This is a genomic window from Gemmobacter sp. LW-1 (assembly GCF_001303875.1).
GTDB classification, from domain to species: domain Bacteria; phylum Pseudomonadota; class Alphaproteobacteria; order Rhodobacterales; family Rhodobacteraceae; genus Gemmobacter; species Gemmobacter caeni.
Map to the genome: position 1 here is coordinate 1 of NZ_LJSC01000060.1, position 55,676 is coordinate 55,676.

Below are 55,676 nucleotides of genomic sequence, written 5' to 3' on the forward strand. Positions count from 1 at the left end.
TCGGGCCGGATCGCCTCGGCCGCTGCGGCCAGATCCAGCCACGCCGCGCGATCTGCCGCGATCCGGTCCAGCCATGGCACGCCCGCCGCCGGGTCATCCGCGATCACCGCACCGGGACCGGAGGCAAGGCTGTGCCATGTCTCATAGACATAGACCGCCGTCTCCGGATTTTGTGCCCAGGCAAGCCCGGCCCAGTTCTTGACCTGCCCGGCGCTGTCGTTCCACTCCGCCTGCCCCGCCAGTGGAATCGCCTCGGTCAGGATGAGCGTGCCGATCTGGCCCGTTTCCAGCCGGGCGCGGCCATTTGCGCCCTCGGCCTCGGCCGCGTGATCCCACTGATATTTCAGCGGTGCGCCATTGATGATCTGCGCCTCGACCCGCACCTCCTCGACCCCGGTCGCACGCAGGCCATCCTCCACCAGCGGCGGAAGATTGGGGCCGACGAGGCTGTGGCCCACGAACAGGATGTCAGCCAGAAATGCGAGAAGGGACATGCTTAAGCCTTATCAACCGGATACACCGGACGGAGCATAACCGCGCACCGCGTCCCAGACCACCGCCTGAATGATCGGCGCGGCGGCATCGGGCGGCGCCGTGGCGGGGGTGCCATCGGCAAGGTTCAGCCGGTGCGGAAGGCCCAGCGGACTGGCACCGCTCAGTACCGCGTAATGCACAAGCGCCACCACATAGGCCCCCAGATCGTTCAGATGGATCGGGTCCACCTCGCCCGCCGCGTCGCGGGCGAACAGATCCTGCCGGTTGGTCAGCCCCGGCACCTCGCCCGCCTCGATCCGCCGCACCAGCGCAGCCATCGCCTGACCCGCAGGAATGATGTGAATCGAACCGGTCGCCGGATCGGCCATGGCCTCGGCCACCAGCGGCTCCCACAACTCCGGCAAGTCAGCGTCCAGCCGGGAGAGCCAGCCCTGCGGATCGTCCAGCCGATGCCAGGTTTCATAGAGATACACCCGCACATCTGGCCGCGCTGCACGCGCCAGTGCCGTCCAGTGGGCCAGCGCCACCGCGCTGTCATGCCAGCGTAAGGCGTCGCGCAGCTCCACCATTTCCGTCAGAACAACTGCGTCATAATCGCCAGATCCGATCGCCGCTTCGGCCGCACGATAGGCGGGGGTGGCATTTTCCTCGGCATGGCCCGGAACGTCACCCGCGCGGTGTTGGTTCAGCGAGGCCCCCCAGCCCAGCTGGCTGTTGTAGCGGTAGCCCGACCCCATCATCTGCGCCAGCATGGCGGGCATGTCCCGGCCCACGAGGCTGTGGCCAAGGTGATAGACCGATCCCGGAGGACGAGGCGGCAGGGCATCATATTGCGCCGCGAATGCCGCACTGTCATGGCGCGCGCGCCAAAGCCAGCCCGCCGCCGCCGCCATCGCCACGGCAGCCCCTGCTATCAACATCAATCGTCGTTTCATCCCCGCCAGATCGGCAGCCAATGGCGGGATTGCAAGGTTTGTCCTGCGAATTGCCGCCTAGAACCGGGTCAGCACCAGAAGGGACGGCCCGGAAACCGTCACCGGCGCCTCGCTGATCTCAAGCCCCTGCGAGGCCAGGTCAAAGACAAACAACCGCCCGCCCTGTGGCGGGGCGTGCTGCCCCGTCTGCGCGACCCGCACCTCGGGCGCGGGCAGCTCACGGGCAGTCATCACGTTGAAATCCTCGACCGGCGCGGTGACACCCACGGCCCGCAGCGCCACATCCCCCGGAAAGGCCGCCGGGACCAACAGGTCACAGCGCAGGTCAATCCCGTCACCTACCAGCCCGAAACCGGGGCCGGACAGCACGGTCAGCACCCGGTCAATGCCCGGAAACAGCGAGAAATCACCGTTCTCCACCACTGAAGCCATCGACAACCGGAAGCGCAGCCCCTGCGGCCCGTCCTCGCGCCACAGTTCCACCGTGCGGCCCTTGCCATTGGCCCAGGGCATTTCGGTGTAATCCGCACGGCTCAGCCTCATTCGGCGCCTCCAATCATGGCCGGGCTTTCCGGCGCCAGTTCCTCGAAATCGAAGTTATCAAGGCGCCGCGCCCGACGGCCCGCCTTTTCGCTGCTGATGCGAATTTCCTCGATATCCTTCGCGGCCTGCCCGAAATGCCGGTCAAGGTTCGCCACCCGGTCGCCCAGCCGCGAAACGTCCTGATACAGCAGTGCCAGTTCCTTGCGGATCGCCCCCGCCTGTTCGCGCATCCGAGCATCCTTCAGCACCGCGCGCATGGTGTTCAGCGTCGCCATGCAGGTGGTGGGTGAGACGATCCAGACCCGCGCGGCAAATCCGTCACGGATCAGTTCAGGGAAATTGGCATGCAACTCTGCATAGACCGCCTCGGAGGGCAGGAACATCAGCGCACCATCGGCGGTTTCGCCTTCAAGGATGTAACGCTCTGAAATCGCTTTGATATGCGTGCGCACAGCCTGTCGTAGCTGACGCGCCGCAAGGTCCAGATCAGCCTGCCCTTGCGCGCGGCGCAGGGCTTCATACGCCTCCAGCGGGAATTTGCTGTCGATCACGATGGGGCCGGGCGGGTTGGGCAGGTGGATCAGGCAATCCGCGCGCCGCCCGTTGGAAAGCGTGGCCTGCATCGTGTAGCTGTCCGACGGCAGCGCCTTCAGCACGATGTCATGCAACTGGATCTCGCCAAAAGCGCCGCGCGTCTGCTTGTTGGACAGAATATCCTGCAAACCCAGCACATTGCCCGACAGTTTCTCGATATTGGCCTGCGCTTTGTCGATAGTTTCCAGCCGTTGCTGCAATTCGCCCAGGGAACGCGCCGTGCGAGTGGCTGTGCCGTGCAGGCTTTCGCCCATCTGGCGCTGCACTTCAGCCAGACGCTGTTCCATTACCTGCAACATGGCGGTCTGGCTGACCGCCTGCGCCTCAGACACATGATGCAGCCCGCCTGCCAGCCGTTCCTGCCCGTCGGCAAGGCTTTGCACCCGCTGCCCCAGCCACCCCAGTTCCTGCACCAGCGGTTGCGCCGCCCGACCGGAGGCGCGCAGCACAAGCAGCAGCAGCAGGACGATCAGCCCGATGAGGCTGCCCGCAATGAGCACGGCCGGGTCATTCCACGCCAGTTCCATGGTTCCCAGCCGGATCATCTGCGCCCGAACAGCCGTTCGATATCGGCCAGCTTGAGTTCGACATAGGTCGGCCGCCCATGGTTGCACTGGCCCGACATCGGCGTCGCCTCCATCTCGCGCAGCAGCGCGTTCATCTCGTCGGCCCGCATCTGCCGCCCGGAACGGACCGAGCCATGGCAGGCCATCCGGCTCAGCACCGCGTCGATGCGGCCCTTCAGGCGCTCTGACGATCCCAGATCGGCCAGATCGTCCACGATATCGCGGATCAGCGCGGCAGCATCGACGCGGCCAAGGATCGCGGGCACCTCGCGCACGGCAATGGCACCACCGCCGAAGGGTTCGATCCCCAGACCCAGCGCCGCCAGATCCTCCGCAATCTCCAGCAGGCGCGCGGCGTCCGCCTCTGACAGATCGACGATTTCGGGGATCAGCAGCGCCTGCGCGGCGATGCCCTTGTCGGATGCCTGTGCCTTCAGCCTCTCATAGACCAGCCGCTCATGCGCGGCATGCTGATCGACGATGACCATGCCATTGGCCGTCTGCGCGATGATGTAATTTTCATGCACCTGCGCGCGGGCGGCACCCAGCGGACGCTCGGTCAGATCGGGTTCCGGCGCGGCAGCCGACTCGACGCGAGCCGAAGGCGCCTCGGCAAAGCCCGGCTGCGGCGCAGGGGCCTGAGCGGCGAAAGCGCGGGCAAAGGTCGCCTGCGAGGGGCGATCCATCTGATAGACGCGCGGCGGCACGGCAACAGGCGCAACCATCGCAGGCTCTGGCCGGAACGCCTCCAGCGTTTCGGTCGCCACGGTGTTGGAGGCACGATGCCCCGCCCCTGTCAGCGCCAGCCGCAGCCCCGAGACGATCAGCCCCCGCACCAGCGCCGGTTCGCGAAAGCGCACCTCGGCCTTGGCGGGATGGACGTTCACGTCCACCCGTTCGGGGTCGCAGACCACGTTCAGCACCGCCGCCGGATGCCGGTCGCGGCTGAGCACATCCATATAGGCCGCCCTCAGCGCCCCCAGCAGCATCTTGTCCAGCACCGGACGGCCATTGACGAACAGGAACTGCGCCACAGACGAACCACGCGAATAGGTCGGCAGCGCTGCATAACCAACCAGCCGCACACCTTCCCGTTCAAGATCAATGCGCAGCGCATTTTCACCGAAATCGCTGCCCAGCACGCCCGAAACACGCCGATGCAGCGCATCGAAGAAATCACCGTTTTCCGCATCAGCACGGAAGACCAGCCGCCCGTCACCGCCGCCGCTGACATCGCGCAGCGTGAAGCCGACATGCGGTTCCGCCAACGCGAGGCGCTTCATCACATCGGAAATCGCGCCCATTTCGGCCCGGTCAGAGCGCAGGAATTTCAGCCGCGCCGGGGTGGCATAGAACAGGTCGCGCAGTTCGACCACCGTGCCACGATTCAGCGCGGCGGGACGCAGGTCGCCCAGGCGCCCGCCCTCGACGGTCAGGCTGACGCCTTCAAACCCCTGCGCGCGCGATGTGATGGTCAGCCGCCCCACGGCACCGAGGCTGGGCAGCGCCTCGCCACGGAAACCGAAGCTCTGGATGTTCAGCAGGTCCGAGCCGTCAATCTTCGAGGTGGCGTGCCGCGACAGGGCCAGCGGCAGGTCGTCGCCGGTCATGCCGCAGCCATCGTCGGTAACGCGGATCAGCGTCTTGCCGCCATCCGCATAATCCACCGCGATGCGCCGCGCGCCGGCGTCGAGCGCGTTCTCCACCAGCTCTTTCACGGCAGAGGCGGGGCGTTCCACCACCTCGCCCGCCGCGATGCGGTTGATCGCCGCTTCATCCAGTTGCCGAATGACCGGCCGCGCCATGTTGGGGGTTTCTAGCTTCATGCCGCAAGACCTAGCACAGGGGCGCAGATTCGGCCACAGGAATAGCGGCGCGTCAGGGCGCCGTGCTCAGTCCCTCGGGCTGACCCACCACGACGATCCGCAGCTGATCGGGCCGGATCAGCCGCTGCGCCACACGGCGGATATCGTCCAGCGTCACCGCCTCGATCTTCTGGTTCCGCGTCGCGGAATAGTCGATCGGCAGGCCGGTCATCTGCATACCCACAAGGATGCGGGCAATCGGCCCGTTGCCATCAAAGCGCAGCGGGTAGGCGCCGGTCAGATAGGTCTTGGCAGCGGCGAGCTCGTCGGCCGTCACACCTTCGGAGGCTCTGGCCCATTCAGCGCGCAATACATCGACGGCTTGCCCGGCCGTCTTGTTGTCGGTGGCGAATTGCCCGGCCAGCAGATCGGCATGATCATAGTCGATCAGATAGCTGCGGGCGCCGTAGGTCAGCCCGCGTTTTTCGCGCAATTCCCGCATGAGACGCGAGCCGAAGCGTTCACCGCCCACAATCTCGTTCAGCACGAAGGCCGCGAAATAATCCGGGTCATCCCGCTCCAGCCCCGGCTGTGCGAAGCTGACCACTGCCTGCGGCGTCGGAAAATCGACCACTGTCACCCCGCCGGTCAGATCCAGCTTGGCCGCGCCGGGAAGTGGTGCCCCGGTCTCGGGCAGGGCCCCCAGCAGATGATCCAGCAGCGCACCAAGTTGTTCGGGCGTGATGTCCCCCACGGCCGCCACATAGACCCGGTCGCGGGCCAGCGCGGCCGTGTGGGCGGCAAGGATGTCATCGCGGGTCAGCGCCTGCACGCTGTCCTCGGTTCCGTCACCCGAACTGGCATAAGGGTGGTCACCAAAGGCGATCCCGTCCAGCGTACGGCCTGCGATGGCCGACGGGTCTTTGGCATTGCTGCGGATGATCGACAGCACCTGCCCCCGCACCCGTTCCACCGCATCGGCATCGAAGCGTGGCCGCGTCAGGGCAAGGCGCAGCAGTTCCGCCGCCTGCGTACGGTTCTCGGTCAGCATCCGGGCCGAAACCGCCACATCGTCCTTCGAACTGTCGAACCGGAACTCCGCCGCCAGACCATCGCGGGTTTCCGCGAATTTCTGGGCATTCATCTCTGCCGCGCCTTCCTCCAGCAATCCGGTCATCAGATTGACAGCGCCGCGCTTGCCCGGCGCATCCAGCGAGGTGCCGCCCCGGAAGCGGATTTCCAGCGCGGTAAAGGGGATCGAGTGATCCTCGACCAGCCAGGCCTTCAAGCCGCCGGGTGAGGTTACGTCCTGAATAGCAATCTCGGCCCGCAGCGGTGTGGCCAGCAGCAGGAACAGCGCCAGAAAACGGCCGATCATTGGGCATCCTCCTCGGTCAGCAGCCAGCCGGTCACGGAATGGCGGCGATCCAGCACCTGCCGCGCGGCCTCCATCACATCCTCGGGCGTCACGGATTGCAGCACCTCGGGCCAGGCCTGCACATCGGCCACGGTCAGGCCGGTGGTCAGCGCATCGCCATAACGGCGGGCAAGGCCGTCCACATCATCGGCGGCATAGATTTCCGAGGCATGAAGCTGCGTCCTGATCCGCGCGAAGGCGGCCGGATCGGGGCCGGTGGCAAGGAAATCCTTCAGCACGCCATCCAGTTCCGCCTCCGCTTCCTCGGGCTTCACACCGGGCAAGGGAACCATGCCGATGGTGAACTGGCCGTAATCCAGCGCCGTGCCATCATAATAGGCATAGCTGTAAACCGCCTTCGGATCTTCGAACTGAAGCTTGCGGGCCAGAAGGCTGGTCGTGCCGGACCCGCCCAGCAATTCCCCCAGATAAACCAGCGCGGCGGCGGTCTTCTGATCGCCCGTCCGACGGTTCGGCGCCAGATAGGTTCGCATCATGAAAGGTTCGGAGACACGCTTGTCATGCATGGTCAGACGGCGCTCGGCCAGTTGCGGCGGCTCCTGCGGGCGTTTGCGTACCGGCAGGTTGACGGTGGGCGTCAGCGGGCCATAGTGCTTTTCGGCCATGGCGCGCACCGCATCCGGCGTCACATCGCCCGCGACGATCAGGATGGCATTGTTGGGCGCATAATAGGTGCGGTAGAAATCTTCCGCCTCGGCCCGGCCCAGCCCCTCGATCTCCTGGCGCCAGCCGATGATCGGCACGCCATAGGGGTGGTTGAGAAACTGCGCCGCGCGAAGCTGTTCCATGAACAGGCTGCTGGGATCGCTGTCGGTACGCTGGTTGCGTTCCTCCAGAATCACATTGCGTTCGGTAGCGACCACATCGTCGGTCAGTTGCAGGTCGCGCATCCTGTCGGCTTCGATCGTCATCATCAGGTCCAGCCGGTCAGCCGCGACGCGCTGGAAATAGGCGGTCTGGTCCCACGAGGTGAAGGCATTGTCATTGCCACCCTGCGCCTCGACGATGTCAGAAAACTCGCCCGGTTTCAGATCATCGGTGGCCTTGAACATCAGATGTTCAAAGAAATGCGCAATGCCGGAATGGCCCTGCGGCTCGTCCGCCGCGCCGATCTTGTACCACATCATCTGGACGGCGACCGGCGCGCGGTGATCCTCGATCACCACGACCTGCAGGCCGTTATCCAGTGTGAAATCCGTCACCGGCCCTTCGGCCAGGGCGAAAGTTGCGGAAGCCGACCAAAGCAGTGCGGCGGTGACAGTATTGCGCATGGAAGCCTCCCTCGGACGCCCACCACACCTACGCGGTGGAGGGCCGGGGTCAAGCCGCCCTGACGGCGAGTTTACCGGACGTGCGTCAGCGTTCCCCGTCCTGACGCGGCGGGGCGGACGGATTGCCGACACCGCGGCGGCGCCAGTAATCCAGCTCGGAATGCTGATCCAGCGACATGTCCTTGTAAGCGCGGTAATAGGCGTTCACGCCGAACACCCGTTCCAGCAGCCGGGCATCGTTGCGGCGGCGGTGATCCAGATCCTCGGCCGCAAGCTGGCCGCGGATATTCTGCGCCACGCCGTTCCGGGCCGCATAACCCACCAGCGCCGCATCGTCGCTGCCCGCGCCCGGACGTCCGCCCAGCGCGGTGATGGCGTCGGCTTCGGGCGTCGGGTCGGTGATATTGCTGCCGCCGGGCGTCGGCGCCGGAAGCGCTTTCAGGTTGTCCGGCATTTGCAGCGCCTTGGGCGGCAGGATGCCGAATTCATCGGGTCCATTGGTCGTAGACCGCAGGTTCATCAGCTTCGGCTCCCGGTCGGAACCGCAGCCTGCCAGCGTCATCGAAAGCGCCGCCGCTCCTGCAAGGATGGCCCCCCGCGCTACCCGCCGTGCTGCCTGCATCGTTCTCTCCAGAAAACCCGTCCCGTTGTCTTTAGCGCAAAGGCGCTGGCACGTCACGGGGTCTTTCGGCGCTTTGGCCGCGGCTTGCCACCGCTGGTCGCGCCACGATCCCCGGTGAACAGGACCAATCCCGCCGCGCCCGCGAAAATGGCGATGTCGGCCACGTTGAAGGCGTAGGGGTTGTCGAAACCGCAACAGGACATGTTGAGGAAATCTGCCACCGCCCCATAGGCCACGCGGTCCACCACATTGCCCAGCGCCCCCCCGATCAGCACGCCCGCCGAAATCCGCGCCAGCGGCCCGTGCGCCGATTTTGCCGACCAGTGCCAGACCCAGCCGACAATCAGGATCGACAGGATGATCAGGCCCCAGCGCATCAACTCGCCTTCGCTGGACATCAGGCCAAAGTTGACGCCCCGGTTCCAGGCCATGCGGAAATTCAGCAGGGGTGGCAAGATGTCGATCTCGCCCCGCGCCCGCAGGTCAAGGCCAAAGACCACCACCAGTTTGGTGATCTGGTCAATCAGGAAAATCGCAAGGGCAACCAGGGCAACGCGGCGCATGTCAGTGCCGGAAATGGCGCATGCCGGTGAAAACCATGGCCAGCCCGCGTTCATCGGCCGCCGCGATGACCTCGTCGTCGCGCATCGAGCCGCCGGGCTGGATGATCGCCGTCGCGCCCGCCTCGGCAGCGGTGATCAGGCCATCGGCAAAGGGGAAGAACGCGTCCGAGGCCACGACCGAGCCATGGGTCAGCGGCGCGGCGGTGCCCAGCGCCTCTGCCATGTCCTGCGATTTGCGGGCAGCGATTCGCGTGCTGTCAACGCGGCTCATCTGTCCGGCGCCGACCCCGACGGTCGCGCCGTCCTTCACATAGATGATGGCGTTGGACTTGACGTGTTTCGCCACCGTCCATGCAAAAAGCAGGTCGCGCAGTTCGGCCTCGGTCGGCTGGCGCTTGGTCACGACCTTCAGGTCTTCCATGCGCAGGAAGCCGTTGTCGCGGTCCTGCACGAGAAAGCCGCCGGCCACCTGTTTCCACGCCAACCCCTTGGCCTGCGGGTCGGGCAGGCGGTCGGTGGTCAGCAGGCGCAGATTCTTCTTGGCGGCAAAGACCGCGCGCGCCTCGGGCGAGGCGCCGGGGGCAATGACCACTTCGGTGAAGATGCCGGTGATTTCCCGCGCGGTGGCTCCGTCCAGCGGTTGATTGAGCGCGATGATGCCGCCGAAAGCCGAGGTCCGGTCGCAGTCATAGGCACGGCCATAAGCCTCGGCCAGCGTCGCGCCACGCGCCACGCCGCAGGGGTTGGCATGTTTGATGATGGCGCAGGCCGGACCTTCCGCCGGATCGAACTCGGCAACCAGCTCGAACGCCGCATCGGTGTCATTGATGTTGTTGTAGGACAGTTCCTTGCCCTGCCATTGCTGCGCGGTGGCAACACCGGGGCGCTGCGTGCCGTCGGTGTAGAAGGCCGCTTTCTGGTGCGGGTTCTCGCCATAGCGCAGGCTCTGCGCCAGTTGCCCGGCAAAGGCGCGGCGGCGCGGCGTATCTTCCTTGATCGCCCCGGCCATCCATGTGGACACAGCGGCGTCATAAGCAGCGGTGCGGCTGTAGGCGGTCAGCGCCAGCTTCTGCCGGAAGGCATAGGTGGTTGCGCCGTCATGGGCCTTCAGTTCGGCCAACAGGGCGTCGTAATCCTGCGGATCGGTGATCACGTTGACGAATTTGTGGTTCTTCGAGGCGGCACGGATCATCGCCGGGCCGCCGATGTCGATATTCTCGATACAGTCGGCGTAAGAGGCGCCGCGCGCCACCGTCTGCTCGAACGGATAAAGGTTCACCACCAGCAGGTCGATCGGCTCGATCCCGTGGGCTGCCATGGCGACCAGATGCTCGTCATCGTCGCGCAGCGCCAGCAGGCCGCCATGCACCATCGGGTGCAGGGTCTTCACGCGCCCGTCCATCATCTCGGGGAAGCCCGTCACCTCGGCCACGTCCCGCACGGCAAGGCCCGCAGTGCGCAGCGTCTGCGCCGTGCCGCCGGTGGAGATCAGTTCGACCCCCCGCGCGGCCAGCGCGCGTGCCAGATCCAGAAGGCCGGTCTTGTCGGAAACCGAGAGGAGCGCGCGCCCCACGGGCACGAGGTTCACGGGTGCGGCGGCGGCGGTATGCATCGGACACTCCTGATCAGGGGCGGGAGGGGGGCTCTTCCCGGTCAATATCGCGGATGGCGAGCGGAGTATCCTGTGCCTTCGCCAAGGTCCAGCCGATCCGGGCCTGAAAATCCTGCAAAGATGCCGCAAGTACGATCTGTCGCGCCGCGCGGGGCATCAGACGGCCCTTTTCCAGATAGACCGAGGGCTCCAGCGTCATCACCGCCTGCCCGTCATGGCGAAACACCCAGATCTCGCCCGAGCGCAGCGCGACCGAAACCGCAGCGCCCCCCATGTCGATTTCGGCATCCGCATCGGGGTGCAGGTGGAAGCGCAGGGCAAAGCCGATGTCCCCCCCCGTCCGGCGCAGCACCGCTTGCAGGCGGTCCTTGTCGGCAGGGGTATCGGCCACCAGCATGTCGGTGCCATCAAGCCGGCGTCCGTCAGCCGTCAGGGCAAGGTCGCGCAGATGCACGAGACCGTGCGTGCCACGCCAGCCGTCATGCCCGGCAAGCAGCAGATGCGCCTCGGCATCATGGCTTTGCCGCAGCAGGGTGATGCGGGCACGATCCTCCAGCACCTCGCGGCGGTCATGGGCAAAGCGGGACGAGGAAAACCCGTCGATGGACAGGGTCGAATGGCTTTGCGTGGCGCGGCTGGCCCGGTGCCAGTCGGCGCCGAAAGGCGCGCCATTGCCACAGTTCACGATCAGCGGCCGCCGCCCCGAAGTCAGCTCGAATGCGAGGGTCGAGGCATGGGCCGAGGCCCCCGCCTCCCCGCCCGGCGACAGGGCTGTATCGACGATAACCGAACTGCGCCCCGCCGACAGCCGGGTAAAGCCCATGGCCAGCCCGCCGACAGGTGCGGGCTTCACGCCGGAACTGGCCAGCGCATGATCCAGCCGCCCCTCCAGCCCGCGCCCGCCCCCGTGAAACCGCGCCAGCCCGCCATCGGCATGACGCAGCGCGCGCAGAGTCGGCGCGATCCGTTCAATCGCTGCCAGATGCGACGGCGGCACCAGCCGCCCGGCATCGGTCAGCGCCTGGGCAGCCCAGGTCAGCAGGGTGAAAACCTCAAGCAATTCCTCGGGGTTGCGGGTCGGTATCCCTCCTTCGGCATCCACCTCGCGCTCACATTCCCGCGCCAGCGCGGCGGCGGCGGGATCAACATGCGCCTCCATCCCGATCAGCGCCAGACCCGCATAGATCAGCCCGGTCAGCGCCTCGAAGCGCGGCAGGCCGGGCGAAGCCACCTGCCAGCGCCGCGACAGGAACACCGTCTGATGCGACAGTGCGCTGTAATAGGCCAAAGCGCGGTCGCGATCCTGCCCGCCCAGCAAAAGGATGGCATGGTTGATCCAGCGGATCAGCCGCCGTCCGGTCAGATCGGGCGACCAGCCGGGGCCGTCGCCGCGCCCGTAACGATCAATCCAGCCAAAGGTCCAGTCCTGGGCGCGTTTGCGCGCCGCCGGATCACCGACCGCCGCCAGATCATCCAGCCAGCCGAAGCCCTGCAATTCAGCCTCAAACGCGGGGCCCGGGCGGGCGATATCCCAGATCTCTGCCCCCGGCGCCTCGATCAGATGGCCTGCGAACAGGAAGTTTCCAGCAACAAGCTGCTTGCCGCGCGCGTAAAGACCGATGGTGCGGGGTTCGGGCTGCGAGACGAAACCGGCGGCGGGCTTTGCGCGCGTGGCCTTACGGGCGGCAAGGCGGTTCATCGCCTGCACCCAAGCCTCTGCCCACCATGCGCCGCGCGCAACCGCCCTCATGCCCCGCTCACTGATCCACAAATTGCCTGCCTTGCCCGTGTCCGGGTCTTGCGCCGCACCATAGACGCGCGGGCGCCCCCTGTCACCGCAAAACCCCGTGTGAGCCGGTCCGGGGGCTGGACCCCGGCGCCGGGGCAGGCCATTCTCCGCCCGCAAAGGAGCCCGCATGACCCATTCCGTTATCTTCGATCTGGATGGCACGCTGATTGACAGCGCACCCGACATCCATGCCAGCGCCGACACCGTTTTCACCGCTCTGGGCCAGCCCCCCTTTACCCGTGCCGAGGTTCAGGGCTTTGTCGGACGCGGCGCGCCGAACCTTGTGGCGCGGCTGTGCGAATCGCGGGGCCTGCCGCATGAGGGGCCGGAGTTCGACCGCGTTCTGGCCCGGTTTCTGGAAGTCTATGAAGGGGCGCAGGCGCTGACCGTGCTCTATCCCGGCACCCGCGCGGCACTGGAGGCATTGCAGGCAGCGGGCTGCAAGCTGGGGCTTTGCACCAACAAACCGCTGGCGCCGACACTTGCGGTGCTGCGCCATTTCGGTTTGGAAAACCTGTTCGCAGCGGTAATCGGCGGCGACAGTCTGGCAGTGAAGAAGCCCGACCCTGCGCCGCTGCTGGAAACGCTGAAGCGCATGGGCGGCGGCCCGGCGATTTTCGTGGGCGACAGCGAGGTCGATGCGGAAACCGCGCAGAACGCGGGCCTGCCCTTACTGTTGTTCACCGAAGGGTATCGCAAAACCCCGGTCGAGGCGCTGCCACATGATGCGGCTTTCGCCCATCACGATGCGCTGCCGGGGCTGGTCGCCGCGTTCAGCGCTCCAGCCGTGCCATGAAGAACCCGTCCATCCCGCCACGGTCGGCCCAGTAATCGGGCCGCAGGCGCAAACCGCCCGCAGGCGCGCGCCATGCCGGGTCGGCGCCGGGCGGCAGGGCATCATCAACGCGCAGGGCGGGGTGACGCGCCAGCGCGGCGGCAAGCTGCGCCTCCCCTTCTTCAGGCAGAAGTGAGCAGGTGCAGAACACCAGCCGCCCTCCCGGTTTCAGCCAGCCCAGCGCCCGGTCGATCAGCGCGGCCTGCAGGGCGACCAATGCCTCCAGTTCCGATCCGTCTTTCACAAAGGGCAGATCGGGATGGCGGCGAATGGTGCCCGTAGCGGAACAGGGCGCATCCAGCAGGATGGCATCGAACGGGGCCTCGGGCTGCCAGTCCAGCGCATCGGCCACCACCACCTCGGCGGTGAGGCCGGTGCGCGCAAGGTTGTCGCGCAGCCGCGTCATGCGCGACTCGTTCACATCCAGAGCCGTGACCTGCGCCCCGGCGGCAGCCAGTTGCAAGGTCTTGCCACCCGGCGCGGCGCAGAGGTCCAGCACCCGCTCGCCCGCCTGCGGTGCCAGCAGCGGCACTGCCAGCGCGGCGGCAGCGTCCTGCACCCACCAGTCGCCGGTCGCATAGCCCGGCAGGGCGGAAACCTGCACACCGGGGGCAAGCCGCAGACTGCCCGTGGGCAAGGCCTCAGCCCCTTCGATCCCCACATCCCGCCCCGGACGCAGGGTCAGATCGACCGGCGCAGGGGCGGCCTGCACAGCCTCCATCGCACTGACCGCGGGCTTGCCCCAGGCATCGACCAATGGCTTGCGCAGCCAGAACGGAAGGCGCTGCGGCGGTTGCTTGCCGAAACTGGGGTTTTCCGCCACGCGCCGCAGCACGGCATTCACCAGCCCCGACAGCGCGGCATGACGGCGGTGATGGCGGACCATGTTCACTGCCTCGTTCACCACGCCATGCGCAGCCTCGCCCAGCACCAGCTCCACTGTGGCAAGGCGCAGGGTGTTCAGCACCGTCAGCGGCGGGGCCTTGCGGAGAAAGGGTTTCAGAAGGCGGTCAGTCGGTTCGACATGGCGCAGCACCTGCGCCGTCAGCCGCTGCGCCCGCGCACGGTCAGCAGGGGACAGGCCGGTCAGCGCCGCTTCACACTGGCTCAGCAGCAGGCCCTCGCCCAGCACACCGTCCAGCATGTCCACCGCCGCCGCCCGTGCCGTCCTTGCCATTGCCCGCGTCCCCGCCCTTGTTCATCTGCCTGCCGCCCGTATATCATGGCAGAGAAGCCTGCAAGGAACCCGACCGATGAGCGAGGACAAGCCTGACCTTCCACCCGAAGCGCTGCGCGCCCTGGCCGAGGCCGAGGAACGCCGCCGCGCCGCGAAGGACCAGACCCTGCCGCCCGAACTGGGCGGGCGCGACGGGCCGGAGCCGGTGCGCTTTGGCGATTGGGAAAAGAAGGGCATCGCAGTCGATTTCTGACGCGCCCCCTGTCCCGACAGGCCGCATGGACGGCAGCGTCGGAATTTGAGTATTTTTGCAAGAAGCAACAGGCAGCGGCGTGCCGGGCCTCAGAGGCCGAGCACATCCATCATGTCATATTCGCCGGGGCCCTTGTGCTGCCCCCAGAGTGCGGCCTTCAGGGCGCCGCGGGCGAAGATGGCGCGGTCGGTGGCGATGTGGCGGAGCACGATGCGCTCGCCCGTCCCGGCAAACAGCACGTCATGTTCGCCCACGATGTCACCGCCGCGAATGGCGCTGAAGCCGATGGCACCGGGGCGCCGGGCGCCGGTGATGCCGTCACGGCCCGAGTCGCGCATGGTGTCCAGATCGACGCCGCGCCCTTCGGCGGCGGCCTGACCCAGCATCAGCGCGGTGCCAGAGGGCGCATCGACCTTCTTGTTGTGATGCGCCTCGATCACCTCGATGTCCCAGTCGGCATCAAGGGCGGCGGCGACCTTGCGGGTCAAGGTGACCAGCAGGTTGACACCAAGGCTCATGTTCCCCGCACGCACGATCACCGCATGGCGGGCGGCGGCGTCGATCTTTGCCAGATGTTCCGGCTCAAGCCCGGTGGTGCCGATGACATGGACCAGACGCGCCTGCGCCGCGAGGGCGGCAAATTCCACCGTGGCGGCGGGGGTGGTGAAGTCGATCACCGCGCGGGCCTTGGCGAAAGCCTCCAGCGGGTCGTCAGTGACTTTCACGCCGACCGGCGCGCCGCCCAGACATTCGCCGATATCACGACCGATCCAGTCATGCCCCGGCCGTTGGATGGCAGCGGCAAGACGGGCCTTGTCGCTGGCCAGAATCGTACCGATCAGCATGCGGCCCATGCGGCCCGAAGCCCCAGCGATGACGATACCCGGCAATGCGTCCATCTTGCGCCCTCCTGTCTGCTCGCCCTCCCATAGCGTGAAAGCGCGGAGACGGCCAAGCCCTGTTGCGGCGGCGGCGGGGAAGGCTTAGATGGAAGTCATGTCGAAAAACCGCTTCTCCTCGGGCGATGGCCCCTCGCAACGGCAGCTTCGCGTCGGCGAACTGATACGGCGCACGCTTTCCGATGTGCTGAACCGGGCCGAGATCCACGATCCCGATCTGAACCGCATGTCCATCACCGTGGGCGAGGTGCGTTGTTCGCCCGATCTGAAGGTGGCGACGGCCTATGTCATGCCGCTGATGGGATCGGTACCGGTGGAGGATGCGATTGCCGCGCTGGCGCGCAACAAGGCCGAATTGCGCCACCGCATCGGCGGGGCGCTGACGCTGAAATACACGCCCGACCTGCGCTTTCGCCCCGATGCGACCTTCGATCAGCTGGACGAGACGCGGCGCCTGTTCGCCGATGAAAAGGTGCGCCGCGATCTGGACACGCCGGATGAGGGTGACGACGGCGACGATGCTTAAGCTGTTGGCGGCGCTGTGTCTGCTGGCCGTCCCGGCGCTGGCAGAACCGTGCCGACAGACCAGCTTCGAGGGCCTCCCCTTCACGCTTTGCGAGGTGCAGGCTGGCGCCGATCTGCGGCTGTTTCACAGCGATGATGCGGGCGATCTTCTGGGGTCGTTCGGCGCGGTGGATACAGCGCTGGCGCCCGAAGGCAAGGCGCTGGTGTTTGCGATGAATGCCGGAATGTATCACCCTGACCGCGCGCCTGTGGGGCTTTACATCGAGAAAGGGCAGCAGCGGCACGGGATCGTGCTGCCCGCCTCGCGCGGAAATTTCGGGATGCTGCCGAACGGCGTGTTCTGCATCGGCAAGACGCGGTTCGCGGTCATCGAATCGCGGCGCTTCGACAGGGCGCCGCGCGCCTGTCGCTATGCCACACAATCCGGGCCGATGCTGGTGATCGGCGGCAAGCTGCATCCGAAGTTCATTCCGGGCAGCGACAGCACCTATATCCGCAACGGCGTAGGGGTCAGCGCCGATGGCAAGCGCGCGGTGTTTGCCATTTCGGATGCTGCGGTGAATTTCGAAACCTTCGCGCGGCTGTTCCGTGATCAACTCGGCCTGCCTGATGCGCTGTATTTCGATGGCAAGGTCTCGCGCCTTTATGCGCCGGGGCTGGGACGGGCGGATATCGGCTTCCCCATGGGGCCTATCGTCGGGCTGGTGGCGCCGCTGCCTTGACGGCCGCCCCTTTGGACGGATAGCAGGCGGCTTCTCTGGAAGAAGCGGGACGGATATGGCGCGCAGCAAGAAAGGCCGGGCGGTTTCCGGCTGGGTCGTGATCGACAAGCCGGCAGGCATCACCTCGACCTCGGTCGTGAACAAGGTGAAATGGGCGTTTCAGGCGCAGAAGGCCGGTCATGCCGGAACGCTCGATCCGGCGGCGACCGGGGTGCTGGCCGTGGCCTTGGGTGAGGCGACCAAGACTGTGCCCTATATCACCGATGCGCTGAAAGCCTATCGCTTCATGGTGCGGCTGGGGGTGACTACCACCACTGACGATGCTGAGGGCGAACCGCTGGCGACCTTCGACGCGCGCCCCGAAGATGCGGCGATTGCCACCGCGCTGGCGCCGTTCCGCGGTGAGATCATGCAGGTGCCGCCGCAGTTTTCCGCCGTAAAGGTAGAAGGCGAGCGTGCCTATGATCTTGCCCGCGAGGGGGTGGAGATGGATCTGGCAGCCCGCCCGCTGTGGGTGGAAAGCCTCGAGATGATCGCCCGCCCCGATGCCGACCATGTGGAGCTGGAAATGGTCTGCGGCAAGGGTGGCTATGTGCGGTCGATCGCCCGCGATCTGGGGGCGGCCCTGGGCTGCGGCGGCCATGTGGAATGGCTGCGCCGGGTCTGGTCCGGCCCGTTCGAGGCGGACAAGGGCGTAAGCCTTGACGAAATCGAGCGGCTGGCGCGCAGCGAGGACATCGACGCACTGCTGCTGCCGCTGGAACTCGGGCTTGCCGATCTGCCGGAATTACCCGCCACGCCGGAAGGCGCGGCGCGTTTGAAGAATGGCAATCCCGGCATGGTCATCGCCTCGGGGATGGAGTTCGGGGAAACGGCCTGGGCCTCGTATCAGGGAAAGCCGGTGGCGGTGGGCAGCTACCAGTCGGGCGAGCTGCACCCGAGCCGCGTGTTCAACCTGTAAGCCGATGCTGCTGATCCGTCGCCATGCCGAGGCGGGCGTGCAATCGCGCGCCGCCTATTCGCGCTGCGGGCTGTACCGCTACTATCTCAGCCGTCGCTGGGGCGCGGGGCGGTTGATGCTGTTTGTCATGCTCAACCCCTCCACCGCGACGGAACGCAAAAATGACCAGACGCTTGCGCGTTGCGAGAAACGGGCGCGGATGGGCGGGGCCGGTGGCTTTGCCGTGGTGAACCTGTTTGCGCTGCGCAGCAAGGAACCCGCCGATCTGAAACGCGCCGACGATCCGGTTGGCCCGCTGAACGACCGGCTGTTGCGTTGGGCGGCGCGGGTCTCGGGATCGGCAGTCTGCGGCTGGGGCAACCATGGCGGGCTGATGGGGCGCGATGCGGCGGTTCTGGCGCTGCTGCGCGCCAGTGGGGCAGAGGTCGCGCATCTGGGCCTGACCTTCGCCGGGCAGCCGCGCCATCCACTTTATGTGCCGCTGGCACAGACCGTGCAGGCATGGGAAATTACGCCGCCTGCGGAACCAGCCTGATCTGCGACAGATCCAGCCCGGCGCCATTCGCCACGATGGCGAGGGGCTTGCCATCCAGATGCAGAGCTACGTCGCCGGTCCGGGGATCGGCATGCAGTTCCAGCACCGGGTCAGGATGCGCCTCGGGATCGTATTGCACCTCCAGCACATCCTCATGCGCATTGAAATCCATGATCCGCGCGCCGTCGCCTTCCTCCAGCCAGTCGCCCAGACGGAAGGTATCGGCCCCCGATCCGCCGGTCAGGTAATCCTCCGCCCCGGCCACCATCGTATCGTCACCCTGCCCGCCATTGAGGAAATCGGCATCGCCATCCTGGGGCGCCTGCGGGTCATGGCCGATCAGCAGATCATTTCCCGCATCGCCATCCAGCGTATCGGCGCCATAGCCTCCCGACAGGGTATCCTCGCCGTAACCTCCGTTCAGCCAGTCGTCGCCCAGATCGTCTTGCAACAGGTCATTGCCGCTGCCGCCCATCAAAGAATCGTCGCCACGCCCACCTGCCAGCGTATCGGTCCCACCGTGACCGGCGATGAAATCATTGCCACTGCCACCGGACAGCGAGTCGGCCCCCGCCTCGCCGCGCAGCAGATCGTCGCCGGAACCACCGGCAAGCGTGTCATCCCCGCGCCCGCCATAAAGATAATCCTGTCCGGCACCGCCTCCGACCCTGTCATCCCCCCCACGCGACACGATCTGGTCCAGACCGCCCCGCCCATGGATCACATCGTCTTCGGCCCCGCCGGTCAGCGTGTCATCCCCCGGCCCTCCGGTAACCACCGCAGGCGCCTCCGGCGCGGCATCCGCTGAGGGGGCGGCATGCGCGGTGGCCGGGTCGAGTAAATCGCCATGCGCGAAAGAATCACTCTCCGCCGTGTCATCCGGGGGAGAATCCTCGTCATTCGCGGATGGGTCATCCTCCGCCTCCGGTCGCGCGACGAACGCATCCAGCATCAGACCCGCGCTCAAGGCGCCCAGCAACCCGATCAGCCCCAACATGGCCAGTATCCCCACGAACCCCGAAATGCCCGCCCGGCGTTAACCAATATTCCGTGCAAGCCCCTGTCATTGCAGAATATTCAGCGCGCCGATCATGGCACAATCCGGGCAAGCGCGCCACGCGGGCGCGATGGTTTCTTGCAATTTGGTTAAACTGGGAATGATCCGTCCGGGCGAATCCATCTTCCCTTGCGGGCGATTTTCTCCTATACGCCCGCATCCGCCGCAAGGCGGAACCAAGGGCCCTGCTGGACGACATCCCGGCTTGTGCCGTCACACCAACCTGCAAAGGAGATCCCGATGTCGATCACCGTGGAAGAAAAAGCCCGTCTGATCAAGGAATACGCGACCAAAGAAGGCGACACCGGCTCGCCGGAAGTTCAGGTTGCGATCCTGTCGTCGCGCATCGCGACGCTGACCGAGCACTTCAAGACCCACAAGAAGGACAACCACTCGCGTCGTGGCCTTCTGATGCTCGTGGCCCAGCGCCGCAAGCTGCTGGACTACCTGAAGGGCAAGGATGAAGGCCGTTACCAGTCGCTGATTTCGCGTCTGGGCCTGCGTCGCTGAGCTTTCGCACAGCTTAACGGAACGCCCGTGGCCGATGGCTGCGGGCGTTTCGCGTTTCAGGGGGACAGAAGCGCCGTCCGGTCCAGCCGCAGATCCGATTGCAGCCAGCGCGCCTCGATCGCCTTCAACCGCGCGCCCAGCTCCGCCCCCTGATACTGCGACATCAGGTCGGCAGGGCGCACCGGCATCACGGCAGCCGCGCCACGCGCGACCTCGGCCTGCCAGCCCCGCCCGGGCGGATGCCCAAGCATCGCGGCCCGCGCGAGAATGGCATCGGCGGCGAGGGCTTTCAGCCGATAACCCAGCACCGCGGCGCTGCCCCCCTCACGCACCGCAGGCAACAACAGGGCCAGATCGCGGCTCTCCGCCCGCGACAGGCGCCAGCGGTCATCGACCGCTTCGCCACCCAGCACCGCCAGCCGCCGCATCCAGCGTGGCGGTATCCCGGCCTCCAGATGCACCAGCGGCGCCAGCGCAGTCGGGTCAGCGCCGGGCAGAACCCGCTGCAAGATCCCGGCCTGCGCCATGGCTGCGACCGAGGGCGCGGGATCGGGCGCGGCCAGCAGCTTGCGCATCTCGGCCCCGACCCGTTCTGCCGAAAGCGTCTCCAGCCCCTCGGCCAGCACGGCGCAGGCGGCCAGACCATCCGCGTCGATCCCCTGTGCGGGGTCGCCATACCAGGCATGGAACCGGAAGAAGCGAAGAATACGCAAGTAATCCTCGCGGATGCGTTGCTCCGGCTCGCCCACGAAACGCAGCCGCCGCGCCAGCAGATCGGGCAAGCCGCCCAGCGGATCTATCACCTGACCGTCAGGGGCCGCATAAAGCGCATTCATGGTGAAATCGCGCCGCGCGGCATCCTCGGCCACATCGGAGGAAAATGCGACCGTGGCGCGGCGGCCATCGGTTTCCACGTCACGACGGAAGGTCGTCACCTCATGCGGCACGCCCTTGGCAACCACCGTGACAGTGCCATGGTCGATCCCGGTTGGCACCACGCGGAACCCCGCCGCCTCGCACAGCCTGACCACCGTTTCGGGCTGCGCATCGGTGGCGATGTCGATGTCATTTACCGCAGCCCCCAGCAGCGCATTGCGCACGCAACCACCGACAAACAGCGCCTGTGCGCCTGCCCCGGTCAACGCCGCGCAAACTCCTTGCGTTTCCGGCGCGTCGATCCAGGGGCCGGAGATCCTCATGCGAGCCTCTCGGCCAAGCCGCGCAACATCCGCGCCGTAGCGCCCCAAATGTAATAGGGTCCATAGGGCACGACATAATAGCGCCGCCAGACCCCACGCCACATCCGCCGTTCCACCCGGAAATTCGCCGGATCAGCCAGATGCGCCAGTGGTACGCGGAACACCTCTTCCACCTCGCCTGCCTCGGGAACCGGCGTGAAATCGGCGCGAATATGCCCAAGGATCGGCACAACCGTGTAGCCGGTCACCGTTTCATGCGCAGGAAGCTGGCCCAGCACACGCACCAGTGCGGGGTCGAGCCCCACTTCCTCCTGCGCCTCGCGCAAAGCCGCCGCCTCGGCCGAGGCATCGCCCGCGTCGATCTTGCCCCCCGGAAAGGCAATCTGGCCGGGATGGTGCTTCAGCCCCGACGCCCGTTTGGTCAACAGGACCGACGGCCCGCCCGCGCCTTCGCACACAGCGATCAGCACGGCAGCGGGCCGCAGTTTACGGCCCGGCGGCAGCACGGTCCCCGGGTTCAGATCGAAATCCGAACTTTCCCCCGAGGACCGTGCCAGTGCAGCCAGTAGCGCCTCAGGCCCCATCCGGGGCCGCCTTCGGCGCGTCGAAGCCTAGCGTCAGCGGGTCGAACTCGTAGTGCGCGCCGCAGAACTGGCAATCCGCTGTCACGATACCTTCCGGCGTCGTCATATGCCGCAGATCCTTTTGCGAATAGATCCCCAGCGACGAACGCACCTTTTCGGCCGAGCAGGAACAGCCAAAGCGCACCGGCTGCGCATCAAAGACGCGCGGGCCTTCCTCGTGGAACAGCCGCACCAGCAGTTCGGTCGGCGAGACGGCGGGGCCGATCAGTTCCATCTCCTCCACCGTTTCCAGAAGACGGTTGGCGCGAGTCCAGTTTTCACCATCCTCGCCGTCAACAATGTCTTCAGCGGTCAGCAGACCGCCTTCGCCCGAGCCACCCTGATCCGCCGCGAAAGGCGAAGCCTTGGGCATGTGCTGGATCATCACGCCACCGGCCCGCCAATGCGGCGCGCCGCCCGGCGTCTGCACCTGACCATAGGTCAGCGCAAACCGCGTCGGCAGCTGTTCGGACTGCGCGAAATAGGTTTGCGCGCAGTCGGCCAGCGAATTGCCGGTCAGCGGCGTGATGCCCTGATAGGGGGTCATCCCCTGCCCCTGGTCGATCACGATGACGAAATAGCCCTCTCCCAGCAGATCGAAGGGGCGTTCGACTTCGGGCAGATGATCGGGATCGAAATCGGCATAGGCGCGCAGCCGCGCAGGCTCCCCCCCCTCGGTTGGGCCGTAGTAATCGGTCGCCACCATCTTCACCGCGCCGGTGCCGCGGATTTGCAGCGACAGCCGCCAGCGCAGCTTGATTGTCTGCCCGATCAGCGCGGTCAGCAGTGTCGCTTCACTGACCAGCGCCTCGATCTGCGGCGGGTAGGCATGTTGCTTCAGAACCTGCTCCAGAACACCGTCCAGCCGCGCGATACGGCCGCGGATGTCCGACAGGTCGAGTTGAAAGGGCAGGACGGTATCGTCCCAGGCGATCTGTGATCCAATGGTCATGGGGGTTTCCTGAAGGCGCCAGTCTTGGCATACCGCGATCATATAGGCGCGGCAAGCACAGGACCAAAGGCATGATCAGGCGGTATGGCGAAGCAGTGAAGGCAGGTCAACACTATCGGCGGCGCCCCGGCGTCTATGCCGTGCTGCTGGAAGGCGATCAGATCCTCACCACCTTTCAGGAAGACCCGAAGCCCGAGTTCCAGCTTCCGGGTGGTGGCATCGACCCCGGCGAACAGCCCATCGCGGCCCTGCACCGCGAGGTGATGGAGGAAACCGGCTGGAGCATCCGCGTCACCCGCCGCCTCGGCGCCTTCCGCCGGTTCTGCTATATGCCGGACTACGACCTATGGGCCGAAAAGCTGTGCACCATCTATCTGGCGCGTCCAGTCCGCCCCATCGGCCCGCCGACTGAGGAAGGGCACAGTGCAGTCTGGTTGCCGGCGCTGGAGGCGATGGATCTGCTGGGCAATGCCGGTGACCGGGCATTTCTGGCGCGCGCACTGGCTCAGCCCCGGTAATCGAACAGCACGCCCGACACGTCATCCGGAAAATCACCGCCTCCGGCATGCGCGTTCAGATTCCAGACCAGCGCCTCCAGAAGCGCGGGGCTGTCGAGCTGCCCATTGTCCCGCAGTATTCGCATCAGCCCCTCGTCACCCAACTCCTCCCCCTCTGGTGTCGGGCATTCCGTAACACCGTCCGATACCAGAAACAGCCGGTCCCCCGGCGCAAGCTGCGCCTCGACCCGCTGGAAGGTCACGTTTGGCAGCAAGCCGATCGGCGGCCCGCCCGCACCCAGCAGTTCGATCCCGCCCCCCGCCCGCAGGATCAGCGGATAGGGATGCCCAGCCTGCACAAGTTGCAGCCGCCCGCTGGCCAGATCAACCTCGGCATAGGCCATGGTAAAATACTGATCGACCTGAATTTCCTCCAGCATCATACGGTTGAACCGCGCTGCCACCATTTCCGGCGGCCAGGCGTCGCGCCGCCCGTCCAGACCGCCTGTCAGCGCGATGTTCTGGTCAGGCGAGGCCCCGGAAAGCACCCCCGCCAGCCGGGCGGTCATCAGCGCAGAAGCCACGCCATGCCCCGACACGTCCACGGAATAGAGCGCCACACGGCGGGCACTGATTTCGAAGAACCCGGCAAGATCACCGCCCACATGACCGGAGGGCTTCATAAGAATCGACGCCGCCCCTCGCCCGAAATCGCGATGACGGTCCCGCACCAGCGTCTGTTGCAGCCTGCGCGCCTCGATCAGATCCCGGTCGAGCGAATCATAGAGCTTCTGCAATTCATCCAGCGTCGCCCGGATCAGCCGGTTCTTTTCCACCAGTTCGGCCTGCATGCCCAGAATGCGCTGCCCCGCCCGCAGCCGCGCGTGCAGTTCATCCGCACTGACCGGCTTGGTCAGAAAATCATCTGCCCCGCCATCCAGCCCGTCCGCCACCTCGCCTTTCTCGGATTTCGAGGTCAGCATGATGAAATAGCCGTAGCTTTCGTGCGGCAAAGCCCTGAAAGCCTTGCAAAACTCCAGGCCCGACATGCCCGGCATCACCCAGTCGGAGAGAACGATATCAAAAGGGGTTTCGCGCGCCAGCCGAAGTGCCTCCTCCCCGCTGCCTGCTTCCGTCACCATATAGCCCCAGCGTTGCAGCGACATGGTCAGGATGCGGCGCTGTGCGCGGCTGTCGTCGACCACAAGCACCTGCCCGCGCCTGCCCGCCGCCATCAGATCACCTGTGAAAAGAGAACTGCTCTGGTTCACACGCTGTCTCCACCCAAAAACAGCGGCAGTTTCGGCAGCCCCTCTTAAGATGGTGTGAAACCTAAAATGCGCGGAAACTCGTGTGATTTCCTAACTGCTTGTTAAGCGCCGCCCGCGATCCTGATCTGGTGGGATGTGGAAGCGTCGGCCGGTCTGGCCGCATTCGGGGTATATCATGATTGACTGGAGCAGGGTTGCGGAACTGCAATCCGAAGTCGGGGAGGACGGCTTTGCCGAAGTGGCGGCGCTGTTTCTGGAAGAAACAGACGAGGTCGTGGCCCGGCTCCGCGCGGGCGAGGTCACACAACTGCCGCGCGACCTTCACTTCCTGAAAGGCAGCGCGCTGAATTTGGGGTTTCGCGATCTGGCATTACGTTGTCAGGAAGGGGAAAGGATGTGCAACGCCGGGGCAAGCGGGGCCGTGGATCTGGCCACCCTGATCCGGCTTTACATCGATTCCAAAGCCGCCTTCTCGAACGGTCTGGCCCGTCATTCCGCCGCCTGACGGCCGGTCACACCAGAAATTCGGCCAGCGCCTCGTCGCCGGTGATATCCCGATAGGCAAAGCCCGCCGCATCAATCCGCGCGGTCAGCGCGTCGAAATTCCCGGCGCTGCTGGTCTCGATCCCGATGAGGACCGATCCGAAGTTGCGCGCGGATTTCTTGAGGTATTCAAAGCGGCTGATGTCGTCATCCGGGCCAAGCATCATCAGAAACTCGCGCAGGGCTCCGGGGCGCTGCGGCATGCGCAGGATGAAGTATTTCTTCTTGCCCGCAAACCGCTGCGCCCGTTCCTTCACTTCAGGCAGGCGTTCGAAATCGAAATTCCCGCCCGAGGTGACGCAGACCACGGTCTTGCCGCGAATCTCCTCCGCCAGCACCGGCAGCACATCGACCGACAGCGCCCCGGCAGGTTCCAGCACGATGCCCTCAACGTTTAGCATCTCCAGCATGGTGATGCAGATGCGATCCTCTGGCGCCAGCAGCACCTGCGCCGGATCTGCCCATTTCAGACAATCATAGGTATGCGTACCCAGACGCGCCACGGCCGCCCCGTCGACAAAGCTGTTGACACGCGGCAGCGTCACCGGCCCGCCCGCCTCCAGCGCCGCACTCAGGCTCGCGCCCCCCAGCGGCTCCACAAAGCGGAAGGCAACGCCGGGCGCGGCTTCACGCAGATAGGTGGTCACGCCCGAGGCCAGCCCGCCCCCGCCGACCGGCAGGATCACCAGATCTGGCGCGGCCCCCAGTTGATCCAGCAGTTCAACCGCAACGCTGGACTGCCCTTCGATCACATCTGGATCGTCAAAAGGCGACAGGAAATGCGCGCCTTCCTCGGCGCAATACTTTTGCGAGGCGGCAAGCGTCTGGTCGAAATAGTCGCCGGTCAGAACGATGCGCACCGCATCGCCGCCGAAAGTCCGGGTCTTGTCGATCTTCTGTTGTGGCGTGGTCACCGGCATGAAGATCGTGCCACGCACCCCGAAATGCCGGCAGGCATACGCCATGCCCTGCGCATGGTTACCGGCGCTGGCGCAGACGAAATGTCCCTGCCCCGGATCTGCCGCCCGCACCTTGCGCATGGCATTGAATGCCCCGCGCAGCTTGTAGCTGCGCACCGGCGTCAGATCCTCGCGCTTGAGATAGATTTCCGCCTCGTAGCGATTGGACAGGTGGTCATTACGCTGCAACGGCGTGACCGCAAACAGGTCACGCAGGGCTTCGGTGGTCAGACGGGCTCGGCTGGTAAAATCGCTCATGCGCCGATTAGACCCGTCCCGCCGGGATTGGCAAGCTCAGACCAGTCTGCGCTTTTCGATGTAATGGCCGTACAGCGTGGTCAGGATCGACACGCCCACCATCATCTGCACCCAGCCAGTGGTCAACGTCCACAGAAGAGCAGGGATCGAATCCGGCCGGAACAGCGCTTCCGGCACGCCCAGCAGAATGCTGAACACAGCCAGCAGCAACGCCAGCCCAAAGAAAACCCCGGTTTCCCCATGGGTGGCCTTCCAGCCCTCGTTGAAGCCGATGTTCTGCCCCATGGCGATGGCCGGGAGCGGGATGCTGAGCCGCAGCATCACCATGAAGACGGGAACCATGATGAACAGCGAGGCGATCATCGCTCCTGCCAGCGGGCCTGCCAGCATGACGCCCAACGGCATCATCAGCATACCGGCCACAGCGCCCACTGCAACAACCACCAACCCGATCAGCAGCGAGCGGCCAAGATAGCGCAGAATCTCGTTGCCGTGAAACGGCGGCAGCAAACTGGTGCCGCCCTCGCCTTTCAGCACGAAACGATGCCAGGCAACAGCGATCCACAACGAAAACACCAGCGCGACGACAACAATCAACAGCATTTTCGCCGGGTTGGCCTGCATCGTCTCACCCGAGGTCACGCCCATTGCCACGACAATCATCATCTGCACGATGTAAAGCAGCCCGGAAATGCGCAGCGCATCGGTCAGGTTGCCGAACACCTGCCGCACCGAATGGGTGAAAATCTGCCACGCCTTCATCTTTCGCCTCGCCTGTTGCACGCGGCGATTGAGTCAGCTTGCCCCGGCAGAGTCAAGCAGACCAGCCCGCTTGCCCTTGCGGTCATTTGCCTTTAATCGCTGGCGAAACCGCGAGGGAGCGTTTCATGTCCAAGCCCAAGAAAGTCGTGCTGGCCTATTCCGGCGGCCTCGACACCTCGATCATCCTGAAATGGCTGCAAACCGAATACGGCTGCGAGGTCATCACCTTCACCGCCGATCTGGGTCAGGGCGAAGAGCTTGAACCCGCCCGCGCCAAGGCCGAACTGCTGGGCATCAAGCCCGAGAACATCCATATCGTCGACGTGCGCGAGGAATTCGTGCGCGATTTCGTCTTTCCGATGTTCCGCGCTAATGCGGTGTATGAGGGGCTTTACCTGCTGGGCACGTCCATCGCGCGGCCGCTGATTTCCAAGCATCTGGTGGAAATCGCCCATGCCCATGGCGCGGATGCCGTGGCCCATGGCGCGACCGGCAAGGGCAACGATCAGGTCCGGTTCGAACTGTCGGCCTATGCGCTCGACCCGTCGATCAAGGTCATCGCGCCCTGGCGGGAATGGGATCTGACCTCGCGCACCAAGCTGATCGAATTTGCGGAAGCGAACCAGATTCCGATTGCCAAGGACAAGCGCGGCGAAGCGCCGTTCAGCGTGGATGCGAACCTGCTGCACACCAGCAGCGAAGGCAAGGCGCTGGAAAATCCGGCCGACGAGGCGCCAGATTACGTTTATCAGCGCACCGTTTCGCCCGAGGAAGCCCCGGATACGCCCGAGTACATCGAAGTCACCTTCGAAAAGGGTGATGCCGTCGCGATCGACGGCGAGGCGCTGTCGCCCGCAACCATCCTGACCCGCCTGAACGAACTGGGTGGCAAGCATGGCATCGGGCGGCTGGATTTCGTGGAAAACCGTTTCGTCGGCATGAAGTCGCGCGGCATCTATGAAACCCCCGGCGGCACCGTGCTGCTGGAAGCCCATCGCGGGATCGAGCAGATCACGCTCGACGCAGGTGCGGGCCACCTGAAGGATTCGATCATGCCGCGCTATGCGGAACTGATCTACAACGGCTTCTGGTTCAGCCCCGAACGCGAGATGCTGCAAGCCCTGATCGACAAGTCGCAGGAGCATGTCACCGGCACTGTCCGGCTGAAGCTTTACAAAGGCTCGGTCCACTGTGTCGGTCGCTGGTCCGAACATTCGCTGTACAGCGAAAAGCATGTCACCTTCGAGGAAGACGCTGGCGCCTATGATCAGAAGGACGCAGCAGGCTTCATCCGGCTGAACGCCCTGCGGCTGAAGCTGATCGCCACGCGCAACGCCCGCGTCGCCAAGTAAAATTGCCGTTTCGCGGCAAGGCCCGCCCTTTCGGGGGCGGGCCTTTTTTCGGACTTGTGATTTAATCAATCGTTTGATTAAATCGCTGCATGACTCAGGATGATCCCCCTGCCGGCACCCGTGCCGATCTGATCGCCGCCGGGCTGCACCTGTTCGGGCAGCAGGGCTTCGCTGCCACGCCGACACGGGCCCTGGCGGCGCTTGCCAAAACCAATGTCGCCTCCATCGCTTATCACTTCGGCGGTAAGGAGGGCCTGCGCCTTGCCTGTGGGGCCGAGGTCGCGCGGCGCATCGGGCAGGTCGCCGGACCGCCCGCAACAGAACTGCCCGCCACCCGACGCGATGCGCTGGACCGGCTGGAGGCGATGCTGCGCGCCATGGTGGTTTTCCTCACCCAGGGGCCGCAGGCACAGGATACAGTGGCTTTCATCCTGCGCGAACTTTCCGAAGGCGGCCCGGCTTTCGATCTGGTTTACGACGCCTTCTTCCTGCCCAAGCACCGCGAGCTTTGCGCTCTGGCGGGTATGGCCACCGACCAGCCCGCCGAAGCCGAGGAAACCCGGCTTCTGGTGTTTTCACTGCTGGGACAGGCGGTCTACTTCCGCATCGGTCAGCCCGTTATCTGCCGCCGGATGGGCTGGACCGGCTATTCCGCCGCCGAAACCACCGCCATCGCCGACCGTCTGGCCGCCAACATGCGCGCCATCCTGAGGAGCCAGCCATGAGCCTGATCTGCGCCGTTCCGCTGTTGTCTGCCCTGTTTGCGGCCTGTGATATGCCACCGCCTTTTGCGACCGGCTATGTCGAGGGGGATTTCGTGATGATCGCACCGATTGCCGTGGCACAGGTGTCGGCCGTCAACGTCGCACGGGGCGATCATGTGGCAGCGGGGGCGCCGCTGGTGGCGATGGAAAAGCGCGATGCCGAAATCGCGCTGGCCGAGGCGCGGGCAGCAGAGGCGCGGGCCGCCAGTCAGCTGGCCAACCTTCAGGAGGGCCGCCGCCCGGAAGAAATCCGCGTGTTGGAAGCCACGCTGACGTCGGCCCGAGCGCAATCGGACGAGGCCGTGAAAGAGGTCACCCNCCCGCCAGCAAAGCCTGAACGCCCGCAATGTCAGCCCTGAGGCACAACTGGATCAGGCCCGCACTGCCGCCGAGGTTGCCGCCGCCCGCGTGGCCGAGGCAGAGGCCAATCTTGCGGTTGCCCGCCTGCCCGCCCGCGCGCAGGAGATCGACGCCGCCCGCGCCACGCTGGCGCAGGCGCAGGCCGCGCGCGAGGCAGCGGAATGGCAATTGTCGCAACGCGCGCTGGCCGCCCCCGCCGCTGGTACGATTTACGACGTGGTGCGCGAACCCGGCGAGATTGCCGGGCCCTCTGCCCCTGTCCTGTCCTTCCTGCCCGACGGCGCGGTGAAGCTGCGGCTGTACGTTCCCGAGCCATCGGTCGCGCAGATCCGCCCCGGCACCCGGTTGCAGGTCAATTGCGACGGCTGCACAGGGCAAAATGCGACCGTCAGCTATGTGTCGGATTCGCCGGAATTCACCCCTCCGGTGATCTATTCGCTGCAAAACCGGCAGAAGCTGGTGTTTCTGGTCGAGGCCCGCCCCGACCCCGGATCGGACCGGCTGAAGCCCGGCCAGATCGTCGATGTGGACCTGTCAGCACCATGAACGCGATCGAGGTCACCGGGCTGACAAAGGCCTTCCATGGTCGCAAGGTGGTGGATGACGTCTCGCTCAGCGTCGCACGGGGCGAGATCGCGGGGTTTCTGGGGCCGAACGGGTCCGGCAAGACCACCTGCATCCGCATGATGTGCGGGCTGCTGACGCCCGATGCGGGCGACGGGCAGGTGCTGGGCCATGACATCCGCCGCGAAGCCCGCGCCATCAAGCGGCAGGTCGGCTACATGACCCAGAAGTTTTCCTACTACGAGGATCTGACCATCGAGGAAAACCTTGCCTTCGTCGCCGGGCTTTACGCCCTGCCGGCCGAAGCCGTGCGCGACACGCTGGCGGGGCTGGGGCTGACCTCGCGCCGGAGCCAGCTTGCGGGCAGTCTGTCGGGGGGCTGGAAGCAGCGGCTGGCACTGGCAGCCTGCATCATGCACAAACCGAAGCTTCTGCTGCTGGACGAACCCACCGCCGGGGTGGACCCCAAGGCACGGCGCGAGTTCTGGGATGAAATCCATGGCCTTGCCGCCGACGGGCTGACGGTTCTGGTATCCACGCATTACATGGACGAGGCCGAGCGCTGCCATCGCATCAACTATATCGCTTACGGCCGGTTGATTGCGCGCGGCACGGTGCCCGAGGTTATCGCCTCGGCCGGGTTGACCACCTTTCTGGTCACTGCCGACCGTCCGGGCGAGCTTGCGGCGCGGCTGCGCAAGGCGCCGGGGGTGGAACAGGTTGCCCCGTTCGGCACCACGCTGCATGTCACCGGCACCGACCGCGCCGCGCTGGAACGCGCGCTAAGGGGCGCCGGCGCGAGTTTCCGGCCCGGCGAAACCAGCCTTGAGGACGTGTTCATCCGCCTGATGGGCCAGAGCAGGGACAATATGGCATGACCGGCATTTCCCTTCGCCGCCTCGGCGCCCTGCTGCGCAAAGAGCTGATCCAGATGCGGCGCGACCGGATCACCTTCGCCATGATGCTGCTGGTGCCGCTGATGCAGCTTGTACTGTTCGGTTATGCGATCAACAGCGATCCAAAACACCTGCCTGCCGCTCTGTTGGCACCAACGCAGGATCGGTTCAGCCGGGCCATGGTCTCGGCACTGGAACTGACCGGCTACTATGATTTCACCCATGTCGGCATTTCCGCGACCGAGGCAGAGGCGCTGATTACCCGCGGCGCTGTGGCTTTCGTCGTCACCCTGCCTTCTGATTTCGGGCGGCGGGTCGAACGTGGCGACGCGCCGCAGATGCTGATCGAGGCGGATGCGACCGACCCTTCCGTCGCCTCGGGCGCCATTTCCACCCTTGGCACTGTCGCGGCGGAGGCCCTGCAACGCGAAACCGGCGCCAGCCCGACGCAGCCGCCGGTCGGGATCGTCGTTCACAAACGCTATAACCCCGAGGGGATCACGCAATACAACATCGTGCCGGGGCTGCTGGGGGTGATCCTCCAGATGATCCTTGTGATGATGACCTCCATGGCGCTGACCCGCGAGATCGAGCGCGGGACGATGGAGAACCTGCTGGCCCTGCCCGCCACCCCGGTCGAGATCATGCTGGGCAAGGTCATGCCCTATATGGGCGTCGGCGCGGTGCAGGTGGCGGTGGTTCTGCTGGCGGCACGGTTGCTGTTCGGCGTGCCTTTCGTCGGGAGCTTCGGCGTGCTGGCCGCGGGCATTTTCACCTTCGTGCTGGCGCTGGTGATCCTCGGTTACCTCATTTCCACCCTCGCGCGAACCCAGATGCAGGCGATGCAGCTGACGTTCTTCTTCTTCCTGCCGTCGCTGATGCTGTCTGGCTTCATGTTCCCGTTCCGGGGTATGCCGGGCTGGGCACAGACCCTGGGCGAGGTCTTTCCGCTGACGCATTTCCTGCGACTGATCCGGGCTGTGATGCTGAAAGGGGCAGGCCAGCCCGACATTGCGCAGCCGATGGCGGCGCTCATGGTCTTTGTGCTGGTCTATGGCCTGCTGGCACTGGCGCGCTTCCGTCGCACGCTGGATTGACGGGGCAGATTGAAAAGGGGCGCAGGTTTCCCCGCGCCCCGGTACTCATTACGAAAACTCAGGAGCGTCAGGCCGTCAGCCCGCCGGAATCGCCGCGCCCCATCAACTGCCGCAGCGCCACCGGCAGGATCAGGATGAGACCGACAATCGTGGGTGTCATCGACGGCGCCACCAGCAGCAGCGCGGCCACGGTCAGCGCCAGCCGCTCCCACCCTTTCAGGGGCGCGAAAAGCCAGCCGGTGACAGCCGCCGCCAGCACATAGATGCCCATTACTGCGCCGAAGAAGGCAAGGAAGAAGGCCCCCCAGGTAAAGCCCTCGGTCACCAGCAGAAGCGCCGGCTGGAAGGCAAAGACAAAGGGCACCAGCACCTTGCCCATGCCGAGCCGGAACGCCGTGTTCCCCGCCTTGAAGGCATTGGCCCCGGCGATCCCGGCCGCCGCATAGGCCGCCATGGCCACGGGTGGCGTGATGTCGGCAAGCACCCCATAGTAGAACACGAAGAAATGCGCCACGATCTGCTCCATCCCCAGCATGCCAAGGATGGGCGCCGCCACCGCCACCATGATAATGTAATTGGCCGTGGTCGGGATGCCGCAGCCCATCAGGATACAGACGATGGCCGTCAGCAGCAGCGTGAACAGCAGTGTCAGCGTCGGCACCGTCATCACCTCGAACGGCAGGATCGCCAGCCAGCCAGAGACCGAAGCCGCCCAGCCCGCTGCAACGCCCGTCACCATATAGGCGATCTTGAAGCCGACGCCCGTCAGGGTGACGACCCCGATGACCACACCCACCAGCGCGGCGGCAGCAGTCACCGACAGCGACTGACGCGCGCCAAGGCAGAAACCTTCCCACACGCCATGGGCGGTGCCCCGGATCGCCTGCGCGATGCCCCCCTTCATGAACTCCTGAATCGCCAGCACAACGATACAGGCGGTGATCGACCAGAAAGCGGCGGCAAAAGGCGTGCGGCCCGACAGCAGCACACCGACCAGCAGGATCAGCGGGAAGATCGACAGCCAGCCCTCCCTGATCACCTTCCAGGCATTCGGCAGTTCCTCGGCTGACAGGCCGCGCAGGCCCAGGCGCCGCGCCTCAAGATGCACCTGCACCAGCACGCCGAAGAAATGCATGAAGGCCGGGACCAGGGCGGCAGTCAGGATGGTGGTCAGCGGCACGCCCAGATATTCGATCATCAGGAAGGCCACCGCCCCCATGACCGGCGGTGTAATTTGTCCGCCGGTGGACGAAGCCGCCTCGACCGCCGCCGCGAAATGGCGGGGATAGCCGATGCGGATCATCGCCGGGATGGTCAGCGCGCCGGTCGTCACCGTATTGGCAATGGAGGAACCCGAGATCGAGCCCAGCAGCGCCGAGGACAACACCGAAACCTTGGCAGGCCCGCCCGCATAGCGCCCGGCGAGCGCCGAGGCCACGTCGATGAACAATTGCCCCAGCCCGATCCGCGTCGCCATCACGCCGAACAGCACGAAGTGGAACACATAGGTGGCGATCACCCCCAGCGCGGTACCGTAGATGCCCTGCGAGGTCAGATAGAGGTGGTTGACGATGTTCGACCAGCTTGCCCCGGGATGCACAAGGATGCCCGGCATCGACTGGCCGAAATAGGCATAGGCAATGAACAGGATCGCGATGACCGGCAGAGGCCAGCCCATCGACCGCCGTACCGCCTCCAGCAGCACGACGATGAGAATGGTCCCCATCAGGATGTCGATGGGCAACGGGTTGCCCACCCGGAACGCAAGGTCCGCATAGATCCATGGCACATACAGCGCGGCAACCGCCCCGGCGATGGCCAGCAGCCAGTCGATCAGCGGCAGGCCCCAGGGCGCCAGAAGGCCCGGCTCGGTTCGTTTGGCGCCGAAGGCCGAAAAGCTCAGGAACACCAGCGCCAGCGTAACGCCCATGTGCAGCCCGCGATGCACCGTGGCCTGCGGAATGCCGAATCCGGCTGTATAATAGTGATAGCAGGACAACAGAAACAGGATGGCGCCGGTCAGGATGGCCAGCGGCCGCGCAACCTCGCGGAACCGCATTTCCGGGTCGAATTTCTCTTCCAGGGCCTGAAGCTCATCCGCTGTCAGATGCCGTGGCCCCTCGTCTTCCTCTACCTTTGCCATATGTCACTTGCCCCTGTGCTGACTGTTAAAAGCGCAACGGGGCCGCGCTCTGCGGCGCGGCCCCTGCTTCTGGCCGGTCTTGCGCCGGTCCTCGTTACTTCAGCAGGCCCGCTTCCTTGTAGAAGCGTTCCGCGCCCGGATGCAGCGGGATGCCCACGCCGTTCAGGGCGGTATCCGCCGTGATCAGCTTGCCTTTGGAATGGCCGGAATCCAGCAGCTTGCGGGTGTTCTCGTTCCACAGCGCCTTGGTGATCTGGTACACCAACTCTTCCGGCTGATCGGCGCTGGTGATCCACTGCGCACCGACCGAGAGCGTTTTCACATCGTCGGCATTGCCTTCATAGGTGCCGCCCGGCACGGTATCTGCCGCGAAGAAGCTGTACTTCTCGCAGATCGCGGGCGCTTCCTCGCAGGTGATCGGCACGATCTTCACCGCATGCTGGCTGGCCAGTTCGGCAATCGCACCGGCTGGATAGCCACCCACGAAGAAGAACGCATCCATTGCGCCATCGCGCATCCGGTCGGCGGCCTGATCAGGCTTCAGGAACTCGGCCTTCACATCGCCTTCGGACAGGCCGTAGCCTTCCAGAATGATGCGCGCATCAACCAGCGTGCCCGACCCCGGCTCGTCCAGCGAGACGGTCTTGCCCTTCAGATCGGCTACACCATTGATGCCCGATTCCGCGCTGGCAACCAGATGGATGCTTTCCGGGTAAAGGTTGGCAATGGCGCGCAGCTTCTCGACCGCAGGCTTGCCTTCCCAGATGCCCGTGCCGCTGTAGGCCCAGGTTGCCACGTCGGATTGCGAGAAACCCGATTCCAGCGTGCCACCGGCGATGGCGTTGATATTGGCGACCGACCCGTTTGAGGACAGGGCCGAAGCGATAAGCCCCGGCACGCCACAGGAGCCGCCCTCTTCACAGGGGCGCGACCCCGGCGGGTTCGAGATGGCATTCGCCAGCAGGCCGCCGATCGGGTAGTAGGTGCCAGCCGTGCCGCCGGTGCCGATACGGAAAAACGCCATGTCCTGCGCCTGCGCAGCACCCGCCACAAGGCCGGCCGTCAGCGCCAGACCCGCAAAGAATTTCTGATGAATCATACCAGCATCTCCCCTTGGCATTGAGGGCACCGTTCATCACGCGCCCTTGATCGCCACAGTAAGACCGACCAAATGGTCAAATGCAACCGCTTTGGGACAGGCGAAATGCCAATCCGGCCGCCTAAATGCCGGATTTGTTGACTCCTGGCTGCCGGTTTCCGACATGCCGATGCCGGTTGCAGGCTGGTCATCGCGCCACAGACAGGTTAGTCAGAAAGGGTTCTCAGGGCGGGGTGCAACTCCCCACCGGCGGTATAGCCCGCGAGCGCCTTCAGCAACGAAGGGTCAGCAGATCCGGTGAAACTCCGGGGCCGACGGTATAGTCCGGATGGAAGAGAATCGCGCACGGCCTGCCTCCCGCGGGCCGGGTGTGACTCGTGCTCTGGGACCTGACGCAATTGAACGGAAGGTTCCGAAAACATGACGACCAAAACCCCCCGCATCGCTTTCATCCGCGCGCGCTGGCACGATGACATCGTGGACCGCGCACATGAGGGCTTTCTGGCCGAGGCCGCCCGGCTGATCCCCGGCGCCGAGGTGGAAACCTTCGACGTGCCCGGTGCATTCGAAATGCCGCTGGCCGCGAAGAAACTGGCGCAGACCGGGCGTTTCGACGCCGTGGTGGCTGCCGCCTTCGTGGTGGATGGCGGCATCTACCGCCACGATTTCGTCGCCGGTGCCGTGGTGACCGGGCTGATGAATGTGGGCCTTGAAACCGGCGTGCCTTGCCTGTCGGTCTCGCTGACGCCGCACAATTACCAGCCGGTCGATGTGCTGAGCGGCTTCTACCTTGACCACTTCGTCAAGAAGGGCGCCGAGGCCGCCAGCGCGGTGCGGCAGCTTCTGGACCTTGAGGCGCGGCTGGCAGGCTGAGCCTAAAGCCGCATATGGTGGCGCCCGGTCAGCCGGGCGCGCACCTGTGCCAGTTCAGCCTCGCGGCGTGGCGCGTCCCAGTTCAGAACTTCGGCCAGCAGCCCTGCGATCCGGTCCAGATCGCGCATGCTCAGCCGCCCGGTGACGGCAAGCGCGGTGCGCCGCATCACCAGATCCTCCAGACCTTGCACCTGTTCGTTGCGGCTCAGCCAGCCCAGCTCTTCCAGTGTGTAATCGGGCGCATCTTCCAGCGAGGTAGGCGCCGCACCCTCCGCCTGCAGAATCGCCCGCGCCGTGGTGCCATAGCGTGCGAGCAGCGTGGCCGCCCGCCCCGGCGCCCCGCCCGCCTCAGCTGCCCAGACCGCAGGGTCAGCCGGATAATCCCGCCCGCCTCCGATGGGCAGATCGCGCGTGCTGACGCGCCGCGCCCGACCAAGGCGCGACAGAACCGTATCCGCCACCTCCTCGGCAAAGCCACGGAAGGTTGTCCACTTGCCGCCGACCAGCGAGATCACCGGCCAGTCGCGCGCATCTGACGGCTCGATTACCGGGGCGGAATGGTCGCGGCTGATCAGCCCCGCCGCCGAGCCATCCGACGCGGGCAGGGGCCGGATGCCGGAATAGGCATAGACGATCTGGCTGCGGTCGAACGCCAGCCCCGGCAGCAGGCTGCGCAGGCTTTGCAGAAAATAGTCGATTTCGCCGTCCTCGCAGCGCACGCCGTCCGGGTCATCGGCACGGGTATCGGTCGATCCGACCAGCGCCCGCCCAAGATAATCGAACACCAGGCAGATGCGCCCGTCATCGGCCTCGAAATAGATCATCCGCCCCTTCAGCGCCGCCAGAAGCGCCGGATGATCCAACAGGATATGCGAACCCTTGGTGCCGCCGATCAGCCGCGTTTGCAGGCCCAGCGTGGCGTTCACCGCGTCGATCCACGGCCCCGCCGCATTGATCACCACACGCGGGCGCAGTGCCAGTTCGGTGCCATCGACGGCACACAGTCGCACCGTGGCGCCCTCCGCCCCCAGCAGGGCGCAATGATTGAAGGCCCGCGACGCCGAGCTGGCCCGCAAACCATCCTGCACCAGCTCCAGCACCAGCCGTTCGGGATGCGCCACGGTCGCGTCATAGTAGCGCCCTGCCGCCACGATGCGCGGGGTCAGCGGCGGGATTTCGGCCAGCGCCCTCGCCCGGCCCCACAGCGCATGGCGCGGCATGACCCGCGCGCGGGCCCCATAGAAATCGTAAAGCGCGAGGCCAATTTTCATCAGCACCGCCCCGCGCGCTCGTGGCGCGGTGGTCGATCCCATCAACGTGCGCACCGCCGCGCCAATGCCCTTGAACCACGAAAAGATCGGGATCACGGTCGGCAGCGGATGCACGCAATGCGGCGCGTTGCGCAGGAGAAGGTTCCGCTCCAGCGTCGATTGGGCGACAAGGCGAAACTCGCCGGTTTCCAGATACTTGATGCCGCCATGGATCAACCGCGAGGGCGCAGCCGAGGTGCCCGAACCATAGTCACCCTTGTCGGCGATCACGCAGGTCAGCCCCTGTTCGCAAAGATCGCGAAACAGGCCCGCGCCATTGATCCCGGCACCGAGGATCAGCACGTCAATGGGGGTCTCGGTCATTTCAGGCAGTCTCCTCGGGGGCCAGAGCCTCCAGCGCGGGCCAGATCGGCGCCAGTTGTGCGGCGATTTCGCCATGCAGCGCGTAACGGCGGGCCATCTCGGCGGCGCGTTCGGGCTGCGGGTCAAAGGTGACGCCTTCCCGCGCTGGCGGGCCGTGCCGCGGGCTTTGGTAAAGCCCCACCCCTGCCCCGGCACAAAGCGCGGCGCCCCAGGCGGCGGCCTCGCCGGTGCCGGGCACGGTGACCGGCAGGTTCAGCACATCGGCAAACAGTTGCGCGATGGCCGGATTGCGGGAAATGCCGCCTGTCAACCTTACCTCGCGCGGGGCAAAACCTTCACGCAGCGCATCGACATGCAGGCGATGGTTGAAGGCGATGCCCTCCACAACGGCGCGCAGCATGTCACCCCGGTCATGCCAGCCGCGCAGGCCAAGAAAGCCGGCGCTGGCCCCCGCTCCATGGGGTGAACCGAACAGGTAGGGGTGGAACATCAGCGTCGATTGCCGCGCCAGCGCGGCCTGCAACTCTGCCGCCGCCTGCGGATGGATCGAGCCCCCCGCAGCCTCGGCCGCCTGCCGCTCGGCGCCGAAGGTGCGATCCAGCAGCCAGTCGTAATTGGTGGCCGAGGCTGGTGAGATCGCCATGGCGTTCCATTCACCCGGCGCAATGCCGTTACGGCAGAACCAGCGCGCATCGCTGAGCGGCTGCCGCGTCACGGTTTCGTTGATCGAATAGGTGCCGGCGACGATGGCCACGATCCCCTCGCCATAGCCGCCGATGCCAAGGCCAGAGGCCGTCACATCGTGCAGCCCCGCCACAACTGGCGTGCCGATGCGCAGCCCCGTCAAAGCGGCGGCGGCTTCGGTCACATGACCCACCACATGATCCGGGCGGCTGATTTCAGGCAGGTTCAGCGTGCCAAGCCCGAAAATGCCGGGAACGTCTGCCGCATAGGCCTGCGTCGATACATCGGTGAAAGAGGTGCTGGCCTCGGTCAGATCGGTGCCGATGCTGCCGGTCAGGCAAAACCGGATCCAGTCCTTGCAGGCCAGGACATGCCCGATCCGGGCGAAACGCTCGGGCTGGTTTCGCGCAATCCAGACCAGCAGCGCCGAAGGGGCAGAGGCATGCGGTTCCTGCCCCGTGCGCGCCAAAGCGGCCGCGGCGGTGCCATCGGCCTGCCAGCCCGCGACCACGTCCGCCGCGCGGCTGTCCAGCGATAGGATGCCCGCGCCCAGCGGTTGCGCCGCCTGATCGAGCAAGTAAAGCCCGTCGCCATGCGCTGTCGCCGCCACTGCCGTGATATCACCCGGCGCGCGGCCAGATCTGGCCAGCGCCTCGGCCACCGCTTCGGCCGTCGCGCGCCAGAGACCGGCCATGTCACGTTCGACATACCGGGGCTGCGGTATCTGTTGCGGCACACGGCGCAGCGCCGCCGCGATCTCGCGCCCGTTCTCGTCAAAAATCACCGCCTTGCTGACGGTCAGGCCGTTGTCGATACCCAGCAGGCAAGCCATGGCAGATCCCTTTCGGAAAGATCGGGGCCGGATGCAGATGCACCCGGCCCCGCCTGAATGCCGGGGCGCGCAGCGGCGCCCCACCCGTCAATCACTCGGACAGGGTGAAAGCGGCGGTGTATTTGTCCACATTGTCCTTGGTGATCAGCAGGCAGTCGAAAAGCTGCTTTTCGGTCGCCGCGCCGGTGGAGCCGGTCTTGATCACGTTGTCGGCCTGACGCACAGCTTCGGCCGAGAAGACCGCGACGGGTTGCAGGACGGTATATTGCATCTCGCCCGCTTTCACCGCCGCGACCGCATCGGGCGAACCGTCGAAGCCGCCGACCTTCACCTGATCCAGCTTGCCCGCCTCTTTCAGCGCAGCAATCGCACCCAGCGCCATCTCGTCATTACCCGAGATCACGCCGATGATGTCGGGGTTGGCTTGCAGCAGCGATTGCATCTTCTGATAGCCTTGGGTGCGATCCCAGTTCGCCACTTCCTTCCCGACCTTTTCCAGATCCGGGTATTGGGTGATGACGGTCTCGTAGCCGTTCGAACGGGTCGCGGCATTGTTGTCAGACGGGTTGCCGAACAGTTCGACATATTTCCCGGCGTCACCCACATCGGCCACCCACTGTTCCGCCCCCAGCGCGGCGCCCTGGGCGTTGTTCGACACCAGCTGCGCCTTGGCCAGCCCTTCCTGGTTGATCTCGGCATTCACGAGGATCACCGGGATACCCGCATCCACGGCCTTCTTCACCGCCCCGATGGAGCCATCGGCATTTGCCGGGTCAAGGATGATAGCAGCCGACTTGTTGGTGATCGCGGTGTCGATCAGCGTGCTTTCGGCATTGGTGTCGCCCTTGTGGGCCGAGACATTGGCGGTATAGCCCATGCTTTCGGCGGTGGCCTTGGCCACTTCGCCCTCGGTGAACCAATAGGGGTTCGCCGGGTCGGTGACGATGATCGAGATCAGCCCCTCGGCTGCGGCGGCATAGCTCATCAGCGGGGTGACGGCCACGGCGGCCATCAGGGCACGGCGGGTCAGTTTCAGCATGGTTCTCTCTCCCTTGGTTTGGTCGTTTGCCGTCTTGGCAAGGCTTTCCGCGCGGGTCGGTTGGGTCCGGCCCGGTCGGGAAGGTCGGTCGGCTCAGCCCTTGCGCGGGCCTTTGCCGTATTGGATGGAGTTCATCAGCACGGCGAGCACGATCACCGCGCCGGTGAACACGGTCTGCCAGTAGGACGAGATCCCGATGATCACGAGCCCGTCGGACAGGAAGCCGATAACGAAGGCGCCCAGCATGGTGCCGCGCACCGTGCCGCGCCCGCCGGTCAGCGCGGCGCCGCCGATGACCACCGCTGCGATGGCGGTCAGTTCATAGGTGGTGCCAGCCGTCGGCCCGGCCGAGGTGAGCTGCGACGACAGCACCAGCCCCGCCACCGCCGCCAGCATGCCCGACAGCGTGTAGACGGTGATCTTCACCCGCTTGACCGGCACGCCCGACAGATCGGCCGCACGTTCATTGCCGCCCGAGGCGTAGAGCCAGCGCCCGAAAGCCGACCGGCTGAGCATCAGACCCGCCAGCACCGCAATTCCCGCCAGCACGAGAACCGAGATCGGAATACCCGCCAGCCTGTTGAAGCCCAGCCAGTCGAAGCCGGTGTTGCCCAGTTCCGGGCGCCCCGAAAGATTGTTGTAGGTCAGGCCGTTGGTCATCAGCAGGGCGACGCCGCGTGCCACATACATCACGCCCAGCGTGGCGACAAAGGCGGGCACCTTGAACCAGGCAATCAGCACGCCGTTCACCGCGCCCACCGCCGCGCCCAGCGCGCAGGTCAGCACCACGACCGCCCAGACCGGCGGGTAGAGGATGACGCCCAGCGCCTGCATCTCCACCCCCTGCATCAGCGCCCCGGCGATCACGCCGGAAAGCGCCAGCACCGAACCGACGGACAGATCGATTCCGCCGTTCAGGATCACCAGCAGCATCCCCACGGCCAGGATGCCGTAAATCGCCACATGGCTGGCCATGATGAGGAAGTTCGACACCGTGAAATAGTTCGGCGACAGGAAGGAAAATACGGCGACGATCAGGATCAGCGCAAAGAAGGCGCGACCTTCCAGCAGCAGCCGGCCAAGGCTGAAGGCGGGTTTCGCGGCGGCCGTGCGGGCGAGTGTGGTATCCGACATGGGATGGCTCCGTTACTTGGTCGCTGAGGATCGGCCGTCAGGCCGCCACGGACTCGCCCGAGGCGGCCATGATCTTTTCCTTGCTGACGTTGGAATCGAATTCGGCCGAGATGCGGCCCTTGTGCATGACGATGATCCGATGCGCGATCGACAGGCATTCACCGACTTCCGAGGTCGAATAGATCACGGCAAGGCCGCGCTTCGCCTCTTCGGCCAGCAGCTTGAACACCTCAGCCTTGGCGCCGATGTCGATACCGCGCGAGGGTTCATCCAGCATGATGACGCGGGGTTTCGTCGCCAGCATCTTGCCGATGACGACCTTCTGCTGGTTTCCGCCAGACAGTGAGCCGATGGCGGCGGCCGGGCCGGAGGTTTTCACCGTCACCTCGCGGATAGAGGCGTCGATCAGCGCGCGTTCGGCCTTCTTCTGGGTAAACAGCCCTTTGGTAAAGCTGGCGATGGAGGCAAGCGACAGGTTCTCGCCCACGCTCATGGTCTGCACGAGGCCGTCGCGCTGCCGATCCTCGGGGACAAGTGCCAGACCGCGCGCGATGCGTTCCGCGATGGAAAGATGCGAGATTTCGCGGCCCTCCAGCACCACCTCACCACTACTGGCGCGCAAACGGCCCGCCACGGTTTCCAGAAGCTCCGTCCGCCCGGCGCCCATCAGCCCGTAAATGCAGACCACCTCACCCGCGCGCAGATCCAGCGACAGCCGGTCCACCACGTTGAAGGCCCCCCCTTTGGGATCGGCCACCGTCAGGTCGCGCACCGACAGCGCCACTTCGCCAAAGACATGCCCCTCGGGCGGGCTGCCCAGATCGTAATTGTCGCCCACCATGTTGCGGACGATCCATTCAAGGTCGATTCCGCCGCGTGGCGCATAGGCGGTCATCGTGCCATCACGCAATACCACCGCGTGATCGGTGATCTGCAACGCCTCTTCCAGGTGGTGCGAGATATAGACGATGCTGACCCCCTTGGCCGTCAGGTCGCGGATGACCTTGAACAGCACCTCGACCTCGGACGCCGACAGTGCGCTGGTCGGTTCGTCCATGATCAGGATGCGACTGTCCACCGACAGGGCGCGGGCGATTTCCACGATCTGCTGCTGGCCAAGGCGCAACTCCTCCACCGGGGTCAGCGGGTCGATGTCTTCCTCAAGCTCTGCCATCAGGCGACGGGCCTGACGTTCCTCTTCGGCGAAATCGACGCCGGTCGGGCCCATGATCTCGCGCCCCATGAAGATATTGTCGCGCACGCTCAGGTTCGGGGCGAGGCTGAGTTCCTGGTGAATGATGGAAATCCCGCGATCCCGCGCCTCAGTCGAATTGTTGAAGGCGACCGGCTTGCCATCAAGAATGATCTCGCCGCTGGTCGGCTGGATCACACCGGAAAGGATCTTCATCAGCGTCGACTTGCCCGCGCCATTCTCGCCGAACAGCGTGGTCACCTGCCCGCGATGAATGTCGAAGTTCACGCCTTTAAGCGCATGAACATTACCGTAGGATTTCGCCACGTTACGGGCGGCCAGAACCACCTCGGCCAGATCCGGTTTTTGCTGCGGAACATCGGTCATTTCACGGTGATCCTCACAGGGGTGATCATCCAGTTTTTCGGATTCACCAGCCGGAACGCGCCGATGACCTCGACCGTCCTGCCTTGCAACGATGCGGTATCCAGCCCGTCCAGAACGGCCTTTTTCATGGCGCGGTTGATGCCAGAGCCGGCATCCTGATACTCGATCTGGTTCTTGAAACTGCCAAAGGCGATGTCCCCCGGCGCGTCGCGCAGATCGGTGCCGTTGATTGCCGGGCCGGTTTGCAGCCGGACCTTGATTTCCGGCGGCATGCCCTCGATGGCAAGCTGGTAGACGCCTGATTTTCCCTCACCCACCACACCGGAAAGCTTCACCGAAATGATGGCCCCTGTCGAAGACACGGTGCCGTATTTCTGGCCCGCCGCCGCCTTGTCGGCCAGAGCCTCAGGCGCGATGACCAGCGCATCCACCGCCCGGCCCTCGATATTGGCCTGAATGCGGGGAAACTCCGCCTCTCCAAAGCTGTCGGGCGAAAACGCCTGCTGGCGCACATCCAGATCGGACCCGAGACGCACCACCTTGGTATCCAGCGCCATCGCCGCGAGCAGCGCGAGGCCCAGCGCCAGCGAAAGCATGAGCCCACGGCGCGGCGCGGCGGGCGCACGGGGGGCGGGGGATGTGGCGCGGTTCATCAGCGGACCTCCGGGATGATGGAACGGCAGGCGGCGAATCGAGCCGGGGCGCCCCCGGCGGCCGACGCCGCAAGACGGGCGCCGCACAGCGGGCGCGCTGCCGATGATGTTGTGATCTCTTTCATTTTCAACGGCATGCACCCCTCCCCGGCGCCTGTCGTGACGGCTGTCCTCCCCGATATTTCGCCGCCCTCCAGCGATGCGAACTCCGGCCAGCCTTTTCTTGACAGTTCCAACCGTAACTGAAATAAATTTCGTTGTCCGCAAAAAAATACACATGCATCGTGAAACTGTGCTATGAAGCGGAAACGGCATCGGAGGAGATGCCGGGACACGGCTGCGTATCTGCGGGCCGAAGGCGGGAGGCGAAAAGACATGGCAGGACAGGGCAACGGGCGCGACCTGCTGATCGGCATTGATGCGGGAACCTCGGTCATCAAGGCCGTGGCCTTTGATCTGACCGGACGTCAGATTGATGCGGCAGCCGTGCCGAATCGTTATGCCAGTCGGACCGGCGGGGCCGTTACGCAGTCGCTGACCGATACCTGGGCCGATTGCGCCGCCGCGCTGCGCGGTCTGGGCGCGAAGGTCGCGGGGCTCGCCGCCCGCACCGCCGCGCTGGCAGTTACCGGGCAGGGCGATGGCACCTGGCTTGTGGGCGCGGGCAACCGGCCTGTGGGCGACGCCTGGCTGTGGCTGGATGCCCGTGCTGCACCCACGGTCGCGCGACTGGCGGCCACAGCCGCGAACCGCACAAGATTCGAGGCGACAGGCACCGGGCTGAACACCTGCCAGCAGGGTAGCCAGCTTGCCCATATGCAGACGCATTACCCCGAGCTTCTGGCGCAGGCCGAGGTCGCGCTGCATTGCAAGGACTGGCTTTACCTCAACCTGACGGGGGTGCGCGCCACGGATCCGTCGGAGGCCAGCTTCACCTTCGGCAATTTCCGCAACCGTGCCTATGACGATGCGGTGATTGATGCGCTGGACCTGAGCGCCCGTCGCCAACTGCTTCCCGAAATCATTGACGGCACGCAGATCACCCATCCGCTGACGCCCGGGGCCGCCGCGCAGACCGGGCTTCTGCCGGGTACGCCAGTCAGCCTTGGCTATGTCGACATGGTGATGACCGCACTGGGCGCCGGCGTCGTGGGTGGGCCGGGGGATGTGGCTTGCTCCACCGTCGGCTCCACCGGCGTGCACATGCGCGCGGTTAAGGCCGGCGACGTGCATCTGAACGCCGAGGGCACCGGATATGTGATCTGCCTGCCGGTGCCCGGCCTGGTCACGCAGGTGCAGACCAACATGGCCGCCACGCTGAACATCGACTGGGCGCTGGGTCTTGCCGCCGATGTGTTGCGCGACTTCGGTCAGGAGGTCAGCCACCGCGATCTGGTAGCCCGCATCGACGGCTGGCTGGCGCAAAGCACACCAGGCCAGATCGTCTACATGCCCTATATCTCGGCTGCCGGGGAGCGCGGCCCCTTCGTCAACGCCGACGCCCGCGCGGGCTTCACCGGCCTTTCGCTGAACCACCGCTACCCCGACATTCTGCGCGCCGTGGTCGAGGGACTGGGCCATGCCATGCGCGATTGCTATGCCGCCATGGGCAGCCTGCCCGGAGAGCTGCGCCTGACCGGCGGGGCCGCCCGGTCGCGCGGGCTGCGTGGCATCCTCTCCGCTGCCATCGACGCGCCAGTGCGCGTGTCGGCCCGCGAAGAGGCCGGGGCGGCAGGCGCTGCCATGATGGCCGCCGTCGCCATCGGCGCCTACCCCGATATGCACGCCTGCATCGCCGACTGGGTCACCCCGCTTCTGGGCGCGTCCGAGACCCCCGACCCCGCGCTGGTCGCCGCCTATGGCCGCATCTTTCCCGCTTTTGCCGCCGCGCGGCGTGGCCTTGTCCCCGCCTGGGACGCGCTGGCCGCCGCCCGGACGTTCCATGAAGGAGACTGACATGACCACCGAACCCGGAATGATCGACCTGTTCGTCATCGGCGGCGGGATCAACGGCGCCGGTATCGCGCGCGATGCCGCCGGGCGTGGCCTGTCGGTCGTGCTGTGCGAGAAAGACGATCTGGCCGAGGGCACCTCGTCCCGTTCCGGCAAGCTGGTGCACGGCGGCTTGCGCTATCTGGAATATTACGAATTCCGGCTGGTGCGCGAGGCGCTGATCGAACGCGAAGTTCTGCTGAACGCCGCGCCGCATATCATCTGGCCAATGCGCTTTGTCCTGCCGCACAGCCCCGAGGACCGGCCCGCCTGGCTGGTGCGGCTGGGCCTCTTTCTTTACGACCACCTTGGCGGCCGCAAGAAACTGCCCGGCACCCGAACACTGGACCTGAGGCGCGACCCCGAGGGCACGCCGATCCTCGACCAGTTCACCCGCGGTTTCGAATATTCCGATTGCTGGGTGGATGACGCGCGGCTTGTGGTGCTGAACGCGCTTGGCGCCGCTGAAAAGGGCGCCGAGGTGCTGACCCGCTCGCCTGCCATTTCGGCCCGGCGCGAAAACGGCGGCTGGACCGTCATCACCCGCGACGGCACCACCGGCGAAACCCGAACCTTCCGCGCGAAATGTCTTGTGAACTGCGCCGGCCCTTGGGTCAGCGAGGTGATCAACAATGTCGCCGGGTCCAATTCGTCCCGCAATGTGAGGCTGGTCAAGGGCAGCCACATCATCGTGCCGAAATGGTGGGCCGGATCGAACGCTTATCTGGTGCAGAACCACGACAAGCGCGTCATCTTCATCAACCCCTACGAGGGCGACAAGGCGCTGATCGGCACCACCGACATCGCCTATGAGGGCCGGGCCGAGGATGTGGCGGCAGACGAATCCGAAATCGACTATCTGCTGGCCGCCGTGAACCGCTATTTCAAGGAAAAGCTGCGCCGTTCCGACGTGCTGCACAGCTTTTCGGGTGTGCGGCCGCTGTTCGACGATGGCAAGGGCAACCCTTCTGCCGTGACGCGCGATTATGTCTTCGATCTGGATGAAACCGGTGGCGCCCCGCTTCTGAACGTCTTCGGCGGCAAGATCACCACTTTCCGCGAACTGGCGGAGCGTGGGTTACACCGGCTGCGCCATATCTTCCCGAAAATGGGTGATGACTGGACGCAGCACGCCCCCTTGCCTGGTGGCGAGATGCCCGGCGCGGATTACGAGACCTTCGCCAACGACCTGCGCGACAGTTACCCTTGGATGCCGCGCAAGCTGGTTCAGCATTACGGGCGGCTTTACGGCGCACGCACCCGCGATGTGGTAGGTGCGGCGACCACACTGGCCGGGCTGGGCCGTCACTTCGGCGGCAATCTTTACGAGGCCGAGGTGCGTTACCTGACCGCGAAGGAATGGGCCCGCACCGCCGAGGACATCCTTTATCGCCGGACCAAGCATTACCTGCACCTGACCGAGGCCGAGCGCGCGGCCTTTGCCGACTGGTTCACCGCCGCCCGCCTTGCCGCCTGAGGTTCCCATGACCCTGACGCTCTCGCTCAATACCAATCCGCTGGTGAACCGCTTTGCCGACCCGGATGATCTGATCGACACCGTGGCGCGTGACCTGCGCATCCGTGACCTGCAACTGACGCATGAGTTCATCAACCCGGGCTGGCCCGCCCCGGTGATCCGTCGCCTGACCCGGCAGATGGGTGCCGCGCTGGCACGGACGGGGGTGAGGGTCACCTCTGGCATGACCGGGCCCTACGGGCGGCTCAATCACTTCGGCCACCCCGACCGCGATGTGCGGCGCTATTATGTCGACTGGTTCAAGACCTTCGCCGACATCACCGCCGATCTGGGCGGCACTTCGGTCGGCACACAATTCGCCATCTTCACCTATCAGGATTACGACGATCCGGCGCGGCGCGAGGCGCTGATCCAGACCGCGATCGACTGTTGGGCCGAGGTAGCGGAACACGCCAAATCCGCCGGGCTGAAATATGTGTTCTGGGAACCGATGAGCGTGGGTCGCGAATTCGGCGAAACCATTGCCGCCGCGCTGGCGCTGCAAGACCGGCTGACGGCGGCGGATATGGCGGTGCCGATGTGGATGATGGCCGACATTGACCATGGCGATGTGACCAGCCCCAACCCCGACGATACCGACCCTTACGCCTGGGCGCGGGCGGTGCCCAAAGTCAGCCCGATCATCCATATCAAGCAGTCGATGATGGACAAATCGGGCCACCGCCCCTTTACGGCGGCCTTCAACGCCAAAGGCTCGATCCAGCCCGAACCGTTGCTCGCGGCCTTTGCCGAGGGCGGCGCGGTGGATAACGAGATCTGCCTTGAGCTCAGCTTCAAGGAACGCGAGCCGAACGACCGGCAGGTCATCGCGCAGATCGCCGAAAGCGTGGCTTTCTGGGCGCCGCATATCGACAGCGGCGCGCAAAACCTGAATATCTGAGGTCGCATAACCCCGGAGCCTGCCGATGACCCAAGCCTTCGCCTTCGCCACCGCAACCGAAATCCTGTTCGGACGCGGAAAGTTGGTCGAGGCACCGGCCCGCATCGCGGCCTTGGGGCGGCGTGTCCTGCTGGTTGGCGGGGCGACACCTGCCCGTGCGGCGCCACTGGCCTCCGCGCTGGCAGCAGCAGGTTGCACGGTCACGCATTTCGCCGTGCCGCGTGAACCCGATGTGCCGCTGATCGAGGCCGGGGTGGCGCTGGCCCGCACCACGGGCGCCGATGTCGTCGCGGCCCTCGGCGGTGGCGCGGTGATCGACGCGGGCAAGGCCATCGCCGCCATGGTGCCCGCCCCGCGCCCGATGCTGGACCATCTGGAGGTCGTGGGCCTTGGCCTGCCGCTGGATGTGGCCCCCCTGCCCTTCATCGCCATCCCCACCACCGCCGGCACCGGGGCCGAGGTCACGCGCAATGCGGTGATCGGTGTGCCCGATCATGCCCGCAAGGTCAGCCTCCGCGACGCGCGGATGCTGCCGCGTCTGGCGCTGGTCGATCCGGCGCTGACCGATGGCTGCCCGCGCGCCATCACGCTGGCCTCGGGGCTGGATGCCATCACGCAGGTGATCGAGCCCTTCACCAGCACCCGCGCCAACCCGCTGACCGACGCGCTTTGCGCCGATGCGATCCCGCGCGGACTGGCGGCGCTGAAGCGGCTGATGCAGAGCGAGGACGCACAGGCGCGCGACGAAATGGCCTGGGTGAGCCTGTGCGGCGGCCTCACACTGGCCAATGCCGGGCTGGGCGCCGTGCACGGGCTGGCCGGGCCACTGGGCGGGCTCACCGGCGCCGCGCATGGCGCGATCTGCGGCGCGCTTCTGCCACATGTGCTGCGCGCCAATCGCCGCGCGGTGGCCGATCCGGCGCGGCTGGACCGGGTGGCGGGCTGGCTGTCCGAGGCTTTCGAAAGCGCGCCCGACATGGACAGCGCCGCACAGGCTCTGTCTGCATGGTCGCAAAGCGCCGGTCTGCCCGGCCTTGCCGCGCAGGGCATCGGGCCAGAGGCCCGCGCCGCAGCGGCACAGGCCGCCGCCACTTCGTCCTCGATGAAGGCCAATCCGGCGGCTCTGTCGGCAGCCGATCTTGTCGCCGTCCAAGACGCCGCCGCCTGAAAGGAAGCCCATGGCCCGCCGCAGCCCGCTTGACCCCGAGGAAAGCCTCGCCATCCGCGCGGCCTGGTTGCATTACGCGGGTGGGCTGACACAGGCCGCCGTGGCGAAACGGCTGGGCCTGCCCTCGGTGAAAACCCACCGGCTGATCGCGCGGGCGGTGGCGGACGGGGCGGTCAAGGTGTCCATCGACGGCGCGATTGTCGAATGCGTGGAACTGGAGCAACAGTTGGCCACCCGCTACGGGCTGGAAAGCTGCGAGGTTGCCCCCGATCTGGGGGAAGAAGGGCTGCCGCTGCGCGCGCTGGGTCTGGCGGGCGCGGGCTTCCTGCGGCGGGTCATTGAAAGCGGTGAACATGCGGTGATCGGCCTTGGCCATGGCCGCACGCTGGCCGCCGCCGTCCAACACCTGCCGCGCTTTGACGCCGGGGGCACACGCTTCGTCTCGCTTCTGGGCGGGCTGACGCGGAACTACGCCGCCAACCCGCATGACGTGATGCACCGCATGGCCGAAAAGACCGGCGCGCAATCCTATGTCATGCCGGTGCCCTTCTTCGCCAATTCGGCCGAGGACCGGGCGATCCTGCTGGCACAACCCGGCGTGCGCGAGGTGTTCGACATGTCGAACGGCGCGGGGCTGAAGGTGGTGGGCATCGGCACCGCCGACGCCGATGCACAGCTTGTCGCCTCGGGCATGATCGAACCGCGCGAGATCGCCGAAATCAATGCGGCGGGTGGCGCGGGCGAGATGCTGGGCCACTTCTTTGACGCTGCCGGGCATGTGCTGGAAACCACGCTGACCGCACGGACCCTGGCCGTGGATCTGGACGGGCCGGAGGGCAGCCATGTCGTCGCCATCGCAGGCGGGCCGGGCAAGGTTGCGGCTGTGCGGGCGGTGTTGAACAGCGGCAGGTTACGGGGCCTCATCACCGACGAGGCCACCGCCATGGCACTGATGCAGGGCGCGGATTAACCCCGCGCCAAAAGTTTTGCCCGCGCCATGATCGCCTCTTTGGTGATCCCGAACTCCTGATACAGCCGCTCTGCCGGGGCGGAGGCGCCGAAGCCCGGCATACCGATCACGTCATCCTCGGTGGCGACATAACGGGTCCAGCCGAACTTGCCCGCAGCCTCAACCGCGATGCGGGGGGCATTGCCCAGAACCTCGGCGCGATATTCGGCGGGCTGAGCCTCGAACAGCTCCCACGAGGGCATGGAGACCACGACAACCGCTATGCCTTCGCCATGCAGCGCCCCGGCGGCTTCGACGGCCAGCGCAACCTCGGTACCCGTCGCGATCAGCGTCACATCCCGCCCTTCGCCGAACTGGCGGATCACATAGGCGCCCTTCGCGGTCAGGTTTTCGGCTCCCGCCTCCAGACGCAGTTGCGGCACGTCCTGACGCGACAGCGCCATCAGCGAGGGCACATGGCGGTTGCGAATGGCGATATCCCAGGCTTCCAGCGTTTCCACCACATCGGCGGGGCGGAACACCGTCAGCCCCGGAATGGCGCGCAACGAGGCCATGTGTTCGATGGGCTGGTGGGTCGGGCCGTCCTCGCCCAAACCGATGCTGTCATGCGTCATCACATAGACGACGCCCAGACCCATCAGCGCCGACAACCGGATCGCATTGCGGCAATAGTCGGAAAACACAAGGAACGTGCCGCCATAAGGAATGAACCCGCCATGCAGGGCGAGGCCGTTCATCGCGGCCGCCATACCGAATTCGCGCACGCCATAGCCGATGTAACGGCCCGGCGCCTCGCGCGTATACTGGCTGTCCACCGCCGGAACGCGCGTGAGGTTCGAGCCGGTAAGGTCAGCCGAACCACCGATCATTTCGGGCAGCGCCGGGGTCAGCGCCTCCAGCGCCATCTGGCTGGCCTTGCGGGTGGCGGCTTTCTTCGGCTGGGCGAACAGCGCCGCGCGCGCTTCGGCCAGTGCCGCCTCATAACCGGCAGGCAGATCGCCCGACAGGCGGCGCAGAAATTCGGTGCGTTCCGCCTCGGGGCGTGCGGCAAGACGTGCCTCCCATGCCGCACGGTCCGCAGCCCCGCGCACCCCGATGGCCCGCCATTCGGCGCCCAATTCGGCGGGAATTTCAAACGGCGCGGCGGTCCAGCCAAGTGCCGCCTTGGTCGCTTCGGCCTCAGCCGCACCAAGCGGGGAGCCATGCACCGCATAGGTGCCTGCCTTGCCGGGCGAACCGAAACCGATCACGGTCTTCATCGCGATCAGCGAAGGCTTCGCGGTTTCCGCCTTCGCCGCCGCGATGGCCGCATCCAGAGCCTGCCCGTCATGGCCATCGCAGCTTTGCACATGCCAGCCGCAGGCGCGCAGCCGCGCCGGCACATCCTCGGAGAAGCTGACCGAGGTCGGCCCGTCAATGGTGATGGCATTGTCATCGTAAAGCACGATCAGCTTGCCCAGTCCCAAATGCCCGGCAAGGCTGATCGCCTCTTGCCCGATCCCTTCTTGCAGGCAGCCGTCGCCCAGAAACACATAGGTATGGTGATCCACCAGATCGGCGCCGAACTCGGCCGCCAGCCTGCGTTCTGCCAGCGCCATGCCGACAGCGGTGGCAATGCCCTGCCCCAGCGGCCCGGTCGTGACCTCGATCCCCTGCGCATGGCCATATTCCGGGTGGCCCGCCGTGATCGCGCCCCACTGCCGGAAGTTGCGGATCTGATCCAGCGTCATGTCCTCGTAGCCCGTCAGATGCAGCAGCCCGTAAAGCAGCATCGAAGCATGGCCGTTCGACAGCACGAAACGATCACGATCCGGCCATGCGGGATTCTTCGCATCAAATTTCAGATGCTTGCGAAACAGCACTGCGGCCGCATCCGCCATCCCCATCGGCGCGCCGGGGTGGCCGGATTTCGCCGCCTCCACCGCGTCGATGGCCAGCGCGCGCAGGCAGTTGGCAAGAGCGAAGTTCTGCGGGTCAAGCGCGGCCTTGGCCGCGATGGCGTTGTCCATCGGCATGGGCGTCCTCCTGTTTGCGCTAACGTAACTTCTGCTCTGTGATTTCACAACAAAAATCACATCATAAAATCACAACATAACAATAATGTTGTTGTGATATGCCGCGCCCATGTTAGAAAGCGATCAGCAGCAGGAGGGAATCGTGAAGCGCGAGGAACGCAGACAGGCGATCATGGATCTGCTGGTCGAGGCGCGCGCCGTCGATCTGGATGACCTGGCCGACCGCTTTGCCGTGTCGAAAATGACCATTCACCGCGATCTGGACGATCTGGAACAGGCGGGCCTGCTGCGCAAGGTGCGCGGGGGCGCCACCATCGAGGCCGGAACTCAGTTCGAAAGCGACTTCCGCATCCGCGAATTGCAGGACGGCGCCGCCAAGGCCCGCATGGCCCGCGCCGCGCTGGATCTGATCGAGCCGGGCATGACGGTGATGATCAACGATGGCTCCATGGCCGCGCTGCTGGGTGCCTCGCTGGTGGACAAGCGGCCGCTGACCGTCATCACCAACAATGCCGCCATCCTTGACCGGCTGAAGAACGAAGCGGGCATCACGCTGATCGCCCTCGGCGGCGTGTTCAGCGCCAAATTCAACGGCTTTTTCGGTGTGGTGACCGAAGGCGCACTCGCACGGCTGCGCGCCGATATCGCCTTCATCTCTTCCCCTGCCGTCTCGGGCCTGCAAGCCTTTCACATGGATGACGCCGTGGTGCGCGCCAAGCGCGCCATGATGGCGGCTTCGGCCCGCTGCTGCCTGCTGATCAACCACGCCCGTTTCGGCCGCTCGGCGCTGCATGTGTTGGCCGATCTGGCCGAGTTCGACACCATCATCACTGACGATGCCCCCGCGCCTGAGGATCGCGCCGCGCTGGACCGCGCGGGGATCGCTTTGACCATTGCCAAGGATTGATACATGGAACCGCAAGTCTGGATCGGCACAAGCTGGAAGATGAACAAGGTGCTGTCCGAAGGTCGCGCCTTTGCTGAAGGGCTGCGTGCTGCCGACGCCGCGCGCGATCCGCGCATCCAGCGCTTCGTCATCCCGCCCTTCACCCTTGTGCGCGAGGTGAAGGCGGCGCTGGCCGACACCAGCGTCAAGGCCGGTGCGCAGAACATGCACTGGGCCGATGACGGTGCCTGGACCGGCGAGGTCTCGCCCGTGATGCTGAAGGATTGCGGGCTGGACATCGTGGAACTCGGCCACAGCGAGCGGCGCGAGCATTTCGGCGAGACCGATGAAACCGTCGGCCTCAAAACCGAGGCGGCGGTGCGCCACGGGCTGATCCCGCTGATCTGCATCGGCGAAACGCTGGCTGAACGCGAAGCGGGCCGCACGCAAGAGGTGCTGGAGACGCAGGTGCGTGGCGCCCTGGGCAAGCTTTCGGGGGCGCAGAAACAGGCGCAGATCCTGCTGGCCTATGAACCCGTCTGGGCCATCGGGGTGAACGGCATCCCCGCGACCTCCGATTACGCCGATGCGCGGCAGGCGGAGATCATCACAGTGGCCGAAGACGTGCTCGGCCGCCGCATCCCCTGCCTCTATGGTGGCTCGGTCAATCCGGGCAACTGCGAGGAACTTATCTCCTGCCCGCATATCGACGGGCTGTTCATCGGGCGCTCGGCCTGGAATGTCGAAGGTTACCTCGACATTCTGGCCCGTTGCGCTGCCAAACTGTGAAGGATCACGACATGAAACTGGCAATTGCAGGCGACAGCGCGGGTGAAGGTCTGGCCAAGGTTCTGGCCGAACACCTGAAGGATAAGCACGATGTGGCCGAGATCAGCCGCACCGAGGCTGGCCCCGACACCTTCTACGCCAACCTCTCGGACCGCGTAGCAAGCGAGGTTCTGGCGGGCACCTATGACCGCGCGATCCTCGTCTGCGGCACCGGCATCGGCGTCTGCATCGCGGCGAACAAGGTGCCGGGCATCCGCGCCGCGCTGACGCATGACACCTATTCCGCCGAACGCGCCGCGCTGTCGAACAATGCGCAGATCATCACCATGGGCGCCCGCGTCATCGGAACCGAGCTTGCGAAGGCCATCGCCGACGCCTGGCTGGCCGAAACGATGAATTTTGACGCGAGCGGCCGGTCCGCCGGCAATGTTTGCGCCATTGATGAGGTGGACGCGAAGTACAACAAGCGGTAATCGCTTGATGAGAGAGCTTGACGGGGTGCGTTGGCCCGCACCCCAGCCAATCCGAAAGGGGCAATGATGCTTCGCCTGCCCAATGACGGCGCTGCCACCGGCACGCCGCTGGACGAATACCTGCGCGCGCGCGGCGGGGCGGCGGCCATTGTCGCCGCGCTGGCCCATGCCTTGCCGCCGCTGGCCGACCGGCTGGCCGCCGGACGCCTGCATGGCGACCCCGAGGCCATCGTCGGCACCAACGATTCCGGCGACAAGCAGAAGGCGCTGGATGTCGCCGCGCATGATCACATGCTGGCCGCCCTTGCCGCTGCTGGCGTGCGCAAGGTGCTGTCGGAAGAGGCCGAGGCGGTGATCGACCTTTCCGCCGAAGGCGCCTTCGACGTGGCCATCGACCCGATCGACGGCTCCGGCTCCATCGGGATCGGTGCGCCGCTGGGGATGCTGTTTTCCATCCTGCCCGCCGCGCCCGAGGGCTTTTTGCGGACCGGACGCGCCATCGTGGCGGCGGGCTATGCCTCTTTCGGGCATAGCTGCGACTTCGGCTTCTCGCTGGGCGAAGGCGTGATCATCGCCACCTTCGACCGTGAGCTGAATGGGTTCCGCATCGCCCGCGAGGGTGTGACGCTGAAGCCGGAAACGAAAAGCATCGCCTATAACGCCTCGAACGAACGGCACTGGCCCGAGGGGCTGCAAGCCTGGGCGCGCGATCTGCGCGCCGGGAAGGAAGGCCCGCGCGGCAAGGATTTCAACATGCGCTGGCTGGCAGCAGCGGTGGGCGAATTGCACCGCATCCTGCTGCAAGGCGGCGTGTTTCTCTATCCCGCCGACCGCCGCAAAGGGTATGAGAACGGCCGCCTGCGGCTGGTCTACGAAGCCGCGCCCATTGCCTTTCTGATGGAGCAGGCGGGCGGCAAGGCCACCGATGGCGCCGTGCCGATCCTTGACCGGCAGCCGCAGTCCCTTCACGAGAATACCGCACTCATCTTCGGTGCCGCGGAAGAGGTCGATACCATCGGCTGCTACCTCGGCGCCCCCAACCCCCGACAAGGATGATTCCATGGCCCGGATCACGCTTCGCCAACTGCTCGACCACGCCGCCGAAAACGGCTACGGCGTCCCCGCCTTCAACATCTCGAACATGGAACAGGGGCTGGCCATCATGGCCGCCGCGAAGGCGACCAATTCGCCGGTGATCATTCAGGCGAGCCGCGGCGCCCGCGCCTATGCCGGTGACCGCGTTCTGGCCCGCCTGATCGACGGCCTGACCGAAACCTACCCGGACATCCCGGTCTGCATGCACCTTGACCATGGCAACAACCTCGCCACCTGCGCGACCGCCATCCAGAACGGCTTCACCTCGGTGATGATGGACGGGTCGCTGAAAGAGGACGGCAAGACCCCGGCCGACTACGCCTATAACCGCAACATCACCAGGGCGGTGGTCGATATGGCCCATGCCTGCGGCGTGTCGGTCGAGGGCGAGCTGGGC

53 protein-coding genes, 1 pseudogene and 1 riboswitch (1 of these 55 running past the window's edge) are annotated in these 55,676 nt (G+C 65.7%); of the genes and pseudogenes, 25 read left to right on the plus strand and 29 right to left on the minus strand.

Going from position 1 to position 55,676, the window contains the following annotated elements:
* The 11 genes and pseudogenes from AO684_RS18770 to AO684_RS18820 form a co-directional block, all read right to left on the minus strand.
* Positions 1-494: pseudogene (locus tag AO684_RS18770) on the minus strand (hypothetical protein); the annotation flags it as partial.
* A 12-nt stretch (positions 495-506) separates the two neighbouring features.
* Positions 507-1,415: a hypothetical protein gene (locus tag AO684_RS18775; protein WP_235451320.1), complete on the minus strand. Its 909-nt coding sequence runs from the start codon at positions 1,413-1,415 to the stop codon at positions 507-509.
* Positions 1,416-1,487: 72 nt separating this feature from the next.
* On the minus strand, positions 1,488-1,973 hold the full coding sequence (locus tag AO684_RS18780; protein WP_054304268.1) for a HutD family protein: 486 nt from the start codon (positions 1,971-1,973) through the stop codon (positions 1,488-1,490).
* Positions 1,970-3,112, minus strand: a complete 1,143-nt coding sequence (locus AO684_RS18785) for a DNA recombination protein RmuC (protein ID WP_054304269.1) — start codon at positions 3,110-3,112, stop codon at positions 1,970-1,972. The genes AO684_RS18780 and AO684_RS18785 overlap by 4 nt, the downstream gene beginning before the upstream one ends.
* On the minus strand, positions 3,109-4,959 hold the full coding sequence (mutL, locus tag AO684_RS18790; RefSeq protein ID WP_054304270.1) for a DNA mismatch repair endonuclease MutL: 1,851 nt from the start codon (positions 4,957-4,959) through the stop codon (positions 3,109-3,111). The genes AO684_RS18785 and mutL overlap by 4 nt, the downstream gene beginning before the upstream one ends.
* A 52-nt stretch (positions 4,960-5,011) precedes the next feature.
* Positions 5,012-6,316 (minus strand): pitrilysin family protein, encoded by a 1,305-nt coding sequence (locus AO684_RS18795; RefSeq protein WP_054304271.1) that lies wholly within the window; start codon positions 6,314-6,316, stop codon positions 5,012-5,014.
* Positions 6,313-7,647, minus strand: coding sequence for a pitrilysin family protein (locus tag AO684_RS18800; RefSeq protein WP_054304272.1), 1,335 nt, complete (start codon positions 7,645-7,647; stop codon positions 6,313-6,315). The genes AO684_RS18795 and AO684_RS18800 overlap by 4 nt, the downstream gene beginning before the upstream one ends.
* Positions 7,648-7,732: 85 nt before the next feature.
* The gene (locus AO684_RS18805) at positions 7,733-8,269 is read right to left on the minus strand and encodes a DUF3035 domain-containing protein (RefSeq protein WP_054304273.1); all 537 of its coding nucleotides are present in this window, start codon (positions 8,267-8,269) and stop codon (positions 7,733-7,735) included.
* A gap of 53 nt (positions 8,270-8,322) precedes the next feature.
* Entirely contained in the window at positions 8,323-8,832 is a 510-nt protein-coding gene (gene lspA, locus AO684_RS18810; protein ID WP_054304274.1) for a signal peptidase II, read from the minus strand.
* Position 8,833: 1 nt separating this feature from the next.
* Positions 8,834-10,444, minus strand: a complete 1,611-nt coding sequence (gene purH / locus AO684_RS18815) for a bifunctional phosphoribosylaminoimidazolecarboxamide formyltransferase/IMP cyclohydrolase (protein WP_054304275.1) — start codon at positions 10,442-10,444, stop codon at positions 8,834-8,836.
* 13 nt (positions 10,445-10,457) lie between these two features.
* A complete protein-coding gene (locus tag AO684_RS18820; protein ID WP_235451321.1) occupies positions 10,458-12,194 on the minus strand; it encodes a heparinase II/III family protein in 1,737 nt (578 codons plus the stop codon).
* A 166-nt stretch (positions 12,195-12,360) separates the two neighbouring features.
* On the opposite strand from AO684_RS18820, the gene gph reads away from it, so the two are divergent.
* Entirely contained in the window at positions 12,361-13,029 is a 669-nt protein-coding gene (gene gph, locus AO684_RS18825; RefSeq protein WP_054304276.1) for a phosphoglycolate phosphatase, read from the plus strand.
* On the opposite strand, the gene AO684_RS18830 is transcribed toward gph, so the two are convergent.
* Positions 13,007-14,245: an RsmB/NOP family class I SAM-dependent RNA methyltransferase gene (locus tag AO684_RS18830; protein WP_054304277.1), complete on the minus strand. Its 1,239-nt coding sequence runs from the start codon at positions 14,243-14,245 to the stop codon at positions 13,007-13,009. The genes gph and AO684_RS18830 overlap by 23 nt on opposite strands.
* Before the next feature lie 76 nt (positions 14,246-14,321).
* On the opposite strand from AO684_RS18830, the gene AO684_RS18835 reads away from it, so the two are divergent.
* On the plus strand, positions 14,322-14,498 hold the full coding sequence (locus tag AO684_RS18835) for a DUF1674 domain-containing protein (RefSeq protein WP_054304278.1): 177 nt from the start codon (positions 14,322-14,324) through the stop codon (positions 14,496-14,498).
* Between the two features lie 89 nt (positions 14,499-14,587).
* On the opposite strand, the gene dapB is transcribed toward AO684_RS18835, so the two are convergent.
* Positions 14,588-15,397 carry a 4-hydroxy-tetrahydrodipicolinate reductase gene (dapB, locus tag AO684_RS18840; protein WP_054304279.1) on the minus strand — a complete coding sequence of 270 codons (810 nt, stop codon included), beginning with the start codon at positions 15,395-15,397 and terminating at the stop codon, positions 14,588-14,590.
* A gap of 97 nt (positions 15,398-15,494) precedes the next feature.
* Here dapB and rbfA point away from each other — a divergent pair, with 97 nt between their 5' ends.
* From rbfA to AO684_RS18860, 4 genes are read left to right on the plus strand one after another with little or no spacing between them, the layout of a single operon-like run.
* Positions 15,495-15,923, plus strand: coding sequence for a 30S ribosome-binding factor RbfA (gene rbfA / locus AO684_RS18845; protein ID WP_108129874.1), 429 nt, complete (start codon positions 15,495-15,497; stop codon positions 15,921-15,923).
* Positions 15,916-16,644 (plus strand): phosphodiester glycosidase family protein, encoded by a 729-nt coding sequence (locus tag AO684_RS18850; protein WP_152968472.1) that lies wholly within the window; start codon positions 15,916-15,918, stop codon positions 16,642-16,644. The genes rbfA and AO684_RS18850 overlap by 8 nt, the downstream gene beginning before the upstream one ends.
* A gap of 55 nt (positions 16,645-16,699) precedes the next feature.
* Positions 16,700-17,605 (plus strand): tRNA pseudouridine(55) synthase TruB, encoded by a 906-nt coding sequence (gene truB, locus AO684_RS18855; RefSeq protein ID WP_054304282.1) that lies wholly within the window; start codon positions 16,700-16,702, stop codon positions 17,603-17,605.
* A gap of 4 nt (positions 17,606-17,609) precedes the next feature.
* Positions 17,610-18,140, plus strand: a complete 531-nt coding sequence (locus tag AO684_RS18860) for a DUF1643 domain-containing protein (RefSeq protein ID WP_108129825.1) — start codon at positions 17,610-17,612, stop codon at positions 18,138-18,140.
* On the opposite strand, the gene AO684_RS18865 is transcribed toward AO684_RS18860, so the two are convergent.
* The gene (locus tag AO684_RS18865) at positions 18,115-19,137 is read right to left on the minus strand and encodes a calcium-binding protein (RefSeq protein ID WP_054304283.1); all 1,023 of its coding nucleotides are present in this window, start codon (positions 19,135-19,137) and stop codon (positions 18,115-18,117) included. The two genes, AO684_RS18860 and AO684_RS18865, sit on opposite strands and share 26 nt — an antisense overlap.
* Positions 19,138-19,437: 300 nt before the next feature.
* On the opposite strand from AO684_RS18865, the gene rpsO reads away from it, so the two are divergent.
* Positions 19,438-19,707 carry a 30S ribosomal protein S15 gene (rpsO, locus tag AO684_RS18870; RefSeq protein ID WP_054304284.1) on the plus strand — a complete coding sequence of 90 codons (270 nt, stop codon included), beginning with the start codon at positions 19,438-19,440 and terminating at the stop codon, positions 19,705-19,707.
* 56 nt (positions 19,708-19,763) lie between these two features.
* On the opposite strand, the gene AO684_RS18875 is transcribed toward rpsO, so the two are convergent.
* From AO684_RS18875 to AO684_RS18885, 3 genes are read right to left on the minus strand one after another with little or no spacing between them, the layout of a single operon-like run.
* A complete protein-coding gene (locus AO684_RS18875) occupies positions 19,764-20,906 on the minus strand; it encodes a CCA tRNA nucleotidyltransferase (RefSeq protein WP_054304285.1) in 1,143 nt (380 codons plus the stop codon).
* Entirely contained in the window at positions 20,903-21,490 is a 588-nt protein-coding gene (locus AO684_RS18880; RefSeq protein ID WP_054304286.1) for a CoA pyrophosphatase, read from the minus strand. The genes AO684_RS18875 and AO684_RS18880 overlap by 4 nt, the downstream gene beginning before the upstream one ends.
* Positions 21,480-22,481, minus strand: a complete 1,002-nt coding sequence (locus tag AO684_RS18885) for an Hsp33 family molecular chaperone HslO (protein WP_054304287.1) — start codon at positions 22,479-22,481, stop codon at positions 21,480-21,482. Before AO684_RS18885 ends, AO684_RS18880 begins: the two co-directional genes overlap by 11 nt.
* A 71-nt stretch (positions 22,482-22,552) precedes the next feature.
* On the opposite strand from AO684_RS18885, the gene AO684_RS18890 reads away from it, so the two are divergent.
* Complete coding sequence (locus AO684_RS18890) at positions 22,553-22,999, plus strand: NUDIX hydrolase (protein WP_054304288.1); 447 nt, start codon at positions 22,553-22,555, stop codon at positions 22,997-22,999.
* Here AO684_RS18890 and AO684_RS18895 read toward each other — a convergent pair.
* A complete protein-coding gene (locus AO684_RS18895) occupies positions 22,987-24,213 on the minus strand; it encodes a PP2C family protein-serine/threonine phosphatase (protein ID WP_054304289.1) in 1,227 nt (408 codons plus the stop codon). The genes AO684_RS18890 and AO684_RS18895 overlap by 13 nt on opposite strands.
* Positions 24,214-24,424: 211 nt before the next feature.
* Between AO684_RS18895 and AO684_RS18900 the strand changes: the two genes are divergently transcribed.
* Complete coding sequence (locus AO684_RS18900; RefSeq protein WP_054304362.1) at positions 24,425-24,754, plus strand: Hpt domain-containing protein; 330 nt, start codon at positions 24,425-24,427, stop codon at positions 24,752-24,754.
* Between the two features lie 7 nt (positions 24,755-24,761).
* Here the strand turns inward: AO684_RS18900 and ilvA are convergent, their stop codons facing one another.
* Entirely contained in the window at positions 24,762-26,009 is a 1,248-nt protein-coding gene (ilvA, locus tag AO684_RS18905) for a threonine ammonia-lyase IlvA (protein ID WP_054304290.1), read from the minus strand.
* Positions 26,010-26,045: 36 nt separating this feature from the next.
* Positions 26,046-26,771, minus strand: coding sequence for a hypothetical protein (locus AO684_RS18910; RefSeq protein ID WP_054304291.1), 726 nt, complete (start codon positions 26,769-26,771; stop codon positions 26,046-26,048).
* 125 nt (positions 26,772-26,896) lie between these two features.
* Between AO684_RS18910 and AO684_RS18915 the strand changes: the two genes are divergently transcribed.
* From AO684_RS18915 to AO684_RS18935, 5 genes are all read left to right on the plus strand, one after another.
* Positions 26,897-28,123 carry an argininosuccinate synthase gene (locus AO684_RS18915; RefSeq protein WP_054304292.1) on the plus strand — a complete coding sequence of 409 codons (1,227 nt, stop codon included), beginning with the start codon at positions 26,897-26,899 and terminating at the stop codon, positions 28,121-28,123.
* 89 nt (positions 28,124-28,212) lie between these two features.
* Positions 28,213-28,848, plus strand: a complete 636-nt coding sequence (locus AO684_RS18920; RefSeq protein ID WP_054304293.1) for a CerR family C-terminal domain-containing protein — start codon at positions 28,213-28,215, stop codon at positions 28,846-28,848.
* Positions 28,849-29,466: 618 nt separating this feature from the next.
* A complete protein-coding gene (locus AO684_RS22440) occupies positions 29,467-29,793 on the plus strand; it encodes an HlyD family efflux transporter periplasmic adaptor subunit (RefSeq protein WP_235451324.1) in 327 nt (108 codons plus the stop codon).
* A complete protein-coding gene (locus tag AO684_RS18930; RefSeq protein ID WP_054304294.1) occupies positions 29,790-30,689 on the plus strand; it encodes an ABC transporter ATP-binding protein in 900 nt (299 codons plus the stop codon). Before AO684_RS22440 ends, AO684_RS18930 begins: the two co-directional genes overlap by 4 nt.
* Complete coding sequence (locus tag AO684_RS18935; RefSeq protein WP_054304295.1) at positions 30,686-31,804, plus strand: ABC transporter permease; 1,119 nt, start codon at positions 30,686-30,688, stop codon at positions 31,802-31,804. Before AO684_RS18930 ends, AO684_RS18935 begins: the two co-directional genes overlap by 4 nt.
* 67 nt (positions 31,805-31,871) lie before the next feature.
* On the opposite strand, the gene AO684_RS18940 is transcribed toward AO684_RS18935, so the two are convergent.
* A complete protein-coding gene (locus AO684_RS18940) occupies positions 31,872-33,947 on the minus strand; it encodes a TRAP transporter permease (protein WP_054304296.1) in 2,076 nt (691 codons plus the stop codon).
* Between the two features lie 94 nt (positions 33,948-34,041).
* Complete coding sequence (locus AO684_RS18945; RefSeq protein ID WP_054304297.1) at positions 34,042-35,046, minus strand: TAXI family TRAP transporter solute-binding subunit; 1,005 nt, start codon at positions 35,044-35,046, stop codon at positions 34,042-34,044.
* Between the two features lie 215 nt (positions 35,047-35,261).
* Positions 35,262-35,390: riboswitch (FMN riboswitch) on the plus strand.
* A gap of 76 nt (positions 35,391-35,466) precedes the next feature.
* Between AO684_RS18945 and AO684_RS18950 the strand changes: the two genes are divergently transcribed.
* Positions 35,467-35,919: a 6,7-dimethyl-8-ribityllumazine synthase gene (locus AO684_RS18950; RefSeq protein ID WP_054304298.1), complete on the plus strand. Its 453-nt coding sequence runs from the start codon at positions 35,467-35,469 to the stop codon at positions 35,917-35,919.
* Positions 35,920-35,921: 2 nt separating this feature from the next.
* Here AO684_RS18950 and AO684_RS18955 read toward each other — a convergent pair whose 3' ends face one another.
* The 6 genes from AO684_RS18955 to AO684_RS18980 all read right to left on the minus strand — a co-directional run bounded on the left by AO684_RS18955 (position 35,922) and on the right by AO684_RS18980 (position 43,474).
* Complete coding sequence (locus tag AO684_RS18955; RefSeq protein ID WP_054304299.1) at positions 35,922-37,553, minus strand: glycerol-3-phosphate dehydrogenase/oxidase; 1,632 nt, start codon at positions 37,551-37,553, stop codon at positions 35,922-35,924.
* A 1-nt stretch (position 37,554) separates the two neighbouring features.
* Positions 37,555-39,069 (minus strand): FGGY-family carbohydrate kinase, encoded by a 1,515-nt coding sequence (locus AO684_RS18960; RefSeq protein WP_054304300.1) that lies wholly within the window; start codon positions 39,067-39,069, stop codon positions 37,555-37,557.
* Between the two features lie 91 nt (positions 39,070-39,160).
* Positions 39,161-40,108, minus strand: a complete 948-nt coding sequence (locus tag AO684_RS18965; protein WP_054304301.1) for a D-ribose ABC transporter substrate-binding protein — start codon at positions 40,106-40,108, stop codon at positions 39,161-39,163.
* A gap of 93 nt (positions 40,109-40,201) precedes the next feature.
* Positions 40,202-41,242, minus strand: coding sequence for an ABC transporter permease (locus AO684_RS18970; protein ID WP_054304302.1), 1,041 nt, complete (start codon positions 41,240-41,242; stop codon positions 40,202-40,204).
* 37 nt (positions 41,243-41,279) lie between these two features.
* Positions 41,280-42,821, minus strand: a complete 1,542-nt coding sequence (locus AO684_RS18975; RefSeq protein WP_054304303.1) for a sugar ABC transporter ATP-binding protein — start codon at positions 42,819-42,821, stop codon at positions 41,280-41,282.
* Complete coding sequence (locus AO684_RS18980; RefSeq protein ID WP_054304363.1) at positions 42,818-43,474, minus strand: DUF2291 family protein; 657 nt, start codon at positions 43,472-43,474, stop codon at positions 42,818-42,820. The genes AO684_RS18975 and AO684_RS18980 overlap by 4 nt, the downstream gene beginning before the upstream one ends.
* A 375-nt stretch (positions 43,475-43,849) precedes the next feature.
* Between AO684_RS18980 and AO684_RS18985 the strand changes: the two genes are divergently transcribed.
* From AO684_RS18985 to AO684_RS19005, 5 genes are read left to right on the plus strand one after another with little or no spacing between them, the layout of a single operon-like run.
* Positions 43,850-45,430 carry an FGGY-family carbohydrate kinase gene (locus AO684_RS18985; protein WP_054304304.1) on the plus strand — a complete coding sequence of 527 codons (1,581 nt, stop codon included), beginning with the start codon at positions 43,850-43,852 and terminating at the stop codon, positions 45,428-45,430.
* Between the two features lies 1 nt (position 45,431).
* On the plus strand, positions 45,432-46,943 hold the full coding sequence (locus tag AO684_RS18990; protein WP_054304305.1) for a glycerol-3-phosphate dehydrogenase: 1,512 nt from the start codon (positions 45,432-45,434) through the stop codon (positions 46,941-46,943).
* A gap of 7 nt (positions 46,944-46,950) precedes the next feature.
* Positions 46,951-47,883, plus strand: coding sequence for a sugar phosphate isomerase/epimerase (locus AO684_RS18995; protein WP_054304306.1), 933 nt, complete (start codon positions 46,951-46,953; stop codon positions 47,881-47,883).
* Positions 47,884-47,908: 25 nt separating this feature from the next.
* Positions 47,909-49,051, plus strand: a complete 1,143-nt coding sequence (locus AO684_RS19000) for an iron-containing alcohol dehydrogenase (RefSeq protein ID WP_054304307.1) — start codon at positions 47,909-47,911, stop codon at positions 49,049-49,051.
* A gap of 10 nt (positions 49,052-49,061) precedes the next feature.
* Positions 49,062-50,021, plus strand: a complete 960-nt coding sequence (locus tag AO684_RS19005) for a sugar-binding transcriptional regulator (RefSeq protein WP_054304308.1) — start codon at positions 49,062-49,064, stop codon at positions 50,019-50,021.
* Here the strand turns inward: AO684_RS19005 and tkt are convergent.
* Positions 50,018-52,036, minus strand: coding sequence for a transketolase (tkt, locus tag AO684_RS19010; protein WP_054304309.1), 2,019 nt, complete (start codon positions 52,034-52,036; stop codon positions 50,018-50,020). The genes AO684_RS19005 and tkt overlap by 4 nt on opposite strands.
* Before the next feature lie 142 nt (positions 52,037-52,178).
* Between tkt and AO684_RS19015 the strand changes: the two genes are divergently transcribed.
* The 5 genes from AO684_RS19015 to fba form a co-directional block, all read left to right on the plus strand.
* The gene (locus AO684_RS19015) at positions 52,179-52,943 is read left to right on the plus strand and encodes a DeoR/GlpR family DNA-binding transcription regulator (protein ID WP_054304310.1); all 765 of its coding nucleotides are present in this window, start codon (positions 52,179-52,181) and stop codon (positions 52,941-52,943) included.
* A 3-nt stretch (positions 52,944-52,946) separates the two neighbouring features.
* Positions 52,947-53,711 (plus strand): triose-phosphate isomerase, encoded by a 765-nt coding sequence (locus tag AO684_RS19020; protein ID WP_054304311.1) that lies wholly within the window; start codon positions 52,947-52,949, stop codon positions 53,709-53,711.
* 11 nt (positions 53,712-53,722) lie between these two features.
* On the plus strand, positions 53,723-54,184 hold the full coding sequence (locus tag AO684_RS19025; RefSeq protein WP_054304312.1) for an RpiB/LacA/LacB family sugar-phosphate isomerase: 462 nt from the start codon (positions 53,723-53,725) through the stop codon (positions 54,182-54,184).
* A 66-nt stretch (positions 54,185-54,250) separates the two neighbouring features.
* Positions 54,251-55,240, plus strand: a complete 990-nt coding sequence (locus tag AO684_RS19030) for a class 1 fructose-bisphosphatase (RefSeq protein WP_054304364.1) — start codon at positions 54,251-54,253, stop codon at positions 55,238-55,240.
* Positions 55,241-55,244: 4 nt separating this feature from the next.
* Positions 55,245-55,676: the 5' portion of a class II fructose-bisphosphate aldolase gene (gene fba / locus AO684_RS19035; RefSeq protein ID WP_054304313.1), read on the plus strand. It continues 603 nt past the right edge of the window; the window shows 432 of its 1,035 coding nt (coding positions 1-432); the start codon lies at positions 55,245-55,247; the stop codon falls past the right edge of the window.

Coding starts and splice junctions, on each gene's coding strand:
- AO684_RS18775 (WP_235451320.1), bottom strand. CDS start 1,415: ATGTTGATAGCAGGGGCTGCCGTGGCGATGGCGGCGGCGGCGGGCTGG.
- AO684_RS18780 (WP_054304268.1), bottom strand. CDS start 1,973: ATGAGGCTGAGCCGTGCGGATTACACCGAAATGCCCTGGGCCAATGGC.
- AO684_RS18785 (WP_054304269.1), bottom strand. CDS start 3,112: ATGATCCGGCTGGGAACCATGGAACTGGCGTGGAATGACCCGGCCGTG.
- mutL (WP_054304270.1), bottom strand. CDS start 4,959: ATGAAGCTAGAAACCCCCAACATGGCGCGGCCGGTCATTCGGCAACTG.
- AO684_RS18795 (WP_054304271.1), bottom strand. CDS start 6,316: ATGATCGGCCGTTTTCTGGCGCTGTTCCTGCTGCTGGCCACACCGCTG.
- AO684_RS18800 (WP_054304272.1), bottom strand. CDS start 7,647: ATGCGCAATACTGTCACCGCCGCACTGCTTTGGTCGGCTTCCGCAACT.
- AO684_RS18805 (WP_054304273.1), bottom strand. CDS start 8,269: ATGCAGGCAGCACGGCGGGTAGCGCGGGGGGCCATCCTTGCAGGAGCG.
- lspA (WP_054304274.1), bottom strand. CDS start 8,832: ATGCGCCGCGTTGCCCTGGTTGCCCTTGCGATTTTCCTGATTGACCAG.
- purH (WP_054304275.1), bottom strand. CDS start 10,444: ATGCATACCGCCGCCGCCGCACCCGTGAACCTCGTGCCCGTGGGGCGC.
- AO684_RS18820 (WP_235451321.1), bottom strand. CDS start 12,194: ATGAGGGCGGTTGCGCGCGGCGCATGGTGGGCAGAGGCTTGGGTGCAG.
- gph (WP_054304276.1), top strand. CDS start 12,361: ATGACCCATTCCGTTATCTTCGATCTGGATGGCACGCTGATTGACAGC.
- AO684_RS18830 (WP_054304277.1), bottom strand. CDS start 14,245: ATGGCAAGGACGGCACGGGCGGCGGCGGTGGACATGCTGGACGGTGTG.
- AO684_RS18835 (WP_054304278.1), top strand. CDS start 14,322: ATGAGCGAGGACAAGCCTGACCTTCCACCCGAAGCGCTGCGCGCCCTG.
- dapB (WP_054304279.1), bottom strand. CDS start 15,397: ATGGACGCATTGCCGGGTATCGTCATCGCTGGGGCTTCGGGCCGCATG.
- rbfA (WP_108129874.1), top strand. CDS start 15,495: ATGTCGAAAAACCGCTTCTCCTCGGGCGATGGCCCCTCGCAACGGCAG.
- AO684_RS18850 (WP_152968472.1), top strand. CDS start 15,916: ATGCTTAAGCTGTTGGCGGCGCTGTGTCTGCTGGCCGTCCCGGCGCTG.
- truB (WP_054304282.1), top strand. CDS start 16,700: ATGGCGCGCAGCAAGAAAGGCCGGGCGGTTTCCGGCTGGGTCGTGATC.
- AO684_RS18860 (WP_108129825.1), top strand. CDS start 17,610: ATGCTGCTGATCCGTCGCCATGCCGAGGCGGGCGTGCAATCGCGCGCC.
- AO684_RS18865 (WP_054304283.1), bottom strand. CDS start 19,137: ATGTTGGGGCTGATCGGGTTGCTGGGCGCCTTGAGCGCGGGTCTGATG.
- rpsO (WP_054304284.1), top strand. CDS start 19,438: ATGTCGATCACCGTGGAAGAAAAAGCCCGTCTGATCAAGGAATACGCG.
- AO684_RS18875 (WP_054304285.1), bottom strand. CDS start 20,906: ATGAGGATCTCCGGCCCCTGGATCGACGCGCCGGAAACGCAAGGAGTT.
- AO684_RS18880 (WP_054304286.1), bottom strand. CDS start 21,490: ATGGGGCCTGAGGCGCTACTGGCTGCACTGGCACGGTCCTCGGGGGAA.
- AO684_RS18885 (WP_054304287.1), bottom strand. CDS start 22,481: ATGACCATTGGATCACAGATCGCCTGGGACGATACCGTCCTGCCCTTT.
- AO684_RS18890 (WP_054304288.1), top strand. CDS start 22,553: ATGATCAGGCGGTATGGCGAAGCAGTGAAGGCAGGTCAACACTATCGG.
- AO684_RS18895 (WP_054304289.1), bottom strand. CDS start 24,213: ATGGCGGCGGGCAGGCGCGGGCAGGTGCTTGTGGTCGACGACAGCCGC.
- AO684_RS18900 (WP_054304362.1), top strand. CDS start 24,425: ATGATTGACTGGAGCAGGGTTGCGGAACTGCAATCCGAAGTCGGGGAG.
- ilvA (WP_054304290.1), bottom strand. CDS start 26,009: ATGAGCGATTTTACCAGCCGAGCCCGTCTGACCACCGAAGCCCTGCGT.
- AO684_RS18910 (WP_054304291.1), bottom strand. CDS start 26,771: ATGAAGGCGTGGCAGATTTTCACCCATTCGGTGCGGCAGGTGTTCGGC.
- AO684_RS18915 (WP_054304292.1), top strand. CDS start 26,897: ATGTCCAAGCCCAAGAAAGTCGTGCTGGCCTATTCCGGCGGCCTCGAC.
- AO684_RS18920 (WP_054304293.1), top strand. CDS start 28,213: ATGACTCAGGATGATCCCCCTGCCGGCACCCGTGCCGATCTGATCGCC.
- AO684_RS18930 (WP_054304294.1), top strand. CDS start 29,790: ATGAACGCGATCGAGGTCACCGGGCTGACAAAGGCCTTCCATGGTCGC.
- AO684_RS18935 (WP_054304295.1), top strand. CDS start 30,686: ATGACCGGCATTTCCCTTCGCCGCCTCGGCGCCCTGCTGCGCAAAGAG.
- AO684_RS18940 (WP_054304296.1), bottom strand. CDS start 33,947: ATGGCAAAGGTAGAGGAAGACGAGGGGCCACGGCATCTGACAGCGGAT.
- AO684_RS18945 (WP_054304297.1), bottom strand. CDS start 35,046: ATGATTCATCAGAAATTCTTTGCGGGTCTGGCGCTGACGGCCGGCCTT.
- AO684_RS18950 (WP_054304298.1), top strand. CDS start 35,467: ATGACGACCAAAACCCCCCGCATCGCTTTCATCCGCGCGCGCTGGCAC.
- AO684_RS18955 (WP_054304299.1), bottom strand. CDS start 37,553: ATGACCGAGACCCCCATTGACGTGCTGATCCTCGGTGCCGGGATCAAT.
- AO684_RS18960 (WP_054304300.1), bottom strand. CDS start 39,069: ATGGCTTGCCTGCTGGGTATCGACAACGGCCTGACCGTCAGCAAGGCG.
- AO684_RS18965 (WP_054304301.1), bottom strand. CDS start 40,108: ATGCTGAAACTGACCCGCCGTGCCCTGATGGCCGCCGTGGCCGTCACC.
- AO684_RS18970 (WP_054304302.1), bottom strand. CDS start 41,242: ATGTCGGATACCACACTCGCCCGCACGGCCGCCGCGAAACCCGCCTTC.
- AO684_RS18975 (WP_054304303.1), bottom strand. CDS start 42,821: ATGACCGATGTTCCGCAGCAAAAACCGGATCTGGCCGAGGTGGTTCTG.
- AO684_RS18980 (WP_054304363.1), bottom strand. CDS start 43,474: ATGAACCGCGCCACATCCCCCGCCCCCCGTGCGCCCGCCGCGCCGCGC.
- AO684_RS18985 (WP_054304304.1), top strand. CDS start 43,850: ATGGCAGGACAGGGCAACGGGCGCGACCTGCTGATCGGCATTGATGCG.
- AO684_RS18990 (WP_054304305.1), top strand. CDS start 45,432: ATGACCACCGAACCCGGAATGATCGACCTGTTCGTCATCGGCGGCGGG.
- AO684_RS18995 (WP_054304306.1), top strand. CDS start 46,951: ATGACCCTGACGCTCTCGCTCAATACCAATCCGCTGGTGAACCGCTTT.
- AO684_RS19000 (WP_054304307.1), top strand. CDS start 47,909: ATGACCCAAGCCTTCGCCTTCGCCACCGCAACCGAAATCCTGTTCGGA.
- AO684_RS19005 (WP_054304308.1), top strand. CDS start 49,062: ATGGCCCGCCGCAGCCCGCTTGACCCCGAGGAAAGCCTCGCCATCCGC.
- tkt (WP_054304309.1), bottom strand. CDS start 52,036: ATGCCGATGGACAACGCCATCGCGGCCAAGGCCGCGCTTGACCCGCAG.
- AO684_RS19020 (WP_054304311.1), top strand. CDS start 52,947: ATGGAACCGCAAGTCTGGATCGGCACAAGCTGGAAGATGAACAAGGTG.
- AO684_RS19025 (WP_054304312.1), top strand. CDS start 53,723: ATGAAACTGGCAATTGCAGGCGACAGCGCGGGTGAAGGTCTGGCCAAG.
- AO684_RS19030 (WP_054304364.1), top strand. CDS start 54,251: ATGCTTCGCCTGCCCAATGACGGCGCTGCCACCGGCACGCCGCTGGAC.